Here is a 55510-nt window from a genome sequence, read left to right as displayed (position 1 = left end):
CCGAAGAAACCATCAAGCACGAGCTGCAGGATCCGCTGGTGCGGGTGTCGTCGATCGGCAGCGCAGGCGAGCACCAGGTGCTGTTTGCCTGCGTGGTGAACGACCTGCATCGTGCCGCCGGGCGTTCCGGCGTGGGCGCGGTGATGGGCTCGAAGAACCTCAAGGCGGTGGCGCTGCGCGGCACCAAGGGCGTATCCGGGATCAAGGATTTCGGCGCCTTCCTCAAGGCGACCACCGACGCCAAGAAGGTGCTTGCCGACAACGCCGTCACCGGCCAGGGCCTGCCCAAGTACGGCACCCAGGTGCTGATGAACGTGATCAACGAGATCGGCGCACTGCCCACCCGCAATCACCGCGACGTGCAGTTCGAGGACGCCGGCAAGATCTCCGCCGAAGCCATGCACGAGAAGCGGCCGACCGACGGCAAGGCGCATCTGGTGACCAATGCCGCCTGCTTCGGCTGCACCATCGCCTGCGGCCGCATCTCCGAGATCGACAAGGGCCACTTCACCGTCAAGAACAGTCCCAAGTACTGGGGTGCCTCCGGCGGTCTGGAGTACGAGGCGGCCTGGGCGCTGGGCGCGGCCAACGGCGTCGGCGACCTCGAGGCGCTGCAGTACGCCAACCTGATCTGCAACGAGCAAGGCATGGACCCGATCTCCTTCGGCGCCACCATAGGCGCGGTGATGGAGCTCTACGACATGGGCGTGCTGACCAAGGAGCAGATCGGCATCGACGCGCCCTTCGGTTCGGCCGAGGCGCTGGCGAAGCTGGTGGAGATGACCGCCGCCGGCGAGGGCTTCGGCAAGGACATCGGCCTCGGCTCCAAGCGCCTGTGCGAAAAGTACGGCCACCCCGAATTGTCGATGAGCGTGAAGGGGCAGGAATTCCCCGCCTACGACTCGCGCGGCATCCAGGGCATGGGTCTGGCCTATGCCACCTCCAACCGCGGCGCCTGCCACCTGCGCGGCTACACCGTCGCCTCCGAAGTGCTGGGCATCCCGGTGAAGACCGATCCGCTCGTCACCGAGGGCAAGCCGGAACTGGTGAAGGCCTTCCAGGATGCGACCGCGGTGTTCGATTCGGCTGGCATCTGCGTGTTTACCAGCTTCGCCTGGACGCTGGCCGACGTGCAGCCGCAGCTGGCCGCCGCCTGCGAAGGCGACTGGAGCATGGACAAGCTGAACGAGGTGGGCGAGCGCATCTGGAACATGGAGCGCCAGTTCAACAACGCCGCCGGCTTCACCGCCAAGGACGACAACCTGCCGCCGCGCCTGACCACCGAACCGGCCAAGACCGGTCCGGCCAAGGGGCTGGTGAACGGCCTCGCGAAGATGCTGCCGGAGTACTACCAGGTGCGCGGCTGGACGCCCGAGGGCGTGCCGACGGCGGACACGCTGGCACGTCTCGGTCTCTGACCGGCCCGTTGCGGGTCTGCATCGGGGGCGGGCTCCGGCCCGCCGCCCGGGATGATGATCGCCGCCTTCAACCGCATGGCTGAAGGCGGCCTGCCATCGAGGATTTCCCATGAAACACTTGATACTCGGCAACGGCCCCGCCGGCGTGGTGGCTGCCGAAACCTTGCGCCGCGTGGCGCCGCAGGACGAGATCGTGCTGGTCGGCAACGAGGATGCGCCGCCGTATTCGCGCATGGCGATTCCCTACCTGCTGGAAGAGAACATCGACGAGCGCGGCACCTATCTGCGCAAGGGTGAAGGCCATTTCGACAAGCTGCGCATCCGTCAGCTGCGCGGCCGCGCGGTGGCGCTCGACACCGAAAAGCGCCGGGTGCTGTTCTTCGACGGCCACTTCGAGGATTACGACCGCCTGTTGATCGCCACCGGCTCGCATCCGGTGCGTCCGCCGATTCCCGGTGTCGACCTGCCCGAGGTGCAAACCTGCTGGACGCTGGACGATGCGCGGGCGATCGCCGCTTATGCCAAACCGGGCGCGAGGGTGCTGCAGCTCGGAGCCGGCTTCATCGGCTGCATCATCATGGAGGCGCTCGCCAAGCGCGGCGTCGAACTCACCGTGGTGGAGATGGGCGACCGCATGGTGCCGCGGATGATGACGCCGCAGGCCGGCGGCATGATCAAGCGCTGGGTGGAGAACAAGGGCATCCGCGTCGTCACCAATGCCGGGGTCAGCCGCATCGATCGCGGCAGCGGCGAGGGTGCCGCCGCGCCGTTGACCGTGACGCTGACGACCGGCGACACGCTCGATTGCGACCTCGTCATCGTCGCCGCCGGGGTGGCGCCCAACGTCGCCTTTCTCGAAGGCACCGGTGTGCACGTGGCCAAGGGCGTGCTGGTCGATGCTAGGCTGGAAACCAGCGTGCCCGGCATCTTTTCCGCCGGCGACGTCGCCGAGGCGCCCGACCTCTTCACCGGCGCGCACCTGGTCGCCGCCATCCAGCCCAATGCGGCGGACCAGGCGCGCGTGGCCGCGCTCAACATGGCCGGGCATGCGACCGAGCTCAACGGCGTGCTGGCGATCAACGTGCTCGACACCCTGGGCCTGATCTCGACCTCCTTCGGCCAGTGGTGGGGCGAGGCGGCCGACAAGGGCGGCGTCGGCGTCGAGCATGTGGACGAAGCGCGCAGCCGCTACCTCAGCCTGCAGTTCAAGGACGACGTGCTGATCGGCGCCACTTCGATCGGGCTGACCGAGCATGTCGGCGCACTGCGCGGGTTGATCCACGGGCAGGTGAAACTGGGCGAATGGAAGGACAGGCTGCTTGCCGCGCCGCTTGCCTTCGTCGACGCCTACATCGCGCGCTCGCAGCCGATGGCGCTGGCGCGCTGAGGCCGTCCCGCCATGAAGATCGCCTTCAAGCTCTTCGCCTCGCTCACCGACTACCTGCCGCCGGAGCGCAAGGGCAACCGGCTCGAGCTGGACGTGGAGGAGGGCACGACCGTGTCGGACCTGGTGCACCGCTACCGGGTGCCGGAGAAGAGCGCGCACCTGGTGCTGGTGAACGGGGTCTTCGTACCGCCGGCCGAGCGGGTGCGCCGGCGCCTGGCCGACGGCGACGAACTGGCGATCTGGCCGCCGATTGCCGGCGGTTGAAGGCCCCGGCGGGATGGCTTTCCTCCATGGGCCGGTGCCGTCCCGCTTCGAACGCCTCGTGAGCGCCACGCCGGCCCAGTTCGAGCGCGACCTGCGGGCGAGCTGGCCGGCAGTGTCGGGTTCGGCCGTCGAAGGCGTGCTGCGGGTGGCCGGCGACGGCGTGGCCCTGGTCATCGGCCTGCAGGTCTTGCCGCTGCGAAGGCTGGGTTTGTTCGAGCTGCCGCAGTTGGGCGTCGATTACCGCTTCGAGGTGGGTGACGAACCCGCCCGTCGGCGGCTGCTGATGCTGCTCGACCGCGGCATGCAGAAGGGCGGCGGTTAGCGCACGGTGTAGCCGCGCCCCTCCAGGCAGGCGCTCAGCGCGCGCAGGTAGTCGCTGCGGTGCGCCGGCGAATATCCGCTGCCGCCACCGGCCAGCGTGGGGTCGTAGCCGGTCTGGCCGACGGCCCATTCATGGCATTCGAAGCGGTCGTTGCCCTGCTGCCGTTCGCCCTGGTTCCGGTTCGGATAGATGAACAGTTCGTCGCGCGGAAGGGGCGTGCTGCGCCCCTCGTCGTCCTCGTCCGGATGCTCCTGCAACGGCGGATCGACCACGATGTAGCCGTCGTTGCGCCGCATGTAATAGACGTCGTCGTGCCGGTAATAGACGCGGCCACCGATGTTCAGGGTGACGTAGCCGTTGGGCAGGATGGGCAGCACGATGCCGACGGGCGGTGCCACCACGACGAAGTTGCCGCCCCAGGGGCGGTACCAGAAACCGCCGTCGAAGTAATAGGGAATGCCGCCGTAGATGATGGTGCGATGACTGTGCGGCAGGCGCGGGACCACCGTGCCGCGGCTGTGGGGGACATCGCGAAAGCGCCGCTCGGGCCAGTGGTCGCGGCCGCGCTCGTCGCGCGGATCGGCCTGCGCGGCGAGCGGAACGAGCGCAAGCGCGCACAGGGCGGCTGCCAGCAAGCGCGCGGGCAATGCAATTCTGGATCGGATCATCACGCTTCTCCTTGTCTGGCCGTGCGGGTTCAGCGGACCGAGTATCCGCGCCCCTCGAGGCAGGCGGACAGGGCGCGGCGATAGTTTTCCGCCTGCCGCCAGTTGCCGTAGCTGGTTCGGGCCGCACGTTCGGCATAGGCGTCTTCGATGCGCTGGGCCTGGGCCTCGCGCGCCGCGTCGGAAGCGGCGCCGGCAACCGCGCCGACGGCCGCGCCGATGGCCGCGCCCTGGCCGGTGTTGTGCGGATTTGCGACCGCGGCACCGATTACCGCGCCGGTGATGGCTCCGGCCGCGGTGTCGTAACCGACGGGTGGATTGGGCAGCACGCGGGGCGTCGGCGGCGGCGCGGTGGGGCGGGTCTGTGCCGGATCGTAGCCGCTCTGACGCACCGCCCACAGGTAGCATTCGTAGCGATCCTGGCGGATCACCCGTTCGCTCTGGCGCTGCAGCGGGTAGGCCACAACTTCGGTGTCGGGCGGCGTCACTTCCGGCATGCGCTGCACCACCCGGCGTTGCGGCGGGCTGGCGCAGGCGGCCACGGTGGCGGTGAGGAAGGCGATCAGGAGCATCCGCAGCGGTCCCCCGCGCGTCGTGGCGACGGGCCGGTTCGGCAATGGCGTGGACATCTTGGCCTCCTGGCGTGGCGGGCATTCGCGCCCGATGTTCACATTCTGCGGCGACTTCGGCGAGCGTGGTGGCGACTCCTTGTAAAGCTGCGTAAAGCGCCCGCCTGCGATCGTCTCGACGGCAGCAGGAAACGCGGCACGGTGGTCGGCAGGGGACGTAGGGCAGGCGTGCAGCTTTCCGGTATTCTCCCGCCGATGTCGATCTTCGCCACCACCTTCACCGATGCCATTGCCCTGCTTGCGACGCTAGACGCGCGCGTGGCGGAGATCGTGTGGCTGTCGTTGCAGGTGAGTGGCGCGGCAGTGCTGTTCGGCACGCTCCTCGGCCTGCCGCTCGGCGCATGTCTTGCCGTCGGACGCTTTCCTGGCAAGCACGCCGCCTCGGTGCTGATGAACGGTCTGATGGGCCTGCCCTCGGTGGTGGTCGGCGTGATCGTCTACCTGTTTCTGTCGCGCTCCGGTCCTTTCGGCGCGGCCGGCCTGTTGTACACGCCGACGGCGATGGTGATCGCCCAGACCGTGCTGGTGGTGCCGTTGATGGCGGCGATCACCCGCCAGGTGGTGGAAGATGTCTGGCAACGTTATGCGGAAGAGTTGCAGGTGATGCGCTTCAGCTGGTGGCAGAGCGTCACCACGCTGCTCTACGACTGCCGCCATTCCCTGCTGGTGGCGGTGTTGGCAGGGCTCGGCCGGGCGATGAGCGAGGTTGGCGCGGTGATGATCGTCGGCGGCAACATCGACCGGGCCACCCGTGTCATGACCACCACGATCGCGCTCGAAACCAGCAAGGGCGACCTGGCGCTGGCAATCGCGCTCGGTGTCGTGCTGATCGTCCTCATCGTTGCGCTCAATGCGCTCGCCTTCGGCATGCGCCAGTGGGCGATGCGACGCTACGGCTAGCCGAAACGACCATGTTCCCCATCCGCATCCGCGATCTGCGTGTTTCGCCCAACGGCCGGACGGTGCTCGACGGCATCGATCTCGAGCTCGGCGACGAGGGCATCACCCTGGTTCTCGGCCCCAACGGCGCCGGCAAGAGCATGTTGCTGCGCACGCTGTGCGGGCTGGTGTCGCCATCCGGCGGCGAGATCGACTGGGGCGGGGGCAGCCTACCTCGCGGTGGCGTGATGATGGTCTTCCAGCAGCCGATGATGCTGCGTGCCTCGGTGCTGGAAAACGTGGCGCTCGGTCTGAAACCGATGGGGGTATCGGCTCGCGAACGGCGGCGGCGCGCCCGCGCCGTGCTGGAGCGCATCGGCCTTGCCGGACGCGCCGACGATAGTGCACGGCAACTGTCGGGCGGCGAGAAGCAGCGGTTGGCACTCGCCCGCGCCTGGCTGACGAAACCGCGCCTGTTGCTGCTCGACGAGCCCACCGCCAGCCTCGACCCCTCGGCCAGTGCCGAGGTCGAACGCATCATCCGCGAGATCCGGACCGACGGCACCCGCATCCTGATGGTCACCCACAACCTCGGTCAGGCGACCCGGCTGGGCGACGACATCGTCTTTCTGTCCGGCGGGCGGGTGCGCGAGCATGCGCAGACGCAGCGCTTCTTCGCCCGGCCGCAGTCGGCCGAGGCCAAGCTCTTCATCCAGGGCGAGCTGCCCTGGACGATGGCATTCTGAACGGCACCGGCGGCGCACCGCCGTGCCTGCGTTGCCGGCCTGTCGTGGCGGCAGGCCGGCAGGGCGCGATCAGACGCGCAGCAGCGCCTTGACCAGACGCTCGGAGAGCTGGTCTTCGGTGAATTGCGGCTCGTTGGGCGGATAGAGTTCGACTTCGTCCAGCGGGAAACCGCTTTCGCGGGCCAGCGTCAGCAGTTCCTTCAGCTTCTGACAAGCCTTCAGTTGTTCGCCGAGCGCCGCATCCTCGCGGGCCTTGTCCGAAAATGCCTTGATGTCCTTGATTGCCATATTTCCGTGCTCATCGTGCAGTTTGAGATCGAGGCAGGCTGCGAGAGCGCGCCCCACCCGTGCCAGGCACCGGCAGGTGTGGGCAATGCAAGTCCGGTGCCGATGTCGGCGTCGGCACGAAGGGCTTAATTAAATCAAGGATTTGTGAGCGAATTTCGGGGCCAGGGCGCATCGAGCATTGTCGTGTTTGCGCCGAGCGCGGAAGCTTTGGCAGTTTTCCGCCCGAAGCCACGCGCCCGTGCCAGGCCCGGCGGCGATCAGCCGCCCGCCACCCAATGGCCGGATTTTCCGCCCAGCTTCTCCATCAGCTGGATGCCGTCCATGCGCATGCCGCGGTCGACGGCCTTGCACATGTCGTAGATGGTCAGCAGGGCGACATTGACGGCCGTCAGCGCTTCCATTTCGACGCCGGTGCGGCCGACGGTTTCGGCAGTGACGGTGCAGCGGATGCTCGACTGCCCTGCATCGGCTTCGAATTCGACAGCCACGCGGGTGAGCGGAATCGGGTGGCACAGCGGAATCAGCTCGCTGGTTCGCTTCGAGGCCTGGATGGCGGCGATGCGGGCGATGCCCAGCACATCGCCCTTCTTGGCGGTACCCGCCTGAACCATGGCGAAAGTCGCCGGCAACATGTGGATGCACCCGGTGGCGCGCGCCACGCGGCGGGTTTCTGCCTTGTCGCCGACGTCGACCATGTGGGCCTGACCTTCGGCGTCGAAATGGGTCAGCGGGGAGGGGGCGGATTCGCTCATCGGGGGGCGGCGGTCTTGAGGGTGGAATCTGGGGCAGGCCGGCTGGCGTTGCGGCTACATGCCGATACACCGGGGCGGGAACGCCTGCGCGCGGGCGGGTATCATAGCACCCGATGATGCGCCGATCCCTCGCCCTGCTGCTCAGCCTTGCGCTGGCTTTCCCCGCCCGTGCCGCCGGTCTGCCCGACCTCGGCGATGTCGGCGCGGCCGATTTCTCGCCAGCGACCGAACGCCGCATCGGCGAGCAGATCATCCAGGAGATCCGTACCAAGGATGCGTCCTATCTGGACGATCCGGAGATCGAGGAATACGTCAATCGGCTTGGCCACAAGCTCGCGGCATCGAGCCAGAATCCGCAACAGGATTTCGACTTCTTCGTCGTCAAGGACTCGACGCTCAACGCTTTCGCCCTGCCGGGCGGCTACATCGGGGTGCATACCGGCCTGCTGCTGGCTGCCCAGAGCGAATCCGAACTCGCTTCGGTGCTCGGTCACGAAATCGCCCATGTCACCCAGCGCCACATCGCCCAGTTGGTCGGCAAACAGAGCCAGAGCGGCATGCTGATGCTGGCCTCGTTATTGGTGGCCGTGCTGGCGGCCAAGAGCAATTCGCAGGTCAGCGAGGCGGCTATCGCGGCGGGGCAGGCTGGCGCGCTGCAGTCGCAACTCGGCTATACCCGCGATTTCGAACGCGAGGCCGACCGTGTCGGCCTGCAGACGCTGGAGTCGGCCGGTTACGACGTGCGCGGCATGCCGAGCTTTTTCGAACGTCTGCAGCGCAACGGCCGGCTCTACGAGAACAATGCACCGGCTTATCTGCGGACCCATCCGCTGACCACCGAACGCATCGCCGACATGGAAAACCGGGCGACCTCGATGCCTTACCGCCAGGTGCCGGATTCCGCCGATTTCGGTTACGTGCGGGCCAAGCTAAGGGCGCAATCGGGTGTGCCGACGGATGCGGTGCGCGAGCTGAACAGCCTCGTTGAACAAGTGCCCAACGATGCGGCGGCGCGCTACGGCTTGGCGCGGGCCTTGATGCGTGCAGGACGCCTGGACGAGGCGGGCGCCGAGGTCGAGCGCCTGCGCAAGACTGCCGAGCCGTCGGCCTTTGTCGAGGCCCTGGCGGCAGAGATTGCGATGGCGCGCAAGGACGGTGCGCGCGCCGTCAAGGTGCTGGAGGCGGCGCGGGCGCGCTTCCCGGCCTACAGCTATCTCGATTACACGCTCGCCGACGCACGCATTCTTGCCGGCCGGCCGGCCGATGCGGCGGCCGGCGTAAAGCAGGCGCTGCAGAACCGTGGCGAGGACCAACGCCTATGGGCCTTGCTGTCGCGGGCGAATGCCGACCTCGGCAAACGCACTGCCCAGCACCGCGCGCAGGCTGAAGTGTATGCGCTGCGCGGGGCCTTGCCCGCTGCGATCGAGCAGCTCGAGATCGCCCGCAAGGCGGCCGATGGCGACTTCTACGAACTATCCGCGGTCGATGCGCGGCTGCGCGAACTCAAGGCTCGCTGGCTGGAGGAGCGGCGCGAGCGTCAGTAGCGCGGCGACTGCCTGTCTTTCGGCTGCCGGGCCTTTCCTTTACCATCCTTCCGTTTGCTGACACTGGCTGAAAGGACGATTCGATGGATTTCGACAAGGAAGTGGATGCACGCGGGCTCAACTGTCCGCTACCCATCCTGCGTACCAAGAAAGCATTGGCCGACATGCTGCCGGGGCAGGTGGTGCGCGTGCTGGCAACCGATCCCGGTGCGGTGAAGGATTTCCAGGCCTTCGCCAAGCAGACCGGCAACGAACTGGTGCAAGTGGGCGAGACGACGGACAGGGCGTTCGAGTTCTTCATGAAGCGCAAGTAACGCCGGCGGCAAGGAACGATAGACAAGGAGGGGGCTTCTGCGGGAGCCCCCTCCTGCGTTAACCGGTCGCGGTATTGCCGCTATCCAACGAGTGTTGGATAATTTGTGTGAGCTTACAGAGCGCCAATCCGTCCCCGTTGGCAATGCCGTGTTTTCTGGCATTTGTCATTTACCGGGTATGGGGCGGATCGGGCACGACCTTCCCTTTGCGCTGCTCATCCGTTGGAATGACCGATGATGAACTCGCCCGTCACCAATGCACGCACTGCAGTGCTCCGCTGCGGGATGCGCTGCGCCGGGCTGGCCTTGGGCCTGCTTGCCGCCGTCGGCGGCTGTTCCCTGGCGCCCCCGCATGCGGCTCCGGACTTGCCGGTCGCGGCGCGGTATCCAGATGACATACCTGTTTCCGCCGGCAGCGTCGCCGCTGACATCACGTGGCGCGACTACTTCGCCGATCCCGGGCTGCAGGGCTTGATCGCACGGGCGCTGGAAAACAGCCGCGATCTGCGCAGCGCCGTGCTGCGCGTCGAGGAGGCGCGCGCTGCCTACGGTATTCGCCGTGCCGACCAGTTTCCGACGATAGGGCTTGGATTCGACGGCAGCCGCAGCCGGACGCCGGCCGACCTCAGCGTTACCGGCGAGGTGCTGAACGGCGGCCAATACCAGGTCGGCGCGAGCCTTGCGAGCTGGGAGCTCGACTTCTGGGGACGGGTGCGCAACCTGAAGGAAGCCGCGCTCGAGGAGTTCCTTGCCACCGATGCCGCGCGCCGTGCGCTGACGGTGAGCCTGGTGGCGCAGGTGGCCGACGCTTACCTGGCCCTGCGCGAGCTGGACGAACGCATCGTACTGGCGCGCCGCACCATCGAATCACGGCAGGAATCCTTCCGCATCTTTACCCGGCGATTCGAGGTCGGCGCGACCTCACGGCTCGATCTCACCCAGGTCGAAACCCTGCTGACCCAGGCACAGACGCTGGGCGTGCAGCTCGAGCAGGCGCGGTCGCTCCAGGCGCATGCGCTGGCGGTGCTGGTGGGTGCGCCGCTCGATCTGCAGCCGGCCACCGCCTTCCGCGACGATCTGATCCTGTACGAGCTGGGGGCGGGGCTGCCATCGGACTTGCTGACACAGCGACCCGACATCGTCGCGGCCGAGCATCGGCTGAAGGCTGCCAATGCCAGCATCGCTGCGGCCCGCGCGGCCTTCTTCCCGCGCGTTGCGCTGACCGCCTCGGCCGGCACCGCGAGCGCCGCACTCGAGGGCTTGTTCGAGCCCGGCAGCGGCGCATGGCGTTTCGCCCCGTCGCTGTCACTGCCCATCTTCGACGGCGGTCGCAACCGGGCCGCGCTCGATCTTGCCGAAGTCCGGCGCGATCTGGCTGTTGCCGCTTACGAAAAGACGGTGCAGACCGCGTTCCGCGAGGTGGCCGATGCGCTGGCCGCCCGTCACTGGCTGACCGAGCAGCTCGGCATCCAGCGTGCCGCGCTTGCCGCGCAGAGCGAACGTGCGCGCCTGGCCAAGCTGCGCTACGACAACGGTGCGGCGCGCTACCTCGAAGTGCTCGATGCGCAGCGCGACCTGCTCGCCGCCGAGCAGCAACTGGTGCAGACGCGTCGTGCCTTGATGTCCAGCCGCATCGGCCTGTACGCCGCGCTCGGCGGCGGCAGCCGGCATCTCGCCGACCCCCCGGCTGCGTCCCGGACGACCGGCGCTTCCGTCGATTGAAGGAGCTGCAAGCATCATGACTGTTACGCTCAAGAACAGAATGCTGCCGCTGGCGGTGGCCGCCGCGGTGGTCGCGGCCGGCCTGCTGACCTGGTTGGCGACGCGGGACGACGGGCCGGGGGAAGGTTTCGTCAGCGGCAATGGCCGCATCGAGGCAACCGAGATCGACGTCGCCACCAAGTTGGGCGGGCGTGTGCTGGAGATCCACGCGGGAGAAGGCGATTTCGTGAAGGCGGGGGACGTGCTCGCGCAGATGCAGGTCGACGGACTCAACGCCCAGCGCGACGAGGCGAGCGCCCGACACCAGCAGGCGATCACTGCGGTGGCCAGTGCCGAGGCCCAGGTGGCGGTGCGCGAAAGCGATCTCGCCGCGGCGCAGGCCGTGGTGCTGCAGCGCGAGAGCGAACTCGATGCCGCCAGCCGGCGGCTGGCACGCTCGCGGACGCTGTCGGGCGAAGGCGCTGCCTCGATCCAGGAACTGGACGACGACTCTGCCCGCCTGCGCAGCGCCGAGGCCGCCGTCAGCGCGGCCAAGGCCCAGGTGACGGCGGCCCGTGCCGCGATCGCGGCCGCCCGGGCCCAGCTCGTCGGCGCGCAGGCGACGGTCGCCGCGGCAGCGGCGACGGTGGCGCGCATCGATACGGATATCGCCGACAGCCAGCTCAAGTCGCCGCGCGACGGCCGCGTGCAGTTTCGTGTCGCCCAGCCCGGCGAGGTGCTCGGCGGCGGCGGCAAGCTGCTCAACCTGGTCGATCTGGCCGACGTCTACATGACCTTCTTTCTGCCTGAAACGGCCGCCGGCAGGGTCGCGCTCGGCAGCGAGGCGCGCATCGTGCTCGACGCCGCACCGGCCTACGTGATTCCGGCACGGATTTCCTTCGTGGCCAGTACCGCGCAGTTCACGCCCAAGACGGTGGAGACCGCCAGCGAACGTCAGAAATTGATGTTCCGCGTCAAGGCGCAGATTCCGCCCGAACTGCTGCAAAAGCATCTGACCCTGGTGAAGACCGGCGTACCCGGCGTCGCCTGGCTCAAGCTCGACGACAAGGCCGAATGGCCGGCCAATCTGGCCTTGCGGGTTCCCGAATGACTGCCGTCGGTGGCAGCGCTGCGCCGGTCGCCCTGCTGGAGGGCGTCAGCCTGCGCTACGGCGGCACGCTGGCGCTGGACGCCATCGACCTGGCCATCCCGGCCGGCTGCATGGTCGGGCTGATCGGCCCGGACGGCGTCGGCAAGTCCAGCCTGATGTCCTTGCTGGCCGGTGCGCGGGCGGTGCAGCAGGGGCGCGTCCATGCGCTTGGCGGCGACATGGCCGTGGCCCGCCATCGCAATGCCGTCTGCCCGCACATCGCCTACATGCCGCAAGGCCTCGGCAGGAATCTCTATCCGACCTTGTCGGTGGAGGAGAACCTGCAGTTCTTCGGTCGTCTGTTCGGCCACGACGCGAGCGAACGGCGACGCCGCATCGACGAATTGACCTCGGCGACCGGCCTCCAGCCTTTCCTGGCGCGCCCGGCCGGCAAGCTGTCGGGCGGCATGAAGCAGAAGCTCGGGCTGTGCTGCGCGCTGATCCACGATCCGCAACTGCTGATCCTCGACGAGCCGACCACCGGGGTCGATCCGCTGGCGCGCGCCCAGTTCTGGGCGCTGATCGCCCGCATCCGCGACACCCGTCCGTCGATGAGCGTGATCGTCGCCACCGCCTACATGGATGAGGCCGAGCGCTTCGACTGGCTGGTGGCGATGGACGCCGGCAGGATCCTGGCCACCGGCACGCCGCGCGAACTGCACGCGCGCACCGGGACCGACACCCTGGAGGCGGCCTTCATCGCCCTGCTGCCCGAGGATAAGCGGCGGGGCCATCGCGCGGTGGTGGTGCCGCCGCTGGCCGATGGCAGCGAGGAAGAAGTCGCCATCGAGGCACGCGGGCTGACCATGCGCTTCGGCGATTTCACCGCTGTCGACCAGGTCAGCTTCCGTATCCGCCGCGGCGAGATCTTCGGCTTTCTCGGTTCCAACGGCTGCGGCAAGTCGACCACGATGAAGATGCTGACCGGCCTGCTCCCGGCGAGCGCGGGCGAGGCCTCGCTGTTCGGCCACAAGGTCGATGCGCAGGATATCGCCACCCGGCGCCGCGTCGGCTACATGTCGCAGGCGTTCTCGCTGTATTCGGAACTGACGGTGAGTCAGAACCTGGTGCTGCATGCACGCCTCTTCGATGTGCCCGAGGCCGAGATCGCCGGGCGGGTGGCGGAGATGGTCGAACGCTTCGACCTCGGCACGGTGCTCGACATGCTGCCGGACAAGTTGCCGCTGGGCATCCGCCAGCGCCTGTCGCTGGCGGTGGCGATGGTGCACCGGCCGGAGCTGCTGATCCTCGACGAGCCGACCTCGGGCGTCGATCCGGTCGCGCGCGACAGCTTCTGGCGCCTGATGGTCGATCTCGCCCGCAAGGACAAGGTCACCATCTTCATCTCCACCCATTTCATGAACGAAGCCGAGCGCTGCGATCGCATCTCGCTGATGCACGCCGGCCGCGTGCTGGTGAGCGACGCACCGGCCGAACTGGTGAGGAAGCGCGCAGCGGCGACGCTGGAGGCAGCCTTCATCGACTACCTGGAAGAGGCGGGCGCGCAGGGCGAGGCGGCGCGGGCCGATGCCGGCTCCGCCGCGATCACCGTGCCGCGAGCGGCCGGCGCAGCGCCGGCGGGCGGGCCACGGCGCGGTTTCAGTCTTGAACGGGCGTTCAGCTATACCCTGCGCGAATCGCTGGAACTGCGGCGCGATCCGGTGCGCGGCACGCTGGCGCTGCTCGGCAGCCTGATCCTGATGCTGATCATGGGCTACGGCATCAGCATGGACGTCGAAGACCTCAGCTTCGCCGTGCTCGACCGCGACCAGACCACCCTGAGCCAGAACTATGCGCTCAACCTCGCCGGCTCGCGCTACTTCGTCGAGCGTCCGCCGATTGCCGATTACGCCGAGCTCGACCGCCGCATGCGTAGTGGTGAATTGTCGCTGGCCATCGAGATTCCGCCAGGTTTCGCACGCGATCTGCTGCGTGGTGAGCAGGTCCAGATTGCGGCGTGGATAGACGGTGCGATGCCGCAACGCGCCGAGACGGTCAAGGGCTATGTCGGCGGCATGCACCAGGGCTGGCTGGTCGACATGGCTAGGCATCGTCTCGGCCAGAACGTGGCGGTCGGTGCCGCTACGGTGGAGACGCGCTTCCGCTACAACCCGGACGTGCGCAGCCTGCCGGCAATGGTGCCGGCGGTGATCCCCATCCTGCTGTTGATGATCCCCGCGATGCTGACGGCGCTGTCGGTGGTCCGCGAGAAGGAGCTGGGCTCCATCATCAATCTCTATGTCACGCCGGTCACCCGCGCCGAATTCCTGCTCGGCAAGCAGCTGCCCTACGTCGGCCTCGCGATGGTCAATTTCGCCTTGATGAGCGTGCTTGCGGTGACCCTGTTCGAGGTGCCGCTGAAGGGCGATGTGCTGACGTTGACGCTGGCGGCGCTGATCTACGTGCTCTTCTCCACCGGTTTCGGCCTCTTCGCCTCGACCTTCACGCGCAGCCAGATCGCCGCGATGTTCGTCGCCATGATCGGCACCATCCTGCCTGCGATCCAGTTTGCCGGCCTGCTCCACCCGGTGTCCTCGCTCGAAGGTGGCGCCCGCATGATCGGCGAGTTCTATCCGGCGAGCCACATGCTCGTCATCAGTCGCGGCGTGTTCAGCAAGGCACTCGGTTTCGCCGACCTGCATGCGTCGTTCACGCCGATGCTGGTGGCCGCGCCGGCGATCATCGGGCTGGCGATCGTGCTGCTGAAGAAGCAGGAGCGCTGACCGTGCGCCGCCTGGCCAATATCTACCGTCTCGGCGTCAAGGAGTTGTGGAGCCTGTGGCGCGATCCGACGATGCTGGTGCTGATCGTCTACACCTTCACGGTGGCGATCTACATGGCGGCCACCGCCATGCCCGAGACGCTGCACAAGGCCTCGATCGCCATCGTCGATGAAGACCGCTCGCCGTTGTCGGCGCGGATCGCGTCGGCTTTCTATGCGCCCAACTTCGTGCCGCCGGACATCCTTGCGCTGGACGAGGTCGATCCGGCGATGGACGCCGGCCGCTATACCTTCGTGCTCGACATTCCGCCCGGCTTCCAGCGCGACGTGCTGGCCGGGCGCTCGCCGGCGCTGCAGCTGAACGTGGACGCCACGCGCATGAGTCAGGCCTTTTCCGGCAGCGGCTACATCCAGCAGATCGTGCTCGGCGAGGTCGGCGAATTCGTCCAGCGCTATCGCGGCGGCGCGGCGGCGCCGGTCGATCTGGTGCTGCGGGCGCGCTTCAATCCGGGGCTGACGCAGACCTGGTTCGGCGCGCTGATGGAGATCATCAACCAGGTGACGATGCTTTCCATCATCCTCACCGGCGCCGCGCTGATCCGCGAGCGCGAGCATGGCACCATCGAACACCTGCTGGTGATGCCGGTGACGCCGGGTGAGATCATGCTGGCCAAGGTGTGGGCCATGGGGCTGGTGGTGCTGCTGGCGACGGCATTTTCCATCGTCACCGTGGTGCAGGGCGCGCTGCAAGTACCGATCGAAGGTTCGGTGGCCCTGTTCCTGGTCTGCGTCACGCTGCACCTGTTCGCCACGACCTCGATGGGCATCTTCATGGCGACGGTCGCACGTTCGATGCCGCAGTTCGGCCTGCTGATGCTGCTGACCCTGCTGCCGCTGCAGATGCTGTCCGGCGGCACTACGCCGCGCGAGAGCATGCCGGAGTTCGTGCAGACCGTGATGCTGGCGGCACCGACGACCCACTTCGTCGCCTCCGCGCAGGCCATCCTCTACCGCGGCGCGGGCGTCGATGTGGTGTGGCCGCAGTTCCTGGCCATCTTCGCGATCGGCGTGGTGTTCTTCGGCATCGCGCTGACGCGTTTTCGCAAAACCATCAGCCAGATGGCCTGACGACAATGCCTGCTCCCGATGCGCCGCGCCGCCGCGGTCGTCCCCGTGGTGGCGATTCCGATTGCCGCGACCGCCTGCTCGAAGCCGCACTGTCAGCCTTCACCCGGCTGGGCTTCGACGGGGCCAGCCTGCGCACGATAGCGGGCGAGGCAACGTGCGATGTGTCGATGATCGCCCATCATTTCGGCTCCAAGGCGGGCTTATGGCGCGCCGTGGCCGATCTCGTGGTGCTGCGCCACGAAGCCTGGCTGCGGACGGCGGAGGCGCTCGTTTCTGCCCCCTTGCCGGTCGAGCAGCGGGTATTTCGCCTGATCGAGACGATGATAGACAGCCTCGCCGAGGTGCCGGCCTACGTGATGTTCGTGACGCGGGAGATTGCCGAGCCGGGTGAGCGCCGCGACCATCTGGTCGAGCGGCTGATCCGGCGCGGGGTGGAAACGTGTGTGCCGCTCTGGCGCGAGGCGATGGCAGCCGGTTTGTTTCGCCCGGTGGAGCCGGTGGTGCTGCAGATCGGTTTGTTCGGGGCTTTCGCGATGGTGCTGTCGGCGCGTGACGTGATTGCCGAACTGAGCGGGCGTGCGCTTGGGGTGGAGGAACTCAGACGGGAACTATGCTGCGCTTTGCTTGGCGAGATCGTCGTGCAGCGGGGAAGAAACTGATGTCATTCGCCGCGCTGCCTACCAGCACACCGCCACGCCGCCCGCACCGCTGGCCGAGCGGGCGCCAGTGTGACTGATCCGCAAGCTGGCGCACACGGTATCGGCCGTCTGGGCACCCTGCGGGACGGCTTGGAGCAGGTAGGTGGAGGCGGTGAGCGCTTCCGCGTAGCCGAAACTGTAGAAGCCGGCGAGCTCGGTTCGGCAGGCCGTGTCGGGCAGCACGGCGTCGGTGTAGCTCATGTGCGTCGTATAGTGGCGCTCCATGAATTGCGCCAGTTCCAGCAGGCAGCCGGTCGCCACCGCGCGCCGGCTCTTGAGCAGGTATTCCTGGTAATTCGGGTAGGCGATGGCGGCAAGGATGCCGATCACCGCCACCACGATCATCAGCTCGATCAGACTGAAAGCGCGCTGCGTGTTCTTCATGCTCAATTCCTGATGATCTCGCGCCACGACAGGCGGCCGGTGCGATTGCTCGCAGAGTTGATCCGCATGTCGGCAATCTGGCCGGTCGAGCCGCCGACGATCAGGCGGTCGCCGACGATGGTGGCCTCGCCAGGCATGCCGATGGACGGATCGAAGGAGCCGATCACCTGGCCGTCGAGATTGTCGCCGTTGTTGAAGAGGCCGTCGGCGTTGAGATCGAAGGGCGGATAGAGCAGGCTGCCGCCGGTGAATGGGTCGATCGCATTGACGTAGCCGCTGCCGCCTGCCTGGCAGGGGTCGGCATCCGGGATGAGGCTGCTGGCGATGAGTACCGGTTTGATGAAGCGGTAGAGGTTGGAACGCGTCACGATCCGTTCGCCCCGGGCGGTCGGATCCATCAGGTCGATGAACCAGCCGCGCTTGCCGCTCATGTCTCCGGCCGTGGCCGAGGAGAAGGTCCGGACCGAATAGCCGGACACGGTTCCCAGCGTTTCGATGGTCCGTTCGCGCAGCGCGTCGCGGCCGGAAATACGCTCGCTGTCGTCGATGAGTCCATACCAACTCTGTACGCTGAGATCGGCAGGATCGCTCGTAAAGACGTAGCTGCCGGTGCCGAAGAAGATGAAGGTCTTGCCGTAGTTCGGGTCGCTGGTGACGGTGTTCTGCCCTATCGTGAGCTGGGCGGTGATCGGCTGCGCCTGGCTGGCCGCATTCAGCGCGGTAAATAGCGGCAGGGGCTGGCTGCCGCTCAGGAAGGAGGATCTCCAGGTGCCCGCGCTGTTGCCACTGAAGTCGAACTTCCAGACGTTGCCCTTGATATCGCCGGCATAGACCAGATCGACGTCGCCGTCGCCGTCGGTATCGACCGTTGTCGGGGTGGACATGCCATTGTCCCCGGCCGCCTGGGTATCGAGCTTCTTCAGCAGCGTACCGCTCTCGAGGTCGAACACATAAAGCACCGCGCTGCCGTTGGTGCTGTTATAACCATTGCCGATAAGGGCCACGGTGTGTCCCGAGTTGAGCCTGGCAAGCTGCGGACGGCCGAGGACGAAGCCGAGGTCGTCGTCGCCGGTCGCGCCGTATTCCCACAGGACGGCGGCGGTGTTCATCGACGCGGGCGTCGATACGTCGAGCGCAAAAAGCCCCTTGGCACCGCGCCCGGTTGCGGCGACCAGCAGGTTCTTGTTCGGCGTCAGGGTGCGCGAAGATACCGCGATGTCGCCGTCGACGAAGTAGGTATGCGCGTAGCCCGGCGAACTGAGGTTGGCGAGCTTGTTGAAGATCAGGCCCGGCACGTAGGCGAACAGCTCGGTACCGCTGGCTGCGTCGAAGGCGTGGAGCATACCGTCATTGGCTCCGATGTAGACGGTGTCGGTGTCCTTCACGTAGTAGGGCGAGGAATGGACCATGTCGCCGAGCAGCTTGGTACGTGTGCGCAGGGTGCCGGCGTTCTGCACTTCCTGCGACTGATCGCCGCGCAGGTAGTCGAGCACCGCGCTGCTGCCGAGCAGGCTCTGTTGCCCGCTGGATAGCTGGTTCCATTCGAAGCGGATGCCCTTGGTCGTTGCGTCCTTCCAGGCCAGGATGTGTCGCGAGCCGTGCGCGGGCAAGACCGTCGACGCGGCCCACGAGGGTGTGCTGCCGACGCCCGACGACGTGATCGGATAGGCGTAGAGCTCACCGTCCCACGAGCTGCTGTTGAACTGCGACTGGAATACGCGGCTGCCCGCCTGCAATTGCTGGCCGTTGGAAGTGACGTTGCCGGCACTCGCGCTGCGCTGGACGATGGAGTCGAAGCTGCGCTTGAGCGCTTCCTTCAGCTTGAGCGGGTTCTGCACGAGAAAGTAGGTGTCCGGGACGGAATCGCCGTCCGCATCCCATTCCAGAGGAAGATCCGGTCGACTGTTGCCGTTGCGATCGATGAAACCACCCCACTTGGCTGCGTACCAGAGTGGATCCTTGAGCAGGCTGGCGGAGGACGCGCCGGGGGAGAACAGTCGTTCGCTGTAAGCCATCGCACCGCTGCCGCCGGTATAGGGCAGCTTGTTGCAGGCGGCTGGAGGCGAACTGGTGTCGCAGTATCCCGGCGCTTGCCCCGGCGGCACGTTGAGGTAGTAGCTGCGGTCGACGTTTTCGTCCTGGACGACGAGATAGACGCCATCGTTGGTGGTACCCGAAATGACGTAACCCATGCTGTGCTGGATGCCCCCCGCCTGGTATTCCGGCGTGAGCTTCACCCTGAGCTTGCCATCCGCCTCGGCGGCCACCTCGTACACCACGATCGCATCCATGTCGTGGTCCGCGCCTTGCTCGACGTCCTCGAAGTTGATGCGGAAACGGGCAAAGTAGCGGCCGCCGTTTATGCTGGCATCCTGGTCGGCAGTCGAGGAGTTGGCGATGGTGTCGACATAGAAGTCGACGATCTGGTTGGTCGGCTGGAATGAGCCCTTGCTGTTCGAAATGGCGTCGCCGCCGACCGACTTGGCAAACGGCACCAGGGTGATGGTCCTGCCGCTGGAGGTCTTCGCCTCGATCCGGGGCAACGGGGAGCTGAGCACGACCGCGTAGGTGTCGACGGACTGGGTGCCGGTGAGATCCGTCCTGATGTCGGTCACCTTGCCGAAACGCGCGACCGAGGCGGAGTAGTAGCTGCCCTGCTTGGTCGGCTCTTCCGGCGCCAGCCCGCGGATGTCGCCCAACGTGGTGACCGTCTTGGCCGTCGGCGCGCCATCGTAGTTGTTGCCGACCTGCCCGATGAAACGGCTGCCGGGGATGCCTGCCTCGTTCTCGGTGATCTCGCGGGCGATGTCGGCCACGTTCATGCTGCCGAGACTGCCGGAAAAACTGCCGAAAGCCGTGCCCGGCAACTGGTCCGAGTCGAAGGAGGGGTTGATGCCCGAAACCACCAGCATGTTCGGCCGGGCGCACCAGCGCGCACTTGCAGCACTGCCGGCTGCATAGGGGTCGTCCCAGCTCGCCACGCCGAGCCCGACTTCGGTGTCGTGACCGCCACTCGTGGCGAACGCCGCAGTCGGTGTTTTCTTGCCGGCGAAGTAGCGCAGCGTTTCGTACATCATCTCGCCTACAGGGTTGCCCCAGTCTACGAATTCGCCCTCGTTCATTGCGCGCGTCGTCACCCAGCCGGAACGGTAGGCGTCGTCCGTGCGTCCGTTGTTGAAGTCGCGGATGCGAAGGGCGTTGAGAGCGTTCACGATGGTTGCATTGCTGCGCAGCACGCCGGTGTTGGTGTCGATTTCGTTCTTGAACGACGACACCACCTTGCGCAGCACGCCGCCCGACATGTTCTTGTCGTAGCTGCCGGTGAGCAGACCGAAGTACATCGCCTCGCTTTCGCCATATTCATGCAGCAGGCCGGTGGGCTTCAGGTTGCCATCCGGATAGCGCTTGCATCCGCTGGCGTAGTTCTCGGTGCACACCTTCACGCGGACGGTGTACTCGGAACTGGTCTTGCCGCCGTGGTTGGTGGCGTGCAGCACCGGGCGCTCGCTCGAGGCCCACGACCACACGCGCCGGTCGCTGTTCTCGATCACCCGCAGCAGCGGGGGAAGGTCGCTGCAGGACGACAGGGTCGCGCAGTTCTTGCCTGTCGTCGCCGTCAGGTTGCCGAAGAAGTGGCGGCGCGAGCCGGTGGGTTCGTTCAGCGGCGTGTAGTCGCTGATCTTGTAGCCGTCCACTGTCGCACTTGTGTATTCCTTTGCCCAGGAATGTGCGTCCTGCGGGATGTAGGCCCGGCGCAGTATGGTTTCGGACGCGGTATCCACCTCCCGGTAGCCGCCGTAGAAGACCTTGCGCAGGGCATCGATGCGGCTGGTGGTGATGTAGTTCAGCCAGTTGCCGGACCAGCGGTTCTTGCAGCGTCCCTGGCTGTCGACCTGGGCTTTCGGTTCGAAGAGTCCGCTGTTACCGCTGCCCGAGTAGGCATAGCAGGTCTGCGAATCGAAGTAGCCGTAGTAGGTGATCGACGGCTTGAAGCGGGTATCGAGGGTGCCGTCGCCGTCGATGTCACTCGCGTCGTTGTAGGCTTCGTAGTACAGCGTGTGATCGCGCCCCACGACCAGCATGCTGAGCGGGGTTGCCGCCTGGCTGGTGATCAGCGGGGCCTCGGGAAGCGAGGCCCCGCTGACGGGCAGGGCGTGGATGAGCAGCGAAGCACACAGCGCAGTGGCGATCGCCTGCGGGCGGACTGGCATCCGGAAGCGCGAGGGGGTAGGACGGAGCGGATTCATTCGCAGTCTATTCCGTTGCGTAGATCGACTGAAGCATGACGACCGCGCGGTCGTCGTCCGAATGACTGCGGGCGGTTACCCGATACCGCTTGCAGTCCATGGCACCCGCGGCGGGATCTTCGATGTTGCAGGGGAAATTGCCGCCGAGAAACTCGATGAAGTACTGCGGCGTGGGTGCCAGCGCACCTAGGCCAGGATTCGGGACGTCGACCCAGTCGTTGAAATCGGTGTCCAGCCAGCGCGCGGTGCAGTCCTTGTCGGGCTGCGCGCACAGGCCGCTTTCGCAGGGGGATGCCGTGCAGCTGTCGTTGGAGTCGGTCCAGACGCCGTTGTCCGGGAAGAGCTGGTTCGGTGGAATCGCTTCGGCCTGCGCCTGCGCGGCCGCCTCGCCGGCCCGGAGCGCCGCTTCGGCAGCCTGGAAGGACAGGCTGCGGTCGAAGGCATTGGCCGTCATGCGCTCTTCGAGGACAACCATGCGGACGCCGGACAGACCCAGCAAGGTCATGACGATCAACAGGATCAGCGCGACGATCAGGGCCGCTCCGCGTTCGCCTGCGGGTGTCGACGGGCGCTTCATTGCACGATCTCCCTGTGGCGCAGGCTGACGACGTGGACGATGCGTCGTGACAGCCGCCCCGCATCCACGCCGACGTTCTGGCGGGACTCGACCTGCAGCGTCACACGTACGCCTATGACGAGCGACGACGCATCGTTCGCCCAGTCGTCGACCGACATGGCATCCACATAGTCCGAGGCGGGCGAGGAGCCGGTCCTGGTGAGGTACTCCAGCTGCATGTCGGCGACCCCTTCGGCGATTTCCTGAGCTGCGCCATCATTGACGATGCGGAAGAGCGAACGTCCGCCATGGTCGTTATTGCCGATGAACCACGCCGAAGTTGTGAGGCGGTTGAGGAAGCCGTTGCCTTCAAAGCTGTATTCGTTACCCACCACCGAATCGCAGTCGGTCGGAAAGCCCAGGCCCTTGCTGCAGTTGCCGGGCGTACCGGCGCCGGTGTTGTGAACGATGGTGCTGTTGGACGACGAGGCATTGGTGATCTGCAGGATGGCAGCCTGCCGGTAGTCGCACGCCATCACGATGTCGCCCGGCACGAAACCGTGAGCGGTGGTGTTGACCTTGAACTGCGCGGACGTGGTCTGGTGATCGGTGATGATCACGCCTTCGTTCAACGAGGCCGAACGCAATACCAACGCGTCGGTGCCGGCCACCCGTTCGGCCGCCTCCGTTCCGGTGCTCACGCCCGGCATGTCCTGGCCACCGTCGAAGCCTTCGACGCCGCCGCGTTCCCAGTCGAGCCATATCGAACCGCTGGCGCCGTTGACCACATTGCCGATACGGGTGGTTCCGCAGGCATTGCCGCCGGCTTCGCGGAGTTCGCGCGCCATCAGTTCGAAGGCGGTACGGCCGCTGTCCTGCATGTGGGCGAGGTTCTCGTTCACCCGGTAGGCTTGGCGTTGCGCAAGAAAGATGTTGCTGACCGCGAGTATCAGCAGCATGCCGATTGCCATCGCCACCATCAACTCGACGAGCGTCAGGCCGGCCTGGACTTTTGCTGGATTCGAATTCATTGCGCTCAGAGCCGGGTGGAGGTCTCGAATACTTCTGTGCTGCTACCACCGACGCCACGACTGTCGTCCCAATAGACCCGGACGGAGCAGTTCATCCCGTCGCATTCGATCTCGCCGCAGGTCGACTCCGCGTTGCCGAGGGCTTCCTTCAAGCGTTCCAGCCAGTAACGCTGGTCGTTGGCGACGAGTGTCGAACCTGGCGCGGGAATCTCGCAGGTCTTCGCCAGGTTGTAGTTCCCGCTTTCGACGTCGGCGCGATTCGCCCGCATGGCGTCGAACATGAAATAGCTGAGAACCACCGCCTGCATGCGCAACGAACTGCTGTGGTTGTTCTTGAGCGCGTTCATCTGCAGGGACGCCATGCCCAGCAGGCCGATGGCAAAGACGACCACGCCGATCAGTACTTCGAGCAGGCTGAAGCCACCCTGCCGATTCCGCATGCTGCCCAGGTTCCGTCGTCTAGCCGACATAGGCTCCCCCCGTTCGTATGTTGACCACGCGGTTGCTCGCACCGATGCTCAAGGTGATCTGACCATCAGTCATCAATGCGCTCCCGGCGCCGTAGGCCAGACCGTCGGGACGGAAGCGGACGCAGGCCGAGTCCGCGAGGCTGGTCATGTCGAGATTGCTTGCCTCGACACGGACGGTGCTGGGCAAAATGCCTTCGCGGATGCCCTCACCCGGTACGCGATGAACGCTCCAGCCGCCGTTTGTCGTCGACAGGCAGAAAAAGACGGTGGTGTTGCGCCGTACGGCTTCACTTCGTGCGAGGGTGAGTCCGAGCAAGACGTCGTTGGCTGCGGTCGTCAGCCGGGTGCTGGTCAGAAAAGACTGCGAGGCAGGAACGGCGATGCCGAAAAGAATCCCGAGCACGGCGAGAACGACCATCATCTCGACGAGCGTGAAGCCCCCTGAGAGACGCCTGGTCCGGGCAAGGGTGAGGCGCAAGGAAGGAGACTGGGTGGACATGTTGAGAATGAATCTTAATGCTTTTCGATAAATTAATTTAGCATAACCAGCAATAGCAAAGGCATATCCGTGAAATATTTCACGACTGTTGGCAGATAGGTATTCTGTTCCCTGCGATCGTCCGCGTCGGATCTCCGCGTGCAGGAAGACGGCGCGGAGGCAGGTGGCGCATTAGATCGGCTGAAGGGAGTACTACGGAATATCTATTTGAGAGTGGCGCGCACGATGGCTGCGGGTGTGCATGCCGGCAACGGCGAGGCTGGGCGAACGACAGTGCGACGCGGGAGGCGGGGGAATGCGTGTCCGATCGACGCAATCCGGACTGGCCGGAGCGCGGGGTGGATCGGGCAGGGGGGAGGGTGTTGGCCGCCCGGGTCCGGATGGGCGGCCTGGACCCGCATTGCTGTGAGGCAATGCGGGTCGTGGTACGGCAGCGTTCAGCGACCGGTGAGCTTGGCGAGCTGCGGGCGCAGCTGTTCCAGCGTGGCCTTGAAGCCGGCCAGGCGGTCGCGCTCCTGTTGCACCACCGCGGCCGGCGCGCGGTCGACGAAGCTGGCATTGCCGAGCTTGCCTTCGGCCTTGGCGACCTCGCCTTCGAGGCGGGCGATTTCCTTGCCGAGACGCTCGCGTTCGGCGGCGATGTCGATCTCCACCTTGAGCATCAGCCGGGTTTCGCCGGCCACCGCCACCGGGGCGAGTTCGTCGGCGCCGATCTCGGCGACGATCTCGACTTCCGCGAGCTTGGCCAGGCCGGCAAGGTAGGGCGCGTAGCGGCCGAGCATTTCGGCATCGCCGGCAGCCACCAGCGGCAGACGCTGCGCCGGGGAGATGTTCATCTCGCCGCGCAGGTTGCGGCAGGCGTAGATCAGCGCCTTGAGTTCGGCGACCTGTGCCTCCGAAGCCTCGTCGATGCGGCCCATGTCAGCCTGCGGGTAGCGCGCCAGCATGATGCTGGCGGCGTCCTTGCGACCGGCCAGCGGGGCCACGGTTTCCCACAACTCTTCGGTGATGAAGGGGATCAGCGGGTGGGCAAGCCGCAGCACGGTTTCCAGCACACGCAGCAGGGTGCGGCGGGTGGCGCGTTGCTGTTCCGGCGTGCCGTTCTGGATCTGCACCTTGGCGAGTTCGAGGTACCAGTCGCAGTACTCGTCCCAGACGAATTCATAGACCGCACGCGCGACCAGGTCAAAGCGGTAGGCCTCGAACTGCGCGGCGACCTCGGCCTCGGTGCGCTGCAGGCGGGAGACGATCCAGCGGTCGGCGAAGGAGAAGTCGAGGTAGCCGCCGGGCACGCAGGTGCCGGGCTCGTGCGGGTCCATGCCGCAGTCCTGGCCCTCGCAGTTCATCAGCACGAAGCGCGTGGCGTTCCACAGCTTGTTGCAGAAGTTGCGGTAGCCCTCGCAGCGGGCGAGGTCGAACTTGATGTCGCGCCCAGGGCTGGCGAGCGAGGCGAAGGTGAAGCGCAGCGCGTCGGTGCCGAAGGCGGGGATGCCTTCCGGGAATTCCTTGCGCGTCTTCTTCTCGATGCTCTGCGCCTGCTTGGGGTTCATCAGGCCGAAGGTGCGCTTTTGCACCAGCTCGTCGATGCCGATGCCGTCGATCAGGTCGATCGGGTCGAGCACGTTGCCCTTGGACTTCGACATCTTCTGGCCTTCCGCGTCGCGGATCAGGCCATGCACATAAACGTGCTTGAACGGGATCTTGCCGGTGATGTGCTTGGTCATCATCACCATCCGGGCGACCCAGAAGAAGATGATGTCGAAGCCGGTGACCAGCACGGTGGACGGCAGGTAGAGGTCGAGCGCTGGGTTGCTCCTGGCCGGCCACTCTGGCGTCCAGTCCAGGGTCGAGAACGGCCACAGCGCGGACGAGTACCAGGTGTCTAGCACGTCGTCTTCCTGGCGCAGCTTGCCCTCTTCATAGCGGGCGTGCAGCACTGACAGGCGCTCGGCGAGTTCCGGGTAGTGCTCGGCCGTCTGGCCCTGCGCCTGGCACGCCTGGACCTCGCCCTGGAGGCGGCCGATTTCGGCTTCGAGGTCGGCTTTCCAGGCGTGGATGGCTGCTTCCTCGTTGGCGGCGACGTAGATGCGGCCTTCGTCGTCGTACCAGGCGGGGATGCGGTGGCCCCACCACAGTTGGCGCGAGATGCACCAGTCCTGGATGTTGTTGAGCCACTGGTTGTAGGTGTTGACCCAGTTTTCCGGGTAGAAGCGGATCTCGCCCGAGGCGACTACTTCCAGCGCCTTTTCGGTGATGCTCTTGCCGTCCGCGCCGGGCTTGCTCATGGCGACGAACCACTGGTCGGTGAGCATGGGCTCGATGACCACGTTGGTGCGGTCGCCGCGCGGCACCTGCAGCTTGTGGGCCTTGATCTCCAGCATCAGGCCGAGGGCTTCGAGTTCGGCGACCACCTTGTCGCGCGCCGGCACGCGGTCGAGACCGGCGACATTGGCGGGCATCGCCACGCCTTCCAGCGCCTGGCCGTCGGTGGTGTAGCGTTCGGCGACGGCGGGCACGCTGCCGTCGAGCTTGAGCACCACGATCATGTCGAGCTGGTGGCGCTGGCCGACCGCATAGTCGTTGAAGTCGTGCGCGGGGGTGACCTTGACGCAGCCGGTGCCGAACTCGCGATCGACGTAGTCGTCGGCGATGATGGGGATGTGGCGGCCGGTGAGCGGCAGCGCAACGGTCTTGCCGATCAGGTGGGCGTAGCGTTCGTCTTCCGGATGCACCATCACCGCGACGTCGCCGAGCAGGGTCTCGGGACGGGTGGTGGCGACGGTGAGGCCCTTCAGGCCGCTGATCGGGCCGTCGGAGAAGGGGTAGAGGATGTGGTAGAGCTTGCCGTCCTCTTCTTCCGACACCACTTCCAGGTCGGACACCGCGGTACCGAGCTTCGGGTCCCAGTTGACCAGGCGCTTGCCGCGGTAGATCAGCCCCTCGTTATAGAGGCGGACGAAGGTCTCGGTGACGGTCTTCGACAGGCCCTCGTCCATCGTGAAGCGCTCGCGCTTCCAGTCCGGGCTGGTGCCCAGGCGGCGCATCTGGCGGGTGATGGTGCCGCCGGAGTATTCCTTCCACTCCCACACCTTCTCGAGGAATTTCTCGCGGCCGAGGTCGTGGCGGCTGACGCCCTGGGCGTCAAGCTGGCGCTCGACGACGATCTGGGTGGCGATGCCGGCATGGTCGGTGCCCGGCTGCCACAGCGTGTTGTGGCCCCGCATGCGGTGGTAGCGGGTGAGCGCGTCCATGATGGTCTGGTTGAAGCCGTGCCCCATGTGCAGCGTGCCGGTGACGTTGGGCGGCGGCAGCAGGATGCAGAATGCGTTGGGGTTCGACTCGTCGAGACCGGCGTCGAAGTAGCCGCGGGATTCCCATTCGGGGTAGCGACGGGCCTCGATGGCCGCCGGCTCGAAACTCTTGGCCAATTCCATGGTGGTGTTCGGGCGCTTGAAGGAAAGGGGCGGATTATAACGGATGCCGCACGGCAACCCGTGGCCGTCGCCGCGCTATGCCTGCTGGCGAGGATACTCAGTCGTCCAGTGCGTTCAGCCGTCGGGCAATGCGTTCGGATAGGGTGGGAAGCAGGGTGGCGCGCAGGTGGGCGAGCGTTTCGCGGCGCACTTTTTCGACCAGGGCGTCGAGTTCGCGCGAGAGGATCTGGGGCAGTTCGTTGGCCAGCCAGGCCTCGACCTCGCGGCTGATCTCGGTGTCGATCTCGATCAGGTGCTCGGCGACGATGGCCGGATCGATACCGTGCGCGGCCGCGGCAGGAATGGTGGCCGGCGGGGGCGAGGTGGCAACGGGCGGAGCGGCGTCGGTGAGGACGGGAATGTCGGCATCGAACTCGTCGACGATATCGGTGAGGATGGGCAGATCGTCGCCGTCTGCCAGGGGCAAGGTCGGATCGCTCTCGGTGACGACGGGCTCCGGCCCAGTATCGCGATGGCGTCGGAGCAGGGCGTCGGCCTTGTCGAGCAGATCGTCGGCGCGGGCAATCTCGGCCTCGGTCTCGCTGCGCAGTGGCCAGTCTTTCACAGCGCCACCCGGCGTTCGGCGTCGAAGGCCTTGAGCGGCAGTTCGCGCGCCTTGTACTGCATCCAGCGCATGCGCGCCGGGTTCTTTTCAGCCTCGCTCTGACCGACGATCTCGACGATGGTGCGGAAGGTGTCGAAACCGGGGGGCAGGTCGTCCGCAAGATTGAACAGCACATCTCCATGCGGCCAGCGGACGTCGTTGCCTGGCGTGCCGATCTGCACCGGTGTTTCGGCCGCGAGTGGTGAGTCGTTCATCACGTGGGGTACGAAGGCGAGCGGTTCGCTCGTCCACAGCATCAGGTCCAGCTTGCGCGCCATGCCGGTGTCCGGCAGGCGGACGGCGACCTGCCGACCGCCGGCCTGGGCGCGCGTGACCAGCTCGCAGGCGAGCGCAAGCCGGTCCGGGGTGTTGTGGTAGAACTGGACCTTGGTCACCGTCTTCACTCCGCCTTGCCGGCGGCGCGACCGATGAGGAACTCGGACAGCAGTGGCACCGGTCGACCGGTGGCACCCTTGGCGTCGCCCGACACCCAGGCGGTGCCGGCGATGTCGAGGTGAGCCCACTTGTAGGCCTTGGTGAAGCGGGCCAGGAAGCAGGCGGCGGTGATGGTGCCGCCGTAGCGCCCGCCGATGTTGGCCATGTCGGCGAAGTTGCTCTTGAGCAGATCCTGGTAGTCGTCCCACAGCGGCAGTTGCCAGGCGCGGTCGCCGGATTCGGTGCCGCGCTTGAGCAGCTCGGCGGCGAGGTCATCGTCATTGGCGAGCAGGCCGCTGGGGATCTTGCCGAGCGCCACCACGCAGGCCCCGGTCAGCGTCGCGATGTCGACGACGCAGGCCGGCTTGAAGCGCTCCGCGTAGGTCAGCGCGTCGCACAGGATGAGACGGCCTTCGGCGTCGGTGTTGAGGATTTCGATGGTCTGGCCCGACATCGAGGTGACGACGTCGCCCGGCCGGGTGGCGTTGCCGCCCGGCATGTTCTCGGTGGCCGGGACAATGCCGACGACGTTGAGCGGCAGCGCCATGCGCGCGATTGCCTTGAAGGTGCCGAGCACGCTGGCGGCGCCGCACATGTCGTACTTCATCTCGTCCATCTCGGCGCCCGGCTTCAACGAGATGCCGCCGGTGTCGAAGGTGATGCCCTTGCCGACCAGCACCACGGGTTTGGCCTTGGTCTTGCCGCCCTTGTAATGCATGACGATGAATTTGGGCGGAATGTGCGAACCCTTGGCGACCGACAGCAGCGAGCCCATGCCGAGCTTTTCCATGTCGGCGCGCTCGAGCACTTCGACGTCGAACTTGAACTGCTTGCCGAGCGCTTCGGCGGTGTCGGCAAGGTAGGCAGGTGTGCACACGTTGCCCGGCAGGTTGCCGAGGTCCTTGGCCAGCGCCATGCCTTCGGCGATCGCCTGGCCGCGGCGGACGGCGGCCTCGAGTTCGGCATTGACCTTGTCGCCGATCACCAGCGTGATCTTGCGCGCACCGCGCTCCTTCTTGCCGTCCTTGCCGCCGGCCTTGGGTGCTTCGAAACGGTAGGCGCCGTCGGCGATCACCCGGCTGATCTGCTGCAGCCGCCAGGCAAGCGGGCGCTCGGGAAGGTCGGCGTCGGCGAGGGTGATGGCGGCATCCTTGGCGACGCCGCCCGAGAGCGCCTTTGCGACACTGGAAAGCGCGTCGCGGAAGGCTTTGTCGGAGAAGTCCGCAGCTTTGCCGAGGCTCACCAGCAGCACGCGTTCGGCGGCAGTGCCGGCAAGTTCGTGCAGCATCACGGTGGATCCCGCCTTGTCGTCGAGATCGCCGCGCTTGATGAGCTGGGCGAGTTTGCCCTTGGAGGCCTTGTCGATGGCCTGGGCGGGCGGGGTGAGGCTGCCGTCGGCGAAGGCGCCGACGACCAGAACGCCGGCCCGGAGCTTCTCCGGGGAGGCGGTCTTTATGGTAAATTCCACGGGCTTGCTCCTGGGAAAGACGCGTCGTCTGGACTTCCGGCCGATTATGGCCCGTTCCCGGCGAGGCCGTCAAAACCGGCAAGACCCGGCAATTGCTTCCTTCCCCAATGCATAACGGTTCATTCTTCGCGCGATGATCTTCCGCCGCGCCCTTCAGCGGGAATTCACCCACACCGCCGCGGCGGTGTTCGTTGCGCTGTTCGCGATCCTGATCACCACAGTGCTGATCCGCCTGCTCGGCCAGGCGGCCGGCGGTGGCGTGCCGTCGGACGCGGTGCTGGCGCTGATCGGGTTTGGCGCGCTCACCGAGCTGCCCATCGTGTTGACGCTCACCGTCTTCGTGGCGGTGTTGCTGACCCTGTCGCGCAGTTACCGGGATTCCGAGATGGTGGTGTGGTTCGCCGCCGGCGTGCCGCTCACCGCGTGGATCGGCCCGGTGTTGCGCTTTGCCCTGCCTCTGGTGTTGGTGATCGGCGGCGTGACGCTGTTCCTCGGGCCGTGGGCGCACCTCAAGAATGCCGAGTACCGCGAACGCTTGGAAACGCGTGACGATACCCAGCGCGTGGCGCCCGGTGTCTTTCGCGAATCCGCCGGCTCCCGGCGGGTGTTCTTCGTCGAGGGCGGGGCGGGCGAGAACGGTCGGGTCCGCAATGTCTTCGTCAGCGACGAGCGTGAAGGACGGCTGACGGTGATTGCGTCTTCCGAGGGCTACCTGAGCACCGATGCCGAGGGCAACCGTTTCGTCGTACTGGAAAAGGGGCGGCGCTACGACGGCAAGCCGGGGACGCCGGAATACCGGGTGATGAGTTTCGAGCGCTATTCGGTGCAGATCGAGGAGCGCCAGGCCATGGGGCAGCCGCCGCGCACGCGTACGCGACCCACGGCCGAGTTGTTGAGCTCTCCGGACGATCGCAATCTCGGCGAACTCGCGGGTCGCGTCGGCATGCCGCTCGCAGCCCTGCTGCTGGCTTTGCTGGCGATTCCCCTGTCGTTCGTGAATCCGCGTGCAGGGCGTACCAACAACCTGTTGATCGCCATCCTCACTTACCTGATCTACAGCAACGCGATCACCGTCAGCCAGGCCTGGGTGTCGCAGGGGCGCCTGCGCTTCGAGCTGGCGGTGTTGCTGCCGCATCTCGTCGTGCTCGGTCTGATGGCGCTGATGTTCTACCGGCGCCTCGCGGTGTCCCCCTTCTGGAGGGCGCGCGCTTGAACGCCGTCGTGGGCGTCGGCGAGCGGCCGGAGTGTCGAATCCATGAGTAAAGTGCTGTCGCGCTACCTGGCGCGCGAGATCTTCGGCGCCACCGCCACGGTATTGATCGCCTTCCTCGGCCTGTTTGCCTTCTTCGATTTCATCAACGAACTCGATAGCGTTGGCAAGGAAGGCTACGAACTGCACCACGCGATGATCTACGTGGCGATGATCGTGCCGGGGCGCGTTTACGAACTGCTGCCGATCGCAGTGCTGATCGGCTCGCTGTATGCGCTGACCACGCTCGCGCGCCACTCCGAGATCACGGTAATGCGCGCCTCCGGGCTGTCGACGTGGCGGATGCTGCGTACCCTGGGGTTGATCGGCAGCGTTTTCGTGGTCCTCACCTTCGTGTTCGGCGAGTACATCGCGCCACCGGCCGAAAGCGCTGCCCAGCAATGGCGTCTGGTGGCGACCAATGCCTCGGTGTCGCAGCAACTGCGCTCCGGCCTGTGGGTCAAGGATGGGCGCATGGTGATCAACGTGCGTACCCTGCGTCCGGACCGCTCGATGGAGAAGGTCCGGATCTATGCCTTCGACGAGGACTACGGGCTGGAATCCGTGAGCGAGGCGGCGAGTGGCGTCTATGACGGCGACGGGCAGTGGAAGCTGCGCGACATCCAGCGCACCCGCTTCGGTACGGAGCGGACCGAACTCGAGCAGCTCGATGAGTTCATCTGGCGCTCCGAGCTCACGCCAGAGGTGCTGAGCGTGCTGATGGTGGTGCCGGAGCGGATGTCGGTGACCAATCTCTGGGCCTACATCCGCCACCTGCGCGACAACCAGCAGAACGCCGACCGCTACGAGATCGCGCTGTGGAAGAAGCTGATCTATCCGTTTGCGGTTCTGGTGATGATTGCGCTTGCGTTGCCCTTCGCCTTCACCCACGACCGCATGGGGGGCGTCAGCGTCAAGGTCTTCCTCGGGGTCATGCTGGGGATAGGCTTCCATCTGTTGAACGGCCTGGCGTCCAACCTGGGTGTGATCAACGCCTGGCCGCCGGCGCTGGCCGCGCTGACGCCGAGCCTGATCTTCCTCGCGGCGGCGGCGGCGATGCTCTATACGGTCGAGCGACGCTGAGCAGTATTTTCAAGTTTTCGGGCGGCGCCTGCCGCACAAGGTTGCGACCAAAAGAAAACGGGCCCTCGCGGGCCCGTTTTCGCAACTGATGCGCCGAAGCGCAGCCAGTTTTATGCCTTCTTCGCGGCAGCCGACTTGTAGTCCAGCTTTTCCTTGATGCGTGCCGACTTGCCCGAGCGCTGGCGCAGGTAGTACAGCTTGGCACGGCGGACGTCACCGCGGCGCTTGACTTCGATGGTCGCGACCAGCGGGGAGTAGGTCTGGAACGTACGTTCCACGCCTTCGCCGGACGAGATCTTGCGGACGATGAAGGAGGAGTTCAGACCGCGGTTGCGCTTCGCGATCACCACGCCTTCGTACGCCTGCAGACGTTCGCGGTTGCCTTCCTTAACCTTGACTTGAACCACGACGGTGTCGCCAGGGGCGAAAGCCGGGATGGTCTTGCCAGCGCTGAGGCGGGCGATTTCTTCCTGTTCGAGCAGCTGAATCAGGTTCATTTGTTTGACTCCACTATGGTCAACGGCACTTGGCCTTGCGGCAGAGCAGGTCGCCACCTGTTGCGCGCGGTTTATGATCGAGCGTTCAGACGATACTGCCGTCCTCGGCTCCAGCTTGCTCCCGCCTGAATTCCTCAAGCAGGTTCAATTCTTCCTTGCTCAGCCGGCGTGCGGCGAGCAGGTCGGGGCGGCGCAAGGCGGTGCGCCCCAACGCCTGCTTCAGTCGCCAGCGCCGGATCAGCGCGTGGTTGCCCGACAGCAGGACTTCCGGCACCCGCAGGCCCCCGTAGACCTCGGGGCGGGTGTAGTGCTGGCAATCCAGCAGGCCGTCGACGAAGGAATCCTCCACCGCCGAATCGGCATCGTTCAATGCACCAGGCAACTGCCGGATGACTGCGTCCAGCAGCACCATTGCCGGCAGTTCGCCGCCGGAGAGGACGAAATCGCCGAGCGAAATCTCCTCGTCCACGCAGCGATCCAACAGGCGCTGATCCACGCCTTCGTAGCGGCCGCAGAGCAGGATCATGCCCGGCGTCGCGGCCAGTTTCAGCACGCGGCCGTGATCCAGTGTGCGCCCCTGGGGCGACAGGTAGATCACCGGGCCGCTGCAGCCTATGGCTGCCTGCTGCGCAGCGCGTGCCTCGCCGATGGACTGCTCCAATGGCTCGGCCAGCATCACCATGCCGGGGCCGCCGCCGTAGGGGCGGTCGTCCACCGTGCGGTGCGCGTCGGTGGCGAAGTCCCGCGGGTTGTGAAACCCGATCTCGTACAGGCCCCGGTCGCGCGCGCGCCGTGTAATGCCGCTCGCGGTCAGTGCCGCGAACATCTCCGGGAACAGCGTGACCACGTCGTAGCGGCGTGCTGTCGCCGCCCGTCCGTCAGCATTCGGCGCTGTCACCAGTCTTTCTGCCATGCCACCCGGATGCGCCGGGCGGTGAGGTCTACATCGAGTACGTAGGCGGCGACGAAGGGGACGAGCCGTTCGACATCGCCATCCTGTATCTGCAGGACATCGTGCGCGCCAGTCGAAAGCAGGCCGCTTACGGTGCCCAGTGCTTCATCCGCTTCATTCACTACTGCCAGGCCGACGAGGTCGCCCCAGTAGTATTCGTCCTGCGCGGTCGCCGGCATCGCTGCACGCGGTGCCCCGACGTAACGTCCTTCGATGGCTTCGGCCGCATTGCGGTCGGGGATGCCGTCCAGCGTGGCGACCAGACCCTTGCCGTGCGGCCGGCAGGCGATGAGCTTGTATTCCACCCAGGCTTCGTCCGGCGCGTCCGGATCGTCCGCCAGCCACCAGTGCGACATCTTGCGCCAGGAGGCCGGATCGTCCCCGAAGGGGTGGATCTTGAGCCAGCCCTGAACGCCAAAAGGGGCGACGATGCGCCCCAGAACCATCATTTGGCGACGACCTGAACGATCAGGCAGCGGCCTTGGCGGCCTGCTTGACGAGACGGGCGACGGTCGGCGACAGCTGGGCGCCGTTCTGCTCCCAGTAGGCCAGGCGTTCGGCGTTGACGACCAGGCCCTTCTCGGCACCGGAGGCCACCGGGTTGTAGTAACCCACGCGCTCGATGAAGCGACCGTCACGACGATTGCGGGAATCGGCGGCAACGATGTTGAAGAACGGGCGCTTTTTGGCGCCGCCACGGGCAAGGCGAATGACGACCATTCTGTGTGTCCTGTATTCGGTAGATGCGAAAAGCCGTGCATGATAAGGCAAAGCCCGGAAAGTCACAAGCCATGTCAGGGGTTTAGCGCATCGATTCCGGCTGCTCGAGTGGGGCGAGCAGGGTCGCCACCGCCTGCTGCTCGGTGCGGAAGCCGGCCCGGGGCTCGAGTGCCACCCACAGTGGGTCGCGCTGCATGGTATCGATCACCTGCTTCTTCAGGCCGCAAAAGGCAATCGCCTGGCCCTGGCTGCGAAAGCGGTCGACCAGGCCGCGCAGCACGTGCAGGCCGGTGGCATCGATGTCGTTGATGCCGGCAGCCGATACCAGGACGATGCGGACGTCGGGCTGGGCGCGCGCGGCGCGCAGCATGGCGTCTTCGAAGGTGGCCGCAGTGACGAAGCTGAGCGGGCTGTCGAAACGCAGGATTACCAGCTGCGGATGGGGGTGGCGCAGGCCGAAGCGTTCGAGATCGCGGTAGGTGCCGTCCTCGTGCAGGCCGAGCAACGCCACCCGCGGGCTCATGCCGCGATAGACCATCAGTGCGAGCGAGAGCAGCAAGCCGGTGAGGATGCCGTTCTGGATGTTGGGGGCGAAGGCGAGGGTTGCGCAGAAGGTCAGGGTAGCCGCAAAGCCATCGTCGCGGCTGGTTTTCCAGGCGCGGGCGAGAGCGCTGAAATCGAGCAGGTTGGCCACCGCGAGCAGGATGACTGCGGCGAGCACGGGTTTCGGTAGATGCCACAGCAGCGGCGTGAAGTAGAGCAGGGTGAGCAGCACCATCAGGGCCGATACCAGCGACGACAGGCCGGTCCGTGCGCCGGCGGCGTAGTTGAGTGCGGAGCGCGAGAAGGACGAGCTGACCGGCAGGCTGCCGGTGAAGGAGGCCACGATCTTGGCCAGCCCCTGGCCGATCAGTTCCTGGTTCTGGTCCCAGGGCTGGCGGGTTCGTCCGGAGATGATCTTGGCGCTGGATGCGGCCTCCATGAAGCTCACCAGGGCGATGACGAAGGCGGTGGGCAGCAGGCTGGCGGCGGCCTGCAGATCGACCGCCGGCAAGGCCAGTGGCGGCAGGCCGGTCGGGATGCTGCCGACCACCGGCCCGCCGTTGGCGGCGAATCCGGTGAGCGAGGCCAGCAGCGTGGCAGCGGCGACCACCAGTAGCACACCGGGCCAGCGAGGTGCCAGTCGGCGCAGGAGTAGCAGCGCGGCCAGTGCGCCGAGGCCGAACGCGGCCGATGCGGCGTGGAGGCCGTCGGCGCGTTGAAAGGCCCGGACGAGGTCGGTGAGAAACTGGCCGGACTGTGCCAGCGAGAGCCCGATCAGGGGCGGTACCTGAGACAGGCAGATGACCAGCGCTGCGGCATTCAGAAAGCCCATCAGCACCGGGTGCGACAGCAGGTTCAGTAGCCAGCCGAGCCTGAACAGGCCGAGCGCGAGCTGGATCAGCCCGGACATCAGTGCCAGCAGGATGGCGAGGGCGAGGAACTCCGGCGTATCCGGACGCGCCAGCGGCAGCAGGCTGGCGCCGGTGAGCAGCGAGGTGAGCGCGACCGGCCCGGTGGAAAGCTGTCCGCAGGAGCCGAACAGGGCACCGACGACGGTGGGCAGCAACGCCGCATACAGGCCGATGTGTGGCGGCAGCGAGCCAAGCTGGGTGTAGGCCAGCGATTGCGGCACCATCACCAGCGCCACGGTGATGCCGGCCAGAATGTCGCCGCGTATGCTGCTGCCCGACCACTGTCGTGGCCAGGCGAGAAAGGGAAACAGGCGCTCCGGGGGCAGAGGCATCGCGTGGCCGAGACCGAAGGAAATGCCCGCTATATTAGCAAGGCCTGTTTCGTTCCGTCGCCTGTCCGGTTCGGACTGATACTGTCAGGTCCAGTCGCGCGGCTGGAGGTAGGTGTCGTAGAGCTCGGCTTCGGCGCTGCCCGCTTCCGGATGCCAGTCGTAGCGCCATTTCACGATGGGCGGCATCGACATCAGGATGGATTCGGTGCGCCCGCCCGATTGCAGGCCGAACAGTGTGCCGCGGTCGAACACCAGGTTGAATTCCACGTAGCGGCCGCGGCGGTAGGCCTGGAAATCGCGTTCGCGCTCGCCGTAGGCGATGTCGCGTCGACGACCGGCGATGGGCAGGTATGCGTCGAGGAAGGCGTCGCCGACTGAGCGGGTGAGGCCGAAGGCCGTGTCGAATTCCGTCTGGCCGTCGGCGCCGAGATCGTCGAAGAAGAGACCGCCCACGCCGCGCGGTTCGTTGCGGTGCTTGAGAAAGAAATAGCGGTCGCACCAGTCCTTGAGGCGGCGATGCTCCGCTTCGCCACCGAAAGGCAGCACCGCGGCCTTGCAGGTGGTGTGGAAATGGCGGACGTCGTCCTCGAAGCCGTAATACGGCGTGAGGTCCATGCCGCCGCCGAACCACCACACCGGCGCCTTGCCGTCGGCTAGCGCAATGAAACAGCGCACATTCATGTGCACGGTCGGGCAGTAGGGGTTGCGCGGATGCAGCACCAGCGACACGCCCATCGCCTCGAAGCGGCGGCCGGCGAGTTCCGGCCGGTGGGCGGTGGCGGAGGCGGGCATGCCGTCGCCCATCACGTGCGAGAAGTTGACGCCGCCGCGCTCGAAGAAATTGCCGTCCTCGATGACGCGAGTCAGGCCGCCGCCACCGCCCGGCCGCTCCCAGCCGTCGCTACGGAAGGCTTGGCCGTCGAAGGCTTCCAGCTCGGCGACGATGCGCGTCTGCAGGCCGGTGAAGTACTGCTTGATGGTGGCGAGGTCCATGGCGATTGCGTCAGGTCTTGCGGGCGACGGCGCGATGGCCGATGTCGCGGCGGTACTGGCGGCCGTCGAAGTGGATTGCGTCGGCCAGTTCGTAGGCGCGCTTCTGTGCGGCCTTGACGTTGTCGCCAAGCGCGGTGATGCACAGCACCCGGCCACCGGCGGTGACAACGGCGCCGTCCTGCTCGGCGGTGCCGGCATGGAATACGTGCGCTTCGTCGCTGGCGGTGGCGGGCAGGCCGGTGATCGCGTCGCCCTTTCTCGGGCTGTCCGGATAGCCGGCGGCCGCCAGCACCACGCCGAGGGCGACACGGCGGTCCCATTCGGCGTCGACCTGGTCGAGCTTGCCGGCGATGGCGGCTTCGACGAGATCGGCGAGGTCGGTCTTGAGCCGCATCATGATGGGCTGGGTTTCGGGATCGCCCATGCGGCAGTTGAATTCGACCACGCGCGGCTTGCCGGCGTCGTCGATCATCAGGCCGGCATAGAGGAAGCCGGTGTAGGGCAGGCCGTCGGCCGTCATGCCGGCCAGCGTGGGCTGGATGATCTCGCGCATGACGCGGGCGTGCACTTCCGGCGTCACCACCGGGGCGGGCGAGTAGGCGCCCATGCCGCCGGTGTTGGGGCCGAGGTCGTCGTCGAGCAGGCGCTTGTGGTCCTGGCTGGTGGCCAGCGGCAGCGCATGCTTGCCGTCGGCCATGACGATGAAGCTGGCTTCCTCGCCCTGCATGAACTCCTCGATGACGACGCGGGCACCTGCATCGCCCATCTTGTTGTCGAGCAGCATCATGTCGATCGCGGCGTGCGCTTCTTCCAGCGTCATCGCCACGACCACGCCCTTGCCGGCGGCGAGGCCGTCAGCCTTGATCACGATGGGCGCCCCTTCGGCGTCGATGTAGGCATGCGCCTGGGCGGCGTCGGCGAAGGTCTGGTACTTCGCGGTCGGGATGTTGTGGCGGACCAGGAAGCGCTTGGCGAAGTCCTTCGAGCTCTCGAGCTGGGCGGCGTTCTTCGTCGGCCCGAAGATGGGCAGGCCGGCGGCGCGGAAGGCGTCGACCACGCCAGCGGCGAGCGGCGCCTCGGGGCCGACCACGGTGAAACCGACCTGCTCGCTGCGGGCGAGCGCGACCAGATCGTCGTTGCTGGTGGCGGCGACGTTTTGCAGCTTGGGCTCGCGCGCGGTACCGGGGTTGCCCGGCGCGACCAGCACGCGGGTGACCTTGGGCGACTGGGCGAGCTTCCAGGCCAGCGCGTGTTCGCGTCCGCCCGAGCCGATGACGAGGACTTTCATGTGCTGCTCCGGATCAGTGACGGAAGTGGCGGAAGCCGGTGAACACCATGGCGATGTTCTGCTCGTCGGCGGCGGCGATCACCTCGGCGTCGCGCATCGAGCCGCCCGGCTGGATCACCGCGGTGGCGCCGGCCTGGGCGAGCACGTCGAGACCGTCGCGGAACGGGAAGAAGGCGTCCGAGGCGACCACGCAGCCCGGGATCACCAGACCGGCATTCTCGGCCTTGATCTTGGCGATGCGGGCGGAGTCGACGCGGCTCATCTGGCCGGCACCGACGCCGATGGTCATGCCGTCCTTGCAGTAGACGATGGCGTTGGACTTGACGTACTTGGCCACGCGCCAGGCGAACAGCATGTCGCGCAGTTCGGTATCCGACGGCGCGCGCTTGGTGACGACCTTGAGGTCGGCGAGCTGGATGCGGGCCTCGTCGGCGCTCTGCACCAGCAGGCCGCCGCCGACGCGCTTGTAGTCGAGTGCGCCGGCGGGCTTGCCGAGCGGGCAGGTGAGTACGCGCACGTTCTGCTTGGCGCGCAGCAGTTCGAGGGCGTCGGCAGTGTAGGAGGGCGCGATCAGCACTTCGAGGAACTGGGCCGACACCGCTTCGGCGGCGGCGCGGTCGACTTCGCCATTGAAGGCGATGATGCCGCCGAAGGCCGAGGTCGGGTCGGTGGAGAAGGCCTTCTTGTAGGCTTCCAGCGGGGTCGCGCCGAGCGCCACGCCACAGGGGTTGGCGTGCTTGACGATGACACAGGCCGTGGTGTCGAAGGCCTTGACGCATTCCCACGCCGCGTCGGCGTCGGCGATGTTGTTGTAGGACAGTTCCTTGCCCTGCAGCTGGGTGTAGCTGGCGATGCCGCCTTCGGCCGCGCCCGGTTCCTTGTAGAACGCGGCGCTCTGGTGCGGGTTCTCGCCGTAGCGCAGGTTTTGCACCTTGTCGAAGGCGAGCTGGAAGCGCTCCGGGTAGGCCTGCTTGGAGACGTCGCCGGCTTCGTTGGTGACCAGCGCGGTGAGGTGGTTGGAGATCGCCGAGTCGTAGCGCGCGGTGTGGGTGAAGGCCTTCACCGCCAGCGCGAAGCGGGTCTTGTAGCTGAGCTTGTTGGCGTTGGCCTTGAGCTCGGCGACGATGCCGGCGTAGTCCTCCGGATCGGTGACGATGCCGACGCCGCCGGCTTCGGTGCCGTGGTTCTTGGCCGCGGCGCGCACCATGGTCGGGCCACCGATGTCGATGTTCTCGATCGCGTCTTCCAGGGTGCAGTCCGGGCGGGCCACGGTGGCCTGGAAGGGGTAGAGGTTCACCACCACGAGGTCGATGCGGCTGATGTCGTGGGCGGCGATGGTGTCCATGTGTTCGGCAAGGTCGCGGCGGGCGAGGATGCCGCCGTGCACCTTGGGATGCAGGGTCTTCACCCGGCCGTCCAGCATTTCCGGGAAGCCGGTGTGCTCGGACACGTCGGTGACCGCGAGGCCGGCGTCGCGCAGCAGGCTGGCGGTGCCGCCGGTGGACAGCAGCTTGATGCCGAGGCCGGCGAGTTCGCGCGCGAAGTCGAGCACGCCGCGTTTGTCGGAAACACTGATGAGGGCTTGGGTGACGTTCATCTTGGGCAGGGCAGGAAAGGAAAAAGATCGTGGTGCGGCGGGCGGTGGCTGCCGCGCCGCGGAAGGGGACAGTGGTAGCGCGCGGCCTTGCGCGCCGTCAGAGCAGGTCGTAGTCGGTCAGCTTGCGGCGCAGCGTGTTGCGGTTGATGCCGAGCATGTCGGCGGCGACCGTCTGGTTGCCCTTGGCCTGTTGCAGCACGAACTCCAGCATCGGCCGCTCGACGTTGCGGATCACCATGTCGTAGATCGCGGACGGTTTCTCGCCGTCGAGGTCGCGGAAATACTGGTCCAGAGTCCGGAATACGGAGTCGGCGATCTCGTTGCTGCGGCTCATGCTGCGAGTTCCTGAGGCTGTTCGTCGTCCACGCCCGCCAGGTAGCTCAGACGGCTGCCGGCTTCGGCGAGCTGGCCGAAGAAGTCGTCTACGGCGGACAGCTGGGCCGGGATGTCGGGCAGTTGGTTCATCGTGCGGCGGAAGGCCGCCGAGCCGACCAGGCCCTTGGTGTACCAGGAGATGTGCTTGCGCGCGACCTTGACGCCGGTGTCTTCACCGTAGAAAGCGTAGAGATCGGCCAGGTGCTCGCGGCAGACCTGATGGATCTCGCTCACCAGCGGCGGCGGGAGTTCTTCGCCGGTGGCGAGGAAGTGCTCGATCTCGCGGAAGATCCACGGCCGACCCTGGGCTGCGCGGCCTATCATCACGCCGTCGGCGCCGGTGTAATCGAGCACGTGCTTGGCCTTCTGCGGCGTGGTGATGTCGCCGTTGGCGATCACCGGTATCTTCACCAGCGTCTTCACCAGCGCGATGGTGTCGTATTCCGCCTCGCCCATGTACTGGTCGGCGCGGGTGCGGCCGTGGATGGCGATGCCCTGGATGCCCGAGTCTTCGGCGATACGGGCGATCAGCGGGGCGTTCTTGTTCTGGCGGTTCCAGCCGGTGCGGAACTTGAGCGTGACCGGGGTGCCGGGTACAGCCTTGACCACCGCCTCGAGGATGCGGGCGACCAGCGGTTCGTCCTGCATCAACGCCGAACCCGCCATCACGTTGCACACCTTCTTGGCCGGACAACCCATGTTGATGTCGATGATCTGGGCGCCGCGGTCGGCGTTGTGGCGGGCGGCCTCGGCCATCATCGCCGGGTCGGCGCCGGCGATCTGCACCGAGATCGGATCGACTTCGCCGTCGTGGTTTGCGCGGCGCTGGGTCTTGGCGCTGCCGTAGAGCAGGGAGTTGGACGTGACCATCTCGGACACGGCCACGCCCGCCCCCATCTTCTTGCACAACTGGCGGAAAGGACGGTCCGTCACGCCCGCCATGGGAGCGACGAAGAGATTGTTGCGCAAGGTGAATCCGGCGAACTGCATGGATGGGGACAAGCTGGAAAAGGGCAGCATTTTACCCCATGCGGGGTAGGGTGGGTTAGCGCCGGCGCTCGATACGGGCGGTCGCCCGTGACCTCTGTTACGGCCAGGCGCGTGCGCCGAACATCATCCGCTTGGCCACGAAGTGGCGCAGCGGCGGGCAGATGTCGAGCAGGAAGAGGCCGGCGCCGCGGGCGTGGCGCAGCGGCATCAGGTCGTTGCTGAAGAGCTTCACCAGGGTGTCGGTGAAGCGGATCGTGCCGAAGCGGTCGAGCTGGCGGGCGCGGGCGTGGCCGGCCAGCAGGGCGGGTGCGCCCGGGTCGAAACCGGGCTGTCGTGCCTGGCGACGCAGGGTATCCGCAAGGCTGCAGACGTCGCGCAGGGCGAGGTTGAAGCCTTGGCCGGCAACCGGATGCAGGGTTTGAGCGGCGTTGCCCAGCCACACGGTGCGCTCGCCCACCGGATGGCGGCGGTAGCGCAGGACCAGCGGGTAGCGCAGGCGTTCGCCGATGGCGGTCAGGTGGACGCGGCCGCCTATCTTGGCCTGCAGGCTGGCGAGATAGGCGTCGTCGTCCAGTGCCAGCAGCGTGTCGGCCTGCGTAGGGGGGGCGACATGGACGATGGCGTAGTCCTTGCCGTAGGGCAGGAAGGCGACCGGGCCGTCCGAGGTGAAGCGCTCGAAGGCGGTGTGGTGGTGAGCGCCGGCCACGCGGGCCACCGAGATCAGAGCGTGCTGACCGTAGTCGTGCTCGACAACGTCGGCGTCGCCCGCGCGCAGGCCGCCTTCGGCGCAGGCGACGAGGCGGGCGCCCAGCCTGGCAGGCGCGTCGGTGCCGGCCAGTTCCGCGCTGACCATGTCGCCGTTCGGCGTCAGTGTGCCGACTTCGGTCTGGTCCAGCACCGGGATGCCAGCTGCGTCCACGGCCTTGCGCAGGGCGCCGGCCAGCGTGCCGGCAGCGGTGACGTAGCCGAGCGCAGGCAGTTCGTAGTCTCCCGCGCGCAGCAGGCTGCGGCCGAAGCCGCCCTGCTGGGATACATGTATGGTCTCGATCGGCGTGGCGGCGATGTCACGCCAGACGCCGAGACGCTCCAGGCTGAGCCGGCTGCCGTGGGCCAGCGCCAGCACGCGCGGGTCGCTGCCCACAGCCTCGCGCGGGCGTGCATCTGCCAGCACGACGTCGAGGCCGCTGTCTTTCAGCGCCAGCGCCAGCGCCAGCCCGACCGGGCCGGCACCGACGATCAGCAGGTCACGCTGCGGCATGGGCGTCCCGCATCAGCGCTTCGATGTCGACGACTTCGCGCGGCACGCCGTCGGTGAGGTATTCGCAGCCATCGGCGGTGACGAGCGCATCGTCCTCGATGCGGATGCCGATGTTCCAGAAGGCTTCCGGCACGTCGGCGGCCGGGCGGATGTAGCAGCCCGGTTCTACGGTGAGCACCATGCCCGCCTCGAGCGGCCGCCAGTCGCCGCCGACCTTGTATTCGCCGGCATCGTGTACATCCATGCCCAGCCAGTGGCCGGTGCGGTGCATGTAGAAGCGGCGGTAGTCGCCCTTTTCCAGCACGGCATCGAGCGAACCTTCGAGCAGCTTGAGATCCAGCATGCCCTGCGCGAGCACCTTCACCGCGGCGTCGTGCGGTTCGTTCCAGTGGGCGCCGGGGCGGATGGCCGCCCGGGCGGCGTGCTGGGCGGCGAGCACCAGCTCGTAGACCGCGCGTTGCGGGCCGCTGAAGTGGCCGTTGGCCGGGAAGCTGCGGGTGATGTCGGAAGCGTAGCCGTCGAGCTCGCAGCCGGCGTCGATCAGCAGCAGGTCGCCATCGGCGATACGACGGTCGTTCTCGACGTAGTGCAGGATGCAGGCGTTGGCGCCGGCGGCCACGATCGAGGTGTAGGCCGGATACTGGCTGCCCGAGCGGCGGAAATGGTGCAGCAGTTCGGCTTCGATCTCGTATTCGAAACGGCCCGGCCGGGTTGCGCGCATGGCGCGGCAGTGCGCCTCGGCAGAGATGGCGCCGGCGCGACGCATGATGTCGATTTCGAAGCTGTCCTTGACCAGGCGCATCTCGTCGAGCTCGGCGCGCAGGTCGCGTACCGAGTGCGGCGGCACGATGCCGGTGCGGGCGTTGGCGCGAACGGCGTTGAGCGCCCTGGTGACGCGCGCGTCCCATTCGGCGTCGTTGCCGAGGCTGAACCACATCAGCGGCTGGTTGGCGAGAAGTTCGGGCAGGCGGCGATCGAAGTCGCCGATGGTCCAGGCTTCGTCGAAGCCGAAGACTTCGCGCGCCGCGTCGGGACCGTAGCGGAAGCCGTCCCAGATCTCCCGTTCTTCGTCCTTTTCGCGGCAGAACAGGATCTGCTTCGGCTCGGCACCGGCGACCAGCACCACCACCGCGCCGGGCTCGCGAAAGCCGGAGAGGTAGTAGAAGTAGCTGTCGTGCCGGTATGGATACTGGGTGTCGCGGTTGCGCGCGACTTCCGGTGCCGTGGGCAGGATGGCGACGCCGCCGCCGGCCGCGGCCATGCGGTCGAGCAGGCGCTGGCGACGGGCGAGAAAGGGCGTGGTGTCGAGCAGGCTGGTGGCGGTGGGAGCGTTCATGGCGGGAATTATGTCACGGCGGGTGGTGGCAGTTCGACCTGCAGGGCGCGGTCGAGTGCGGCGAGCTGCGCCGGCGTGCCGACGTTTTCCCAGCGGCCGCCGTAGCATTCTCCGCTGGCGCGGCCGGCCGTGATGGCGGCGCGGTAGTAGGGCGTCATTGCGACCTTCTGGCCGGGGGCGATGTCGGCGAAGAGGCGGCTGTCGTAGAGGCCGATGTTGCCGAAAGTGCGGCGTTCGCCGCCTTCCAGCGCCAGCAGGCCGTCGGCGCCAAGCGCAAAGTCGCCCGTCGGGTGGAAGGGCGGATTGGGTACCATGACCAGGTGCATCAGCGGATCGGGGCTGCCCGCCATGGCTGCGGCGCGCGGCAGCAGGCGGCGATAGTCGTAGTCGCAGTAGATGTCGCCCGATACCGCGAGGAAGATTTCGCCGCGCGCGTCGCCGGGGTGCTCCATCAGCAGCGGCAGCGCCTTGGCGATGCCGCCGGCGGTTTCCAGCGCGCTGCCTTCCGCGGAATAGCGCAGGCGCACGCCGTAGCGGCTGCCGTCGCCGAGCGCCGCCTCGATCTGTTCGCCCAGCCAGGCGTGATTGATGACGATGTCGACGATGCCGGCGCGCGCCAGCGCCTCGATCTGCCAGACGACCAGCGGCTTGCCGCCCACTGCGAGCAGCGGTTTGGGCGTTGCGTCGGTGAGCGGGCGCATGCGTTCGCCGCGGCCGGCGGCGAAGATCATGGCGCGCATCAGAAGGTGTAGCCGTATTCGACCTGCTCCGGGTCGAGGCGGTCGAGCAGCTTCGCCAGCGGACCGAGGTCGCGGTAGCGCTTGCAGGCGCGGCGCAGGTAGTCCATCACCAGCGGCATGTCCTTCAGATAGCCTTCCTTGCCGTCGCGGTGGTAGAGGCGGGCGAAGATGCCGAGCACCTTGAGGTGGCGCTGCACGCCCATCCATTCGAAGTCGCGATGGAAGTCGTCGAAGGCGGCACGCACCGGCAGGCCGAGCGAACGCGCCATCTCCCAGTAGCGGGCCAGCATGTCGAGCACGAATTCTTCGTCCCAGCGGATATAGGCGTCCTTGAACAGCGAAGCCAGGTCGTAGGTGATGGGGCCGTAGACCGCGTCCTGGAAGTCGATCACGCCGGGGTTGCGGCTGCCCGGCAGGTGCATCAGGTTGCGCGAGTGGTAGTCGCGATGCACGAAGACCTGCGGTTCGGCGAGATTGACCGCGAGGATGCGATCGAAGGTGCTCTCCAGCGCGAGCCTTTCCTTGTCGTTCAAGGTCACGCCCTTGTGGCGGGCAACGTACCACTCGGGAAACAGCATCAGTTCGCGCAGCAGCAGGGTGCGGTCGTACTCCGGCAGCACGCCGGGGCGGCTCGAGGCCTGGATGGCGGCCAGCGTGCCGAGCGCGTCGGCATAGAGATGGGCGTCGCGCAGCGGATCGTCGGACGGTTGCTGCAGGGCGGCAAGGTAGGTGGTGCTGCCGAGGTCGGACAGCAGCAGGAAACCCTGGTCGAGATCCTGGGCGAGTACGTCCGGCACGTGCGCACCGGCTTGGCGGAAAAGGTCGGCGACCTTCAGCCAGGGGCGGCAGTCTTCATGGGCCGGCGGCGCGTCCATGACGATCAGCGTATCGCCGCCGTCGTCGAAGCTGGCGCGGAAATAGCGGCGGAAGCTGGCGTCGGCCGATGCCGGCGCGAGCGTGAAGCTGCGGCCGGGTAATTGCGCGGCGAGCCAGGATTGGAGCAGTTCTAGACGTTGCAAACGGGATCTCCGCGGTCGATCGTGTAGAATCCGCGAGTTTATCAACATGGCCGTCTCAAGGGGCGGCCGGCGACCGTTTGCGATGTGGGGCGGTGCCAGGGACCGCGAGCATATGAGGCTGCGGTCGGGCCGCCTTGGGGGACTGCTTTGCCGGACAAGGGTTTGAATACGCGGATGCGATTGATTCCGCTGTTGTTGTGCTGGATGTCGGGGCCCGCGTTGGCAGCCGGCATGCCGGCCCTGGTGGTCTCTCCCGATCTGGTGCGCGGCGCAACAGGCGTGTCGGTGAAGGGCGCGACGACGGATGTTCAGCCGACGCAGCCGGCACCGGCCGCTGGTTCGGCGGTGGAAGTGCGCCCGGTCGAACCGGTGGAGCCGGCCGCGCGGGTAAGGCAGTCGACGCCCGCGTCGAAGCCTGCGACGCAGCCCGCCCCGGCAGCTGCGCAGACCACCAAGCCGGCCGCTCAAGCTGCAGCGGCGGCGCCTGCGCCCGGCTCGACGGAAGTGCGTGCCCTGCGCATCCGCGGCACGCGTGCGGTGGAACTGGTGGCCGACGGCGACGCCGAGCTGCAGCGTGACGACATCCTGTTGACCGCCGATACCCTCACCTACCGCGAACCCACCGACGAGGCCATCGCCGAAGGCAATGTGCGCCTGCGCCAGGGCGCCGACGTGATCTCCGGTCCGTCGGCCAGCCTGGTCGTCGGCGAGCAGGTCGGTGCCTTCCAGTCGCCGCGCTACGAGATCACGCGAACCAAGGAGCCGCTCGAGCCGGGCGATCCGCCGCGACAGGTGTCCGGTGGAGGCCAGGCCGACGTGCTGCACTTCGAGGGCGAAAACCAGTACCGTCTGGAGAACGCCACCTGGAGCACCTGCAAGGTCGATGATCCCGACTGGTACATCAAGGCGCGCGATCTCGAACTCGATTACGACCGCGAGATCGGCGTCGCCCACGGCAGCACCGTGGTGTTCAAGGACGTGCCGATGTTCTGGATGCCGTGGGCGGAGTTCCCCCTCGTCGGCCAGCGTCAGTCCGGCATCCTGCCGCCGACTTTCGGTTCGTCGAACAAGACCGGCTTCGACCTGACGGTACCGTACTACTGGAATATCGCCCCCAACTACGACGCCACGGTCTCGCCGCGCTACATGGGGCGCCGCGGCCTGCAGCTCGGCGGCGAGTTCCGTTACCTGGGCAGCAGCTACAGCGGCACTGCGCGGGCCGAATGGTTGCCGCACGACAGGATCACCGGGGAGGAGCGAACGCTGGGTTCGTTGCAGCACCACCAGCAATTCACCTCCTCCCTGTACGGCTCGCTGGACCTCAATGCCGTCTCCGACGACGACTACTTCGAGGATCTCAGCTCCCACGTCTCGGTGGCATCGCGGGTCAACCTGCTGCGCGAAGGGCGCCTGGTCTATGCAGGCAGCCCGTGGTGGAGCGCCTCGGCACTGGTGCAGAGCTACCAGACGCTCAACTCCGATCCCGCTTATGTGGTGAGCACGCCGTATCGCCGCGTGCCGCAGGTGCTCCTCAACGCTACGCGCCCCGATCTGCCCTATGGCCTGAATCTGGAGTGGAACAGCGAGTACGTGAAGTTCGCCCATCCGGACGACAAGAACGCCGAGGGCACGCGCTTCACCACCTATCCGCAGTTGTCGCTGCCGTTCCAGCAGGCGGGTTACTACATCACACCCAAGGTCGGTGTGCACTTCACCAAGTACGACCTCAATGAGCCGCTGGCGACGGTGCCCAACGGCCGCACCTCGATCACCCGTTCGGTACCGGTCTTCTCGGTCGACTCGGGGGTGACCTTCGAGCGCGACGCCCGCCTGTTCGGGTCGGATTTCATCCAGACGTTGGAGCCACGCCTTTACTACCTGAACGTGCCCCACCGTCGTCAGAACGACATTCCGTTGTTCGACACCAGCCGCTACGACTTCGGTTTTGCGCAGATTTTTGCTGAAAACCGCTATTCCGGCGGCGACCGCATCGGCGACGCCAACCAGCTCACGGCCGCTGTCACCACCCGTCTGATCGATCCGACGACGGGCGGCGAGCGCATGCGCGCATTGCTGGGCCAGCGCTATTACTTCGAGGACCAGCGCGTCACCGCTGACGAAGCGCCGCGCACCAGCCGCCGCACCGACGTGCTGGCCGGCTTCAGCGGCCGCATCACCCGCTACAGCACCCTTGACACCCTGGTGCAGTACAACACCGACGACAACGAGACCGAGCGCTTCAACGCCACCCTGCGCTACCAGCCGGAGTTCGCCAAGTCGCTCAATCTGAGCTACCGCTACGCACGCAGCCTGGAAATCATCAACGCCAACGACAGCCGCACGTACGGGCTGCGCGACCTCGACGTCTCCGGGCAGTGGCCGCTCGGCGGCGGCTGGTACGGCGTCGGTCGTCTGACCCACTCGCTGAAGGACGACCGCCTGACCGAGGCGATCGGCGGCGTCGAGTACGATGGCGGCTGCTGGGTCTTCCGTGTCGCGATGCACCGCTTCGCGACCGACCCCAACGATGTCACCAAGGCGGTGTTCGTCCAGCTCGAACTCAACGACCTCGCCAGCATCGGCTCCAGCCCGGTCAACCTGATCAAGCGCAGCGTTCCCGGCTATGGCAAGATCAACGACCCGGCTGCCGACCGCGTGTTCGGTGCGGAATGATGCCGGCGCGCCCTGTTACCTGTTCCCCATGCTCATGAATCGACTCCTGTCCCGTCCTCGCTCCCTGCTTGCCGCCGTCGCCATGTCGGCCGCGTTTTCCTTGTCCGCACAGGCTGCGGTGCAGTCGGTGGAGGTCGATCGCATCATCGCGGTGGTCAACAATGAGGTGATCACGGCGTTGCAGCTGCGCGAACGGGTCGATCAGATGACCCGCCAGCTGCAGCGCCAGGGTACCCAGCTGCCGCCCGCCGACGTGCTCGAACGGCAGCTGCTCGAACGTCTGATCGTCGAGCGCGCCCAGCTCCAGCTTGCGCGGGAGACGTCGCTGCGTATCGATGACGCCACGCTCGAACGCGCGATCGGCCGGATCGCCGAGAACAACAAGATGTCGCCCGACCAACTGCGCGCCGCGCTCGACCGCGACGGCATTTCGTGGAGCCGTTTCCGCAACGAGATCCGTACCGAGATCCTGCTGACCCGGCTGCGCGAACGCGAAGTCGATGCCAAGATCGTCGTTACGGATGCCGAGGTCGACAATTTCCTCACCGCCAATCCCGACGCCTTCTCCGGCGAGGAGTTTCAGGTCGCGCACATCCTGTTGCGGGCGCCGGAAGGGGCCACCCCGGAACAGATCAACCGCTTGCGCCAGCGCGCCGAGAGCGTGATGGCCCGGCTGAGAGCCGGCGAGGACTTCGCCCGGGTCGCGGCCGATTCCTCCGATGCGCCCGACGGCATCAGCGGCGGCAATCTCGGCTGGCGCTCGCGCGACCGACTGCCGGCGCTGTTCGCCGATGCGGTACGCAACATGAGTCCGGGCGAAGTGTCGCCGCCAATGCGCAGCGCGGCCGGGGTGCATCTGGTCAAGCTGGTCGCCAAGCGCGGCGGCGGTGCCGCGGCGGCACAGAAGCTGGAGCAGACACGTGCGCGCCACATCCTGATCAAGACGTCCGAGGTGCTGTCCGACGCCGAGGCGGAAACCCGCCTGCGCGGCCTGCGCGAGCGGGTGGTGACCGGCGGTGCGGATTTCGGCGAACTGGCCAAGGCCAACTCGGCCGACCTCTCGGCGGCCAAGGGCGGCGATCTCGGCTGGGTGAACCCGGGCGACACCGTGCCGGAATTCGAGCGTGCGATGAATGCACTCAAGCCGGGCGAAGTCAGCGCGCCGGTGCGTTCGCCCTTCGGCTGGCATCTGATCCAGGTCATGGAGCGCCGCCAGCAGGACGTCACCGACGAGCGCAAGCGCACCGCCGCGCGCAACATCCTGCGCGAACGCAAGGCCGACGAAGCCTACGAAGACTGGCTGCGCCAACTGCGTGACAGCACCTACGTCGAATACCGCCTCGAACGCGAATAAGCCGATGTCCGTGCGTCCGGTGCTGGCCATCACCAGCGGCGAACCCGCCGGCATCGGGCCCGAGTTGTGCGCGCGCCTGCTCGAGCGTGACTGGCCGGCGCGGCTGGTGGTGCTCGGCGATGCCGGTTTGATCGCCGGGAGGGCGGGCCCGGGGGTGGCGATCCGCCATTACGTTGCCGACGCACCGCCGCCTGCCGGCGTGCTCGAGGTGCTGCACCTGCCACTCGCGGTGCCGTCCGTTGCCGGCCGACTCGATGTTGCCAACGCCCGCTATGTACTGGCCTTGCTCGATCGCGCGCTGGCTGGCTGCGTGAGCGGCGAGTTCGCCGGCATGGTCACGGCACCGGTACACAAGGGCGTGATCTGCGAAGCCGGCGTGCCGTTTTCCGGCCACACCGAATACCTCGCCGAACACACCGCGACGCCGCTGGTGGTGATGATGCTGGTCGGCGGCGGTCTGCGCGTCGCGCTTGCCACCACCCATCTGCCGCTGGCCGCGGTGCCGGCGGCGATCACGCAGCCGGTGCTCGAACGCACCCTGCGCATCCTGCATGCCGACCTGGTGCAGCGTTTCGGCCTGCCGGCACCGCGCATCCTGGTGGCCGGGCTCAATCCGCATGCCGGCGAGGGCGGGCACATGGGGCGCGAGGAAATCGAAGTCATCACGCCGGTGCTGGAACGTCTGCGCGCCGAGGGCATGCAACTGCTCGGCCCGCTGCCGGCCGACACCTTGTTCGTCCCGCACACCCTGGAGCAGGGCGACGCGGTGTTGGCGATGTACCACGACCAGGGCCTGCCCGTACTCAAGCACGCCAGCTTCGGCGGCGGCGTCAACGTGACGCTCGGCCTTCCGGTGATCCGCACGTCGGTCGACCACGGCACCGCGCTCGATCTCGCCGGCAGCGGCCGCGCAGACCCGGGCAGCCTGTACGCTGCCGTCGATCTGGCGATTTCGATGGCCGGGGCCAGGGCCCGCAGCCCGGCCTGAGCGCCGTCCGAGGAATTCATGCAAGACCGCGAAACCGACGGCCACCGCGCGAGGAAGCGCTTTGGCCAGAACTTCCTGTCCGATCCGAACATCATCCGCCGCATCGTCGACGCGATCCGCCCCAGGGAGGGCGACATCATGGTCGAGATCGGGCCCGGCCTGGGCGCGATGACCACGCCGCTGATCGAGCGCCTCGGCCATCTGCACGTGGTCGAGATCGACCGCGACCTGATCGCCCGGCTGCGCGAAACCTGGACGCCGGCGCAGCTCAGCATCCACGAAGGCGATGCGCTCAAGTTCGACTTCGGCAGCCTCGGCGCGCCGTTGCGTGTCGTCGGCAATCTGCCCTACAACATTTCCACGCCCATCCTCTTCCACCTTGCCAGCTTCGCCGACAGCGTGAAGGACATGACCTTCATGCTGCAGAAGGAGGTGGTGATGCGCATGGTGGCCGAGCCCGGCACCGAGGAATACGGCCGCCTGTCGGTGATGCTGCAGTACCGCTTCCGCATGGCGCGTGTGTTCGACGTACCGCCGGGCGCTTTCCGGCCTGCGCCCAAGGTGATGTCCAGCATCGTGAGGATGATGCCGCTGCCGGCGGCCGAACTCACCGCGCGCGACGAGGACTTGCTCGGCCGCATCGTGACTGCGGCGTTCGGCCAGCGTCGCAAGACCTTGCGCAACACACTCAAGGACTTCCTCGACGAGACCGATTTCGCCGCCCTGGGGCTGGACCCCGGCCTGCGCGGCGAGCGCCTGTCGGTGGCCGAGTTCGTTGCCATCGCCAATCACGTCGCCGCCAAGGCATGAAAAAGGCCGGCGCTGCGGATGCAGTCGCCGGCCGTCTGCAGCGGGTGAAGCGCGTCAGGACTTCTTCACCGGGCAGGTGCTGAGACCGAGCAGCGGGTAGAGCGGGCACCAGCCGACGAGGCCGGTGGCAAGCGGCACCACCCCGATCCAGGCCCACACCGGGCCGCCCATCAGCGCCCATGCGATCAGGGCGAGGCCTGCGACGATGCGCAGGATCTTGTCGATACCGCCGACGTTGGCTTTCATGGCTGTCTCCGTACGTAAGGAAGGTGATGCCATTTCATCACCCTTGCCACGCCGGGTCTGTAACCCAGGTTACAGAGGGGGGCTCGCTTCAGTGTGCGCCGCCGGCAAGCGCGCGCAGGCCGGCCGGATCGAGGATCTCGATCTGTTCGCGCGACAGCTTCACCAGCCCCTGCTCGGCGAAGCCCTTGAGCAGCCGGCTGACGATCTCGCGCACGCTGCCAAGTTCGTCGGCCAGGTGCTGGTGGGTGACGTGCAGCACGCGGCCCTTGCCGAGCAGCAGTGCCGCGAGCCGCTGGTCCAGCCGGCGGAAGGCTACTTCCTCGATCAGCTGCATCAGGTCGGCGATGCGCTCGGCGAACAGGTGGAAGACGAAGTCGCGAAAGGCCCGGTCGGCCAGCAGTTCGTCGAACACCGCCTTGGGCAGCAGCATCAGCCGGGTGGCCGATTCGGTGACCCCGCGCGCGTTGTAGTCTTCATGGCCGAGCAGGCAGGACGAGGAGATGATGCAGGTTTCGCCCGGCGACACCCGGTAGAGCGGCAGTTCGCGACCGTTGGGTGCGCATTTTGCGACTTTTACCGATCCCTCCACCACGAAGGGGAAGCCCTCGCAGCTCTGATGATCGTCGAACAGCAGGGCGCCGGCGGGGATGTCCATCCAGCGGGCGGCGGCGAGTAGCCGCTCGCGCGCGGCGGGCGCAAGCGCGTCTATGACCGGGTAGCGGTTGCGGAGCAGGGTGGCGTCGTTCATCCGTTGGTGTTCTCGGTTTGGCCGCCGGGCAGGCTGTCTGCCGCGCAGCCGTATGTGCGCGTCAGCCAGTCGAGGACGATCGGCGTCGCGGCGGCCGGTGTGCCGACGTGGTCGGCATCGATTTCGACGTAGGCGCTTGCCGGATGTGGCGGCGCCAGGGCGTAAGCATACGTGCTGCCGAGGGCGAAATGCGGATCGGCACGGCCCGTTACCCACAGCAGCGGTATGGCCGAGCCGAGCCGCCGGCAGTTGTCCGGCAGCACGGCCGGGCCGTCGGCAGCGAAGTATTCGAGATAGTGCACAGGCTCCAGCCGCAGCCGGCGTGGCTGGCCCTGGAAGACATCGACCAGCGGGATGCGGCCGTGCCGGCCGGCGAGGATAGCGGCATGGGCCTGTTCCAGCGATGCACCGGTGAATCCGTCGGCGTGCAGGCGTTCCGGCAGGTGGCCGGGCGCGAGCACCAGCAGCCCGTCCGCGCAGCCGTGACGGCCGGCGCAGGCCAGTGCGGCATTGGCGCCGAGGCTATGGCCGCCGAGCAGGACCTGTCGGCAGCCTTGCTGCCGCAGTTGGTGCGCAGCCGCGTCCAGGGCGTCGAGCGCCTGGGCGAAAGGCGCGTCGTAGAGGCGCCCCAGCGACCACGGCAGTTCTGGTGTCGCGACCACATGGCCGCCAGCGCGCAGGGCATCGGCCAGCCCGGCGATGGCGAAGGGCGGTTTGTCCCACTTGCCGTGCGCCAGCACGATGCCGAATGTCGTCATGCGCGGGTGCGGTTCAGCCTTCGAGTTCCAGCACCACCGGGGCGTGGTCGGACGGACGCTCCAGCTTGCGCGGCGTCTTGTCCACCGTGCAGGCGCGGCAGGCGTCGCGCAGCGCCGGCGACACCAGGATGTGGTCGATGCGCAGGCCGAAGTTGCGGCGGAAGGCGCCCATGCGGTAATCCCACCAGGAAAAGCTCTTCTCCGGCTGGTCGAACAGGCGGAACGCATCGACCAGGCCGAGTCCGGTCAGCGCGGAGAAGGCGGTGCGCTCCGGCACCGAGACGTGGATTTCGTCCTTCCAGTCGGGATGGGCGTCGCGGTCTTCCGGTGCGATGTTGAAGTCGCCGGTCAGCACCAGACGCTCGTTCGTCTTCATCTCCTCGCGCACCCAGTCGGTGAGTGCGGCGAGCCAGCGCAGCTTGTACTCGAACTTGTCCGAACCGACCGCCTGGCCGTTGGGGAAGTAGCCGCAGATCACCCGCACACCGCCGACGGTGGCGGCGATGATGCGCTTCTGCTCGTCCTCGAAGCCGGGGATGTCGCGCACCACCGCCTCGACCGGCCGCGGGCTGAGGATGGCGACCCCGTTGTAGGTCTTCTGGCCGTTGAAGACGGCGTGGTAGCCGGCCGCTTCCAGTTCGGCGACGGGGAAGGCCTTGTCTTCGAGCTTGAGCTCCTGCAGGCAGAGTGCGTCTGGCTTGTTGGCGGCCAGCCATTCGAGCACGTGGGGCAGACGGACCTTGAGTGAATTGACGTTCCAGGTGGCGATTTTCATGTGAACCGTGAGTTGGCGATCGGTCGGGGGATGTGATGGCGGCGGAGCGCCCACGGGCGTGTGTGCTATCGATAAGGACTCCGCCGCTGCCTGGGGATGGATCTTACCGGAAGCCTCGGATCTCACGCCGCCCAGGGCGGCACCGCACAACGGTTGTCGAATCGGGGGAAGGCAGATGGGGGACGGTTTGCATGAGATCGCGCCGGTTTCCCGTGGCCCTGAGGTGGTGCATTACGCACATATCTTGTGCGCATATGGGCGACTATTTTGTATGCAATATTCGTGGACAACGTATTCGGCATGCAAGTCGAAGGCTCTATCTGGAGCTTGGCATGTCGTCGCGTGTTCGTTCAGTAATATGATTATTAATGGAAAAATATTCATTCACGGCGTGACCGCATAGCGCAGTGTGCTGTCGCTTGCGGTTTGGCACAGGCTTTGCTGATGCTCTTGCGTTTCCCCCTGCGGGGAGCCTAGCGGAGCCAGAATGAACCTGCGTCGCACCAAGCCGGCCGACAACGCCCCCTCCGGCCAGGAGATAGGCTCGGCGGTCGAGGTCTATGCCGAGTTGCGCGCGGCCATCGTCGACCATCGACTGCCGCCGGGCACCAAGCTGCGCGAGCAGGAAATCGCGGCCTCCTTCGGCGTCAGCCGTACCATCGTGCGCGAGGTGCTGATCGGCCTGATCCGCGACCGCCTGGTGGTGCAGCAGCACAACCGCAGCGCTGAAGTGGCGCGGCCCGACTGGTCGGAGGCGCGTCACATCTTCGCCGCGCGCGAACTCATCGAAGGCGAGGTGGTGCGCCAGCTGTGCGAACACTGCCAGCCTCCCCAGCTTGCGGTGCTGCGCGAGCTGATGGAGCAGGAGCTCCAAGCCGCCGCCCGCGGCGACAAGGCCGAGGCCATCCGCCTGTCCGGTGAATTCCACCTGCAGATCGCGCGCTTCGCCGGCAATCCGGTGATGTCCGACCTGCTGCGCGAGCTCGTGTCGCGCAGCTCGCTGCTGTTCGCGCTCTACCACCGCGCCGGCGAGCCGATGTGCGTGTCGCACGACCACGAACGCCTGCTCGATGCCATCGCCAGCGGCGACGGCGACAAGGCCCGCGCCGAAATGACTGCCCATCTCGGCGAGATCGAAACCCGTCTGCAACCCCTGGAGCCCGGCGCCACGCCCACGCTGGCGCGCCTGCTCGGTCGCAGCCCCGCCCGGAGAAAGAGCTGATGACAGCCTCCACGAACCACCTCGCCGCACTCGAACTCGTTGCCGTATCCAAGCGCTACGGCGATACCACCGCCGTCGATGCCATCGACCTCAAGATCGCCGGTGGCAGCTACTGCTGCCTGCTCGGCCCCTCGGGCTGCGGCAAGACGTCCACGCTGCGCATGATCGCCGGGCATGAACTGGCGAGCGACGGCGACATCGTGCTCGGCGGGCGCAACATCACCCTGCTGCCGGCGGCGGCGCGCGGCACCGCGATGATGTTCCAGAGCTATGCGCTGT

At 66.8% G+C, this 55510-nt stretch carries 53 protein-coding genes (2 of these 53 running past the window's edge); 21 read left to right on the top strand and 32 right to left on the bottom strand.

The annotated features are described in order from the left end of the window. From CJ010_RS18375 to CJ010_RS18360, 4 genes are all read left to right on the top strand, one after another. Positions 1-1418: the 3' portion of an aldehyde ferredoxin oxidoreductase family protein gene (locus CJ010_RS18375; RefSeq protein ID WP_141019393.1), read on the top strand. 430 nt of this gene lie to the left of the window's left edge; the window shows 1418 of its 1848 coding nt (coding positions 431-1848); its start codon lies beyond the left edge, outside the window; it ends in the stop codon at positions 1416-1418. Between the two features lie 109 nt (positions 1419-1527). After that, positions 1528-2805 carry an NAD(P)/FAD-dependent oxidoreductase gene (locus tag CJ010_RS18370; RefSeq protein WP_141019392.1) on the top strand — a complete coding sequence of 426 codons (1278 nt, stop codon included), beginning with the start codon at positions 1528-1530 and terminating at the stop codon, positions 2803-2805. Between the two features lie 12 nt (positions 2806-2817). After that, positions 2818-3069 (top strand): MoaD/ThiS family protein, encoded by a 252-nt coding sequence (locus tag CJ010_RS18365; RefSeq protein ID WP_141019391.1) that lies wholly within the window; start codon positions 2818-2820, stop codon positions 3067-3069. A gap of 13 nt (positions 3070-3082) precedes the next feature. Then, positions 3083-3391 (top strand): hypothetical protein, encoded by a 309-nt coding sequence (locus CJ010_RS18360; protein WP_141019390.1) that lies wholly within the window; start codon positions 3083-3085, stop codon positions 3389-3391. Here CJ010_RS18360 and CJ010_RS18355 read toward each other — a convergent pair. Further along, a complete protein-coding gene (locus CJ010_RS18355; RefSeq protein WP_141019389.1) occupies positions 3388-4059 on the bottom strand; it encodes a DUF6515 family protein in 672 nt (223 codons plus the stop codon). The two genes, CJ010_RS18360 and CJ010_RS18355, sit on opposite strands and share 4 nt — an antisense overlap. Before the next feature lie 29 nt (positions 4060-4088). Further along, positions 4089-4685, bottom strand: coding sequence for a YMGG-like glycine zipper-containing protein (locus CJ010_RS18350; protein ID WP_141019388.1), 597 nt, complete (start codon positions 4683-4685; stop codon positions 4089-4091). A 195-nt stretch (positions 4686-4880) separates the two neighbouring features. On the opposite strand from CJ010_RS18350, the gene CJ010_RS18345 reads away from it, so the two are divergent. After that, positions 4881-5585 (top strand): ABC transporter permease, encoded by a 705-nt coding sequence (locus tag CJ010_RS18345; protein ID WP_141019387.1) that lies wholly within the window; start codon positions 4881-4883, stop codon positions 5583-5585. Positions 5586-5596: 11 nt separating this feature from the next. After that, entirely contained in the window at positions 5597-6310 is a 714-nt protein-coding gene (locus tag CJ010_RS18340) for a phosphate ABC transporter ATP-binding protein (protein WP_141019386.1), read from the top strand. A 69-nt stretch (positions 6311-6379) separates the two neighbouring features. Here the strand turns inward: CJ010_RS18340 and CJ010_RS18335 are convergent, their stop codons facing one another. Then, positions 6380-6598 carry a Nif11-like leader peptide family natural product precursor gene (locus tag CJ010_RS18335; protein ID WP_141019385.1) on the bottom strand — a complete coding sequence of 73 codons (219 nt, stop codon included), beginning with the start codon at positions 6596-6598 and terminating at the stop codon, positions 6380-6382. Positions 6599-6855: 257 nt separating this feature from the next. Then, positions 6856-7350, bottom strand: coding sequence for a cyclic pyranopterin monophosphate synthase MoaC (gene moaC / locus CJ010_RS18330; protein ID WP_141019384.1), 495 nt, complete (start codon positions 7348-7350; stop codon positions 6856-6858). 113 nt (positions 7351-7463) lie between these two features. Here moaC and CJ010_RS18325 point away from each other — a divergent pair, with 113 nt between their 5' ends. The 7 genes from CJ010_RS18325 to CJ010_RS18295 all read left to right on the top strand — a co-directional run bounded on the left by CJ010_RS18325 (position 7464) and on the right by CJ010_RS18295 (position 16568). Next, on the top strand, positions 7464-8894 hold the full coding sequence (locus tag CJ010_RS18325; RefSeq protein ID WP_141019383.1) for a M48 family metalloprotease: 1431 nt from the start codon (positions 7464-7466) through the stop codon (positions 8892-8894). Between the two features lie 83 nt (positions 8895-8977). Then, entirely contained in the window at positions 8978-9208 is a 231-nt protein-coding gene (locus CJ010_RS18320; protein WP_141019382.1) for a sulfurtransferase TusA family protein, read from the top strand. Positions 9209-9442: 234 nt separating this feature from the next. Beyond that, positions 9443-10930, top strand: coding sequence for an AdeC/AdeK/OprM family multidrug efflux complex outer membrane factor (gene adeC, locus CJ010_RS18315; RefSeq protein WP_240794404.1), 1488 nt, complete (start codon positions 9443-9445; stop codon positions 10928-10930). Positions 10931-10946: 16 nt separating this feature from the next. After that, positions 10947-12020 (top strand): HlyD family secretion protein, encoded by a 1074-nt coding sequence (locus CJ010_RS18310; protein ID WP_141019381.1) that lies wholly within the window; start codon positions 10947-10949, stop codon positions 12018-12020. Then, positions 12017-14782, top strand: coding sequence for a ribosome-associated ATPase/putative transporter RbbA (gene rbbA / locus CJ010_RS18305; protein ID WP_141019380.1), 2766 nt, complete (start codon positions 12017-12019; stop codon positions 14780-14782). The genes CJ010_RS18310 and rbbA overlap by 4 nt, the downstream gene beginning before the upstream one ends. Further along, on the top strand, positions 14779-15909 hold the full coding sequence (locus CJ010_RS18300) for an ABC transporter permease (RefSeq protein ID WP_205754999.1): 1131 nt from the start codon (positions 14779-14781) through the stop codon (positions 15907-15909). Before rbbA ends, CJ010_RS18300 begins: the two co-directional genes overlap by 4 nt. Before the next feature lie 5 nt (positions 15910-15914). Continuing rightward, positions 15915-16568, top strand: a complete 654-nt coding sequence (locus tag CJ010_RS18295) for a TetR/AcrR family transcriptional regulator (RefSeq protein WP_141019378.1) — start codon at positions 15915-15917, stop codon at positions 16566-16568. 18 nt (positions 16569-16586) lie between these two features. Here CJ010_RS18295 and CJ010_RS18290 read toward each other — a convergent pair whose 3' ends face one another. From CJ010_RS18290 to CJ010_RS18245, 10 genes are all read right to left on the bottom strand, one after another. Beyond that, on the bottom strand, positions 16587-16991 hold the full coding sequence (locus CJ010_RS18290) for a type IV pilin protein (RefSeq protein ID WP_141019377.1): 405 nt from the start codon (positions 16989-16991) through the stop codon (positions 16587-16589). Positions 16992-16993: 2 nt separating this feature from the next. Then, positions 16994-21238 (bottom strand): pilus assembly protein, encoded by a 4245-nt coding sequence (locus tag CJ010_RS18285; protein WP_240794403.1) that lies wholly within the window; start codon positions 21236-21238, stop codon positions 16994-16996. A 7-nt stretch (positions 21239-21245) separates the two neighbouring features. Further along, on the bottom strand, positions 21246-21815 hold the full coding sequence (locus CJ010_RS18280) for a PilX N-terminal domain-containing pilus assembly protein (protein ID WP_141019376.1): 570 nt from the start codon (positions 21813-21815) through the stop codon (positions 21246-21248). Beyond that, positions 21812-22825 carry a PilW family protein gene (locus tag CJ010_RS18275; protein ID WP_141019375.1) on the bottom strand — a complete coding sequence of 338 codons (1014 nt, stop codon included), beginning with the start codon at positions 22823-22825 and terminating at the stop codon, positions 21812-21814. The genes CJ010_RS18280 and CJ010_RS18275 overlap by 4 nt, the downstream gene beginning before the upstream one ends. A 5-nt stretch (positions 22826-22830) precedes the next feature. After that, on the bottom strand, positions 22831-23265 hold the full coding sequence (pilV, locus tag CJ010_RS18270; RefSeq protein WP_240794402.1) for a type IV pilus modification protein PilV: 435 nt from the start codon (positions 23263-23265) through the stop codon (positions 22831-22833). Positions 23266-23284: 19 nt separating this feature from the next. Further along, on the bottom strand, positions 23285-23794 hold the full coding sequence (locus CJ010_RS25640) for a GspH/FimT family pseudopilin (RefSeq protein WP_168224982.1): 510 nt from the start codon (positions 23792-23794) through the stop codon (positions 23285-23287). Between the two features lie 437 nt (positions 23795-24231). Further along, the gene (locus CJ010_RS18260; protein ID WP_141019373.1) at positions 24232-27228 is read right to left on the bottom strand and encodes a valine--tRNA ligase; all 2997 of its coding nucleotides are present in this window, start codon (positions 27226-27228) and stop codon (positions 24232-24234) included. Between the two features lie 97 nt (positions 27229-27325). Beyond that, positions 27326-27832 carry a hypothetical protein gene (locus CJ010_RS18255; protein WP_205754816.1) on the bottom strand — a complete coding sequence of 169 codons (507 nt, stop codon included), beginning with the start codon at positions 27830-27832 and terminating at the stop codon, positions 27326-27328. After that, positions 27829-28266: a DNA polymerase III subunit chi gene (locus tag CJ010_RS18250; RefSeq protein WP_141019372.1), complete on the bottom strand. Its 438-nt coding sequence runs from the start codon at positions 28264-28266 to the stop codon at positions 27829-27831. The genes CJ010_RS18255 and CJ010_RS18250 overlap by 4 nt, the downstream gene beginning before the upstream one ends. 5 nt (positions 28267-28271) lie before the next feature. Further along, the gene (locus CJ010_RS18245; RefSeq protein WP_141019371.1) at positions 28272-29774 is read right to left on the bottom strand and encodes a leucyl aminopeptidase; all 1503 of its coding nucleotides are present in this window, start codon (positions 29772-29774) and stop codon (positions 28272-28274) included. Between the two features lie 133 nt (positions 29775-29907). Here CJ010_RS18245 and lptF point away from each other — a divergent pair, with 133 nt between their 5' ends. Together lptF and lptG are read left to right on the top strand one after the other, a co-directional pair. Then, positions 29908-30987 (top strand): LPS export ABC transporter permease LptF, encoded by a 1080-nt coding sequence (gene lptF, locus CJ010_RS18240; RefSeq protein WP_141019370.1) that lies wholly within the window; start codon positions 29908-29910, stop codon positions 30985-30987. A gap of 42 nt (positions 30988-31029) precedes the next feature. Further along, the gene (gene lptG, locus CJ010_RS18235) at positions 31030-32106 is read left to right on the top strand and encodes an LPS export ABC transporter permease LptG (protein WP_141019369.1); all 1077 of its coding nucleotides are present in this window, start codon (positions 31030-31032) and stop codon (positions 32104-32106) included. Positions 32107-32216: 110 nt separating this feature from the next. Here lptG and rplS read toward each other — a convergent pair whose 3' ends face one another. The 14 genes from rplS to CJ010_RS18165 form a co-directional block, all read right to left on the bottom strand. Continuing rightward, complete coding sequence (gene rplS / locus CJ010_RS18230) at positions 32217-32603, bottom strand: 50S ribosomal protein L19 (protein ID WP_141019368.1); 387 nt, start codon at positions 32601-32603, stop codon at positions 32217-32219. 85 nt (positions 32604-32688) lie between these two features. Then, complete coding sequence (gene trmD, locus CJ010_RS18225; protein WP_141019367.1) at positions 32689-33516, bottom strand: tRNA (guanosine(37)-N1)-methyltransferase TrmD; 828 nt, start codon at positions 33514-33516, stop codon at positions 32689-32691. Then, a complete protein-coding gene (gene rimM / locus CJ010_RS18220) occupies positions 33498-34004 on the bottom strand; it encodes a ribosome maturation factor RimM (RefSeq protein WP_141019366.1) in 507 nt (168 codons plus the stop codon). Before rimM ends, trmD begins: the two co-directional genes overlap by 19 nt. Before the next feature lie 19 nt (positions 34005-34023). Next, the gene (gene rpsP / locus CJ010_RS18215; RefSeq protein WP_141019365.1) at positions 34024-34275 is read right to left on the bottom strand and encodes a 30S ribosomal protein S16; all 252 of its coding nucleotides are present in this window, start codon (positions 34273-34275) and stop codon (positions 34024-34026) included. An 82-nt stretch (positions 34276-34357) separates the two neighbouring features. Further along, entirely contained in the window at positions 34358-36061 is a 1704-nt protein-coding gene (locus CJ010_RS18210; RefSeq protein WP_141019364.1) for a SulP family inorganic anion transporter, read from the bottom strand. Positions 36062-36145: 84 nt separating this feature from the next. After that, positions 36146-37054 carry an oxygen-dependent coproporphyrinogen oxidase gene (hemF, locus tag CJ010_RS18205; RefSeq protein WP_141019363.1) on the bottom strand — a complete coding sequence of 303 codons (909 nt, stop codon included), beginning with the start codon at positions 37052-37054 and terminating at the stop codon, positions 36146-36148. Positions 37055-37064: 10 nt separating this feature from the next. After that, positions 37065-38342: a phosphoribosylamine--glycine ligase gene (gene purD / locus CJ010_RS18200; protein ID WP_141019362.1), complete on the bottom strand. Its 1278-nt coding sequence runs from the start codon at positions 38340-38342 to the stop codon at positions 37065-37067. 13 nt (positions 38343-38355) lie between these two features. Beyond that, the gene (purH, locus tag CJ010_RS18195; protein WP_141019361.1) at positions 38356-39939 is read right to left on the bottom strand and encodes a bifunctional phosphoribosylaminoimidazolecarboxamide formyltransferase/IMP cyclohydrolase; all 1584 of its coding nucleotides are present in this window, start codon (positions 39937-39939) and stop codon (positions 38356-38358) included. A gap of 97 nt (positions 39940-40036) precedes the next feature. Next, the gene (locus CJ010_RS18190; protein WP_011766619.1) at positions 40037-40273 is read right to left on the bottom strand and encodes a helix-turn-helix domain-containing protein; all 237 of its coding nucleotides are present in this window, start codon (positions 40271-40273) and stop codon (positions 40037-40039) included. Continuing rightward, on the bottom strand, positions 40270-41304 hold the full coding sequence (gene dusB, locus CJ010_RS18185) for a tRNA dihydrouridine synthase DusB (RefSeq protein ID WP_141020764.1): 1035 nt from the start codon (positions 41302-41304) through the stop codon (positions 40270-40272). The genes CJ010_RS18190 and dusB overlap by 4 nt, the downstream gene beginning before the upstream one ends. A 97-nt stretch (positions 41305-41401) precedes the next feature. Then, positions 41402-42562, bottom strand: a complete 1161-nt coding sequence (locus CJ010_RS18180) for an FAD-dependent monooxygenase (protein WP_141019360.1) — start codon at positions 42560-42562, stop codon at positions 41402-41404. Next, on the bottom strand, positions 42549-43898 hold the full coding sequence (gene pepP, locus CJ010_RS18175) for a Xaa-Pro aminopeptidase (RefSeq protein WP_205754815.1): 1350 nt from the start codon (positions 43896-43898) through the stop codon (positions 42549-42551). Before pepP ends, CJ010_RS18180 begins: the two co-directional genes overlap by 14 nt. An 8-nt stretch (positions 43899-43906) precedes the next feature. Beyond that, positions 43907-44638: an N-acetylmuramate alpha-1-phosphate uridylyltransferase MurU gene (murU, locus tag CJ010_RS18170; protein ID WP_141019359.1), complete on the bottom strand. Its 732-nt coding sequence runs from the start codon at positions 44636-44638 to the stop codon at positions 43907-43909. Beyond that, a complete protein-coding gene (locus tag CJ010_RS18165) occupies positions 44638-45657 on the bottom strand; it encodes an aminoglycoside phosphotransferase family protein (protein WP_141019358.1) in 1020 nt (339 codons plus the stop codon). The genes murU and CJ010_RS18165 overlap by 1 nt, the downstream gene beginning before the upstream one ends. A gap of 174 nt (positions 45658-45831) precedes the next feature. Here CJ010_RS18165 and CJ010_RS18160 point away from each other — a divergent pair, with 174 nt between their 5' ends. From CJ010_RS18160 to rsmA, 4 genes are read left to right on the top strand one after another with little or no spacing between them, the layout of a single operon-like run. Beyond that, positions 45832-48330: an LPS-assembly protein LptD gene (locus CJ010_RS18160; protein ID WP_205754814.1), complete on the top strand. Its 2499-nt coding sequence runs from the start codon at positions 45832-45834 to the stop codon at positions 48328-48330. 34 nt (positions 48331-48364) lie between these two features. Further along, positions 48365-49684 carry a peptidylprolyl isomerase gene (locus tag CJ010_RS18155; RefSeq protein WP_141019357.1) on the top strand — a complete coding sequence of 440 codons (1320 nt, stop codon included), beginning with the start codon at positions 48365-48367 and terminating at the stop codon, positions 49682-49684. A 4-nt stretch (positions 49685-49688) separates the two neighbouring features. Next, complete coding sequence (gene pdxA, locus CJ010_RS18150; protein ID WP_141019356.1) at positions 49689-50672, top strand: 4-hydroxythreonine-4-phosphate dehydrogenase PdxA; 984 nt, start codon at positions 49689-49691, stop codon at positions 50670-50672. An 18-nt stretch (positions 50673-50690) separates the two neighbouring features. Continuing rightward, positions 50691-51482: a 16S rRNA (adenine(1518)-N(6)/adenine(1519)-N(6))-dimethyltransferase RsmA gene (gene rsmA / locus CJ010_RS18145; RefSeq protein ID WP_141019355.1), complete on the top strand. Its 792-nt coding sequence runs from the start codon at positions 50691-50693 to the stop codon at positions 51480-51482. Positions 51483-51536: 54 nt separating this feature from the next. Here the strand turns inward: rsmA and CJ010_RS18140 are convergent, their stop codons facing one another. From CJ010_RS18140 to xth, 4 genes are all read right to left on the bottom strand, one after another. Then, on the bottom strand, positions 51537-51728 hold the full coding sequence (locus CJ010_RS18140) for a DUF2892 domain-containing protein (RefSeq protein ID WP_141019354.1): 192 nt from the start codon (positions 51726-51728) through the stop codon (positions 51537-51539). 88 nt (positions 51729-51816) lie between these two features. Then, complete coding sequence (locus tag CJ010_RS18135; RefSeq protein WP_141019353.1) at positions 51817-52476, bottom strand: Crp/Fnr family transcriptional regulator; 660 nt, start codon at positions 52474-52476, stop codon at positions 51817-51819. Then, positions 52473-53234, bottom strand: coding sequence for an alpha/beta fold hydrolase (locus tag CJ010_RS18130; protein ID WP_141019352.1), 762 nt, complete (start codon positions 53232-53234; stop codon positions 52473-52475). Before CJ010_RS18130 ends, CJ010_RS18135 begins: the two co-directional genes overlap by 4 nt. Positions 53235-53247: 13 nt before the next feature. Continuing rightward, positions 53248-54009, bottom strand: a complete 762-nt coding sequence (xth, locus tag CJ010_RS18125; RefSeq protein WP_141019351.1) for an exodeoxyribonuclease III — start codon at positions 54007-54009, stop codon at positions 53248-53250. Between the two features lie 487 nt (positions 54010-54496). On the opposite strand from xth, the gene CJ010_RS18120 reads away from it, so the two are divergent. Together CJ010_RS18120 and CJ010_RS18115 are read left to right on the top strand one after the other, a co-directional pair. Next, positions 54497-55231, top strand: a complete 735-nt coding sequence (locus tag CJ010_RS18120; protein ID WP_141019350.1) for a GntR family transcriptional regulator — start codon at positions 54497-54499, stop codon at positions 55229-55231. Beyond that, positions 55231-55510, top strand: the beginning of a protein-coding gene (locus CJ010_RS18115) for an ABC transporter ATP-binding protein (RefSeq protein ID WP_141019349.1). Its footprint extends 713 nt past the window's final position; 280 of the gene's 993 nt are visible here — the first part of the coding sequence; it begins with the start codon at positions 55231-55233; its stop codon lies off the right edge, out of view. The genes CJ010_RS18120 and CJ010_RS18115 overlap by 1 nt, the downstream gene beginning before the upstream one ends.

The organism is Azoarcus sp. DD4 (assembly GCF_006496635.1).
Taxonomy (GTDB): Bacteria; Pseudomonadota; Gammaproteobacteria; order Burkholderiales; family Rhodocyclaceae; genus Azoarcus.
The sequence above is the reverse complement of the archived record's forward strand: the minus strand, read 5'-3'. Positions and strand labels throughout refer to the sequence as shown.

Coding starts and splice junctions, on each gene's coding strand:
- CJ010_RS18370 (WP_141019392.1), top strand. CDS start 1,528: ATGAAACACTTGATACTCGGCAACGGCCCCGCCGGCGTGGTGGCTGCC.
- CJ010_RS18365 (WP_141019391.1), top strand. CDS start 2,818: ATGAAGATCGCCTTCAAGCTCTTCGCCTCGCTCACCGACTACCTGCCG.
- CJ010_RS18360 (WP_141019390.1), top strand. CDS start 3,083: ATGGCTTTCCTCCATGGGCCGGTGCCGTCCCGCTTCGAACGCCTCGTG.
- CJ010_RS18355 (WP_141019389.1), bottom strand. CDS start 4,059: ATGATCCGATCCAGAATTGCATTGCCCGCGCGCTTGCTGGCAGCCGCC.
- CJ010_RS18350 (WP_141019388.1), bottom strand. CDS start 4,685: ATGTCCACGCCATTGCCGAACCGGCCCGTCGCCACGACGCGCGGGGGA.
- CJ010_RS18345 (WP_141019387.1), top strand. CDS start 4,881: ATGTCGATCTTCGCCACCACCTTCACCGATGCCATTGCCCTGCTTGCG.
- CJ010_RS18340 (WP_141019386.1), top strand. CDS start 5,597: ATGTTCCCCATCCGCATCCGCGATCTGCGTGTTTCGCCCAACGGCCGG.
- CJ010_RS18335 (WP_141019385.1), bottom strand. CDS start 6,598: ATGGCAATCAAGGACATCAAGGCATTTTCGGACAAGGCCCGCGAGGAT.
- moaC (WP_141019384.1), bottom strand. CDS start 7,350: ATGAGCGAATCCGCCCCCTCCCCGCTGACCCATTTCGACGCCGAAGGT.
- CJ010_RS18325 (WP_141019383.1), top strand. CDS start 7,464: ATGATGCGCCGATCCCTCGCCCTGCTGCTCAGCCTTGCGCTGGCTTTC.
- CJ010_RS18320 (WP_141019382.1), top strand. CDS start 8,978: ATGGATTTCGACAAGGAAGTGGATGCACGCGGGCTCAACTGTCCGCTA.
- adeC (WP_240794404.1), top strand. CDS start 9,443: ATGATGAACTCGCCCGTCACCAATGCACGCACTGCAGTGCTCCGCTGC.
- CJ010_RS18310 (WP_141019381.1), top strand. CDS start 10,947: ATGACTGTTACGCTCAAGAACAGAATGCTGCCGCTGGCGGTGGCCGCC.
- rbbA (WP_141019380.1), top strand. CDS start 12,017: ATGACTGCCGTCGGTGGCAGCGCTGCGCCGGTCGCCCTGCTGGAGGGC.
- CJ010_RS18295 (WP_141019378.1), top strand. CDS start 15,915: ATGCCTGCTCCCGATGCGCCGCGCCGCCGCGGTCGTCCCCGTGGTGGC.
- CJ010_RS18290 (WP_141019377.1), bottom strand. CDS start 16,991: ATGAAGAACACGCAGCGCGCTTTCAGTCTGATCGAGCTGATGATCGTG.
- CJ010_RS18285 (WP_240794403.1), bottom strand. CDS start 21,238: ATGAATCCGCTCCGTCCTACCCCCTCGCGCTTCCGGATGCCAGTCCGC.
- CJ010_RS18280 (WP_141019376.1), bottom strand. CDS start 21,815: ATGAAGCGCCCGTCGACACCCGCAGGCGAACGCGGAGCGGCCCTGATC.
- CJ010_RS18275 (WP_141019375.1), bottom strand. CDS start 22,825: ATGAATTCGAATCCAGCAAAAGTCCAGGCCGGCCTGACGCTCGTCGAG.
- pilV (WP_240794402.1), bottom strand. CDS start 23,265: ATGCGGAATCGGCAGGGTGGCTTCAGCCTGCTCGAAGTACTGATCGGC.
- CJ010_RS25640 (WP_168224982.1), bottom strand. CDS start 23,794: ATGTCCACCCAGTCTCCTTCCTTGCGCCTCACCCTTGCCCGGACCAGG.
- CJ010_RS18260 (WP_141019373.1), bottom strand. CDS start 27,228: ATGGAATTGGCCAAGAGTTTCGAGCCGGCGGCCATCGAGGCCCGTCGC.
- lptF (WP_141019370.1), top strand. CDS start 29,908: ATGATCTTCCGCCGCGCCCTTCAGCGGGAATTCACCCACACCGCCGCG.
- lptG (WP_141019369.1), top strand. CDS start 31,030: ATGAGTAAAGTGCTGTCGCGCTACCTGGCGCGCGAGATCTTCGGCGCC.
- rplS (WP_141019368.1), bottom strand. CDS start 32,603: ATGAACCTGATTCAGCTGCTCGAACAGGAAGAAATCGCCCGCCTCAGC.
- trmD (WP_141019367.1), bottom strand. CDS start 33,516: ATGGCAGAAAGACTGGTGACAGCGCCGAATGCTGACGGACGGGCGGCG.
- rimM (WP_141019366.1), bottom strand. CDS start 34,004: ATGATGGTTCTGGGGCGCATCGTCGCCCCTTTTGGCGTTCAGGGCTGG.
- rpsP (WP_141019365.1), bottom strand. CDS start 34,275: ATGGTCGTCATTCGCCTTGCCCGTGGCGGCGCCAAAAAGCGCCCGTTC.
- CJ010_RS18210 (WP_141019364.1), bottom strand. CDS start 36,061: ATGCCTCTGCCCCCGGAGCGCCTGTTTCCCTTTCTCGCCTGGCCACGA.
- hemF (WP_141019363.1), bottom strand. CDS start 37,054: ATGGACCTCGCCACCATCAAGCAGTACTTCACCGGCCTGCAGACGCGC.
- purD (WP_141019362.1), bottom strand. CDS start 38,342: ATGAAAGTCCTCGTCATCGGCTCGGGCGGACGCGAACACGCGCTGGCC.
- purH (WP_141019361.1), bottom strand. CDS start 39,939: ATGAACGTCACCCAAGCCCTCATCAGTGTTTCCGACAAACGCGGCGTG.
- CJ010_RS18190 (WP_011766619.1), bottom strand. CDS start 40,273: ATGAGCCGCAGCAACGAGATCGCCGACTCCGTATTCCGGACTCTGGAC.
- dusB (WP_141020764.1), bottom strand. CDS start 41,304: ATGCAGTTCGCCGGATTCACCTTGCGCAACAATCTCTTCGTCGCTCCC.
- CJ010_RS18180 (WP_141019360.1), bottom strand. CDS start 42,562: ATGCCGCAGCGTGACCTGCTGATCGTCGGTGCCGGCCCGGTCGGGCTG.
- pepP (WP_205754815.1), bottom strand. CDS start 43,898: ATGAACGCTCCCACCGCCACCAGCCTGCTCGACACCACGCCCTTTCTC.
- murU (WP_141019359.1), bottom strand. CDS start 44,638: ATGCGCGCCATGATCTTCGCCGCCGGCCGCGGCGAACGCATGCGCCCG.
- CJ010_RS18160 (WP_205754814.1), top strand. CDS start 45,832: ATGCGATTGATTCCGCTGTTGTTGTGCTGGATGTCGGGGCCCGCGTTG.
- CJ010_RS18155 (WP_141019357.1), top strand. CDS start 48,365: ATGAATCGACTCCTGTCCCGTCCTCGCTCCCTGCTTGCCGCCGTCGCC.
- pdxA (WP_141019356.1), top strand. CDS start 49,689: ATGTCCGTGCGTCCGGTGCTGGCCATCACCAGCGGCGAACCCGCCGGC.
- rsmA (WP_141019355.1), top strand. CDS start 50,691: ATGCAAGACCGCGAAACCGACGGCCACCGCGCGAGGAAGCGCTTTGGC.
- CJ010_RS18140 (WP_141019354.1), bottom strand. CDS start 51,728: ATGAAAGCCAACGTCGGCGGTATCGACAAGATCCTGCGCATCGTCGCA.
- CJ010_RS18135 (WP_141019353.1), bottom strand. CDS start 52,476: ATGAACGACGCCACCCTGCTCCGCAACCGCTACCCGGTCATAGACGCG.
- CJ010_RS18130 (WP_141019352.1), bottom strand. CDS start 53,234: ATGACGACATTCGGCATCGTGCTGGCGCACGGCAAGTGGGACAAACCG.
- xth (WP_141019351.1), bottom strand. CDS start 54,009: ATGAAAATCGCCACCTGGAACGTCAATTCACTCAAGGTCCGTCTGCCC.
- CJ010_RS18120 (WP_141019350.1), top strand. CDS start 54,497: ATGAACCTGCGTCGCACCAAGCCGGCCGACAACGCCCCCTCCGGCCAG.